This window comes from Paenibacillus allorhizosphaerae (assembly GCF_042659105.1).
Lineage (GTDB): Bacteria > Bacillota > Bacilli > Paenibacillales > NBRC-103111 > Paenibacillus_G > Paenibacillus_G allorhizosphaerae.
In genome coordinates this window covers 115,343-165,481 of sequence record NZ_JBHSRV010000012.1, presented here as the reverse complement: position 1 = coordinate 165,481, position 50,139 = coordinate 115,343, and the positions used below count along the sequence as shown (strand labels likewise).

37 protein-coding genes and 1 rRNA gene (1 of these 38 running past the window's edge) are annotated in these 50,139 nt (G+C 52.4%); 9 read left to right on the top strand and 29 right to left on the bottom strand.

The window, feature by feature from the left end; genetic code table 11:
* The 14 genes from ACFQI7_RS29940 to ACFQI7_RS29875 form a co-directional block, all read right to left on the bottom strand.
* Positions 1-88, bottom strand: a 16S ribosomal RNA gene (locus ACFQI7_RS29940); the annotation flags it as partial.
* A 478-nt stretch (positions 89-566) separates the two neighbouring features.
* Positions 567-2,585, bottom strand: a complete 2,019-nt coding sequence (ligA, locus tag ACFQI7_RS29935) for an NAD-dependent DNA ligase LigA (protein WP_218102464.1) — start codon at positions 2,583-2,585, stop codon at positions 567-569.
* Positions 2,586-2,700: 115 nt separating this feature from the next.
* Entirely contained in the window at positions 2,701-5,013 is a 2,313-nt protein-coding gene (pcrA, locus tag ACFQI7_RS29930; protein WP_218102465.1) for a DNA helicase PcrA, read from the bottom strand.
* Between the two features lie 25 nt (positions 5,014-5,038).
* Positions 5,039-5,716 carry a heptaprenylglyceryl phosphate synthase gene (locus ACFQI7_RS29925; protein ID WP_218102513.1) on the bottom strand — a complete coding sequence of 226 codons (678 nt, stop codon included), beginning with the start codon at positions 5,714-5,716 and terminating at the stop codon, positions 5,039-5,041.
* Between the two features lie 274 nt (positions 5,717-5,990).
* Positions 5,991-6,581 (bottom strand): hypothetical protein, encoded by a 591-nt coding sequence (locus tag ACFQI7_RS29920; RefSeq protein WP_218102466.1) that lies wholly within the window; start codon positions 6,579-6,581, stop codon positions 5,991-5,993.
* 245 nt (positions 6,582-6,826) lie between these two features.
* Positions 6,827-7,837 carry a spore coat protein gene (locus ACFQI7_RS29915; RefSeq protein ID WP_218102467.1) on the bottom strand — a complete coding sequence of 337 codons (1,011 nt, stop codon included), beginning with the start codon at positions 7,835-7,837 and terminating at the stop codon, positions 6,827-6,829.
* 23 nt (positions 7,838-7,860) lie between these two features.
* Entirely contained in the window at positions 7,861-8,103 is a 243-nt protein-coding gene (locus tag ACFQI7_RS29910) for a spore coat protein (protein WP_218102468.1), read from the bottom strand.
* Positions 8,104-8,261: 158 nt separating this feature from the next.
* Entirely contained in the window at positions 8,262-9,197 is a 936-nt protein-coding gene (locus tag ACFQI7_RS29905; RefSeq protein WP_218102469.1) for a DUF4340 domain-containing protein, read from the bottom strand.
* Complete coding sequence (locus ACFQI7_RS29900) at positions 9,194-10,582, bottom strand: GldG family protein (protein ID WP_218102470.1); 1,389 nt, start codon at positions 10,580-10,582, stop codon at positions 9,194-9,196. Before ACFQI7_RS29900 ends, ACFQI7_RS29905 begins: the two co-directional genes overlap by 4 nt.
* 52 nt (positions 10,583-10,634) lie before the next feature.
* Positions 10,635-11,348: an ABC transporter permease subunit gene (locus tag ACFQI7_RS29895; RefSeq protein WP_218102471.1), complete on the bottom strand. Its 714-nt coding sequence runs from the start codon at positions 11,346-11,348 to the stop codon at positions 10,635-10,637.
* Positions 11,341-12,474, bottom strand: a complete 1,134-nt coding sequence (locus ACFQI7_RS29890; RefSeq protein WP_230415604.1) for an ABC transporter ATP-binding protein — start codon at positions 12,472-12,474, stop codon at positions 11,341-11,343. Before ACFQI7_RS29890 ends, ACFQI7_RS29895 begins: the two co-directional genes overlap by 8 nt.
* A 169-nt stretch (positions 12,475-12,643) precedes the next feature.
* Positions 12,644-13,306: a tetratricopeptide repeat protein gene (locus ACFQI7_RS29885; protein WP_218102472.1), complete on the bottom strand. Its 663-nt coding sequence runs from the start codon at positions 13,304-13,306 to the stop codon at positions 12,644-12,646.
* Between the two features lie 92 nt (positions 13,307-13,398).
* Complete coding sequence (locus tag ACFQI7_RS29880; protein ID WP_218102473.1) at positions 13,399-15,918, bottom strand: S-layer homology domain-containing protein; 2,520 nt, start codon at positions 15,916-15,918, stop codon at positions 13,399-13,401.
* A 379-nt stretch (positions 15,919-16,297) separates the two neighbouring features.
* Positions 16,298-18,823: a U32 family peptidase gene (locus ACFQI7_RS29875; RefSeq protein ID WP_218102474.1), complete on the bottom strand. Its 2,526-nt coding sequence runs from the start codon at positions 18,821-18,823 to the stop codon at positions 16,298-16,300.
* Positions 18,824-19,243: 420 nt separating this feature from the next.
* Here ACFQI7_RS29875 and ACFQI7_RS29870 point away from each other — a divergent pair, with 420 nt between their 5' ends.
* The 5 genes from ACFQI7_RS29870 (at position 19,244) to ACFQI7_RS29850 (ending at position 26,442) form a co-directional block, all read left to right on the top strand.
* The gene (locus ACFQI7_RS29870) at positions 19,244-22,492 is read left to right on the top strand and encodes an FG-GAP repeat domain-containing protein (RefSeq protein WP_218102475.1); all 3,249 of its coding nucleotides are present in this window, start codon (positions 19,244-19,246) and stop codon (positions 22,490-22,492) included.
* A 148-nt stretch (positions 22,493-22,640) separates the two neighbouring features.
* Positions 22,641-22,892 carry an acyl carrier protein gene (locus ACFQI7_RS29865; protein ID WP_218102476.1) on the top strand — a complete coding sequence of 84 codons (252 nt, stop codon included), beginning with the start codon at positions 22,641-22,643 and terminating at the stop codon, positions 22,890-22,892.
* 4 nt (positions 22,893-22,896) lie between these two features.
* Positions 22,897-24,096 carry a class-II aminoacyl-tRNA synthetase family protein gene (locus ACFQI7_RS29860; RefSeq protein ID WP_218102477.1) on the top strand — a complete coding sequence of 400 codons (1,200 nt, stop codon included), beginning with the start codon at positions 22,897-22,899 and terminating at the stop codon, positions 24,094-24,096.
* Between the two features lie 94 nt (positions 24,097-24,190).
* Positions 24,191-25,108, top strand: a complete 918-nt coding sequence (locus ACFQI7_RS29855; RefSeq protein WP_218102478.1) for a hypothetical protein — start codon at positions 24,191-24,193, stop codon at positions 25,106-25,108.
* A gap of 182 nt (positions 25,109-25,290) precedes the next feature.
* On the top strand, positions 25,291-26,442 hold the full coding sequence (locus ACFQI7_RS29850; RefSeq protein ID WP_218102479.1) for an MBOAT family O-acyltransferase: 1,152 nt from the start codon (positions 25,291-25,293) through the stop codon (positions 26,440-26,442).
* A gap of 55 nt (positions 26,443-26,497) precedes the next feature.
* Here the strand turns inward: ACFQI7_RS29850 and ACFQI7_RS29845 are convergent, their stop codons facing one another.
* The gene (locus ACFQI7_RS29845; RefSeq protein ID WP_230415600.1) at positions 26,498-26,791 is read right to left on the bottom strand and encodes a hypothetical protein; all 294 of its coding nucleotides are present in this window, start codon (positions 26,789-26,791) and stop codon (positions 26,498-26,500) included.
* 261 nt (positions 26,792-27,052) lie between these two features.
* Here ACFQI7_RS29845 and ACFQI7_RS29840 point away from each other — a divergent pair, with 261 nt between their 5' ends.
* Positions 27,053-28,021, top strand: a complete 969-nt coding sequence (locus ACFQI7_RS29840) for a sugar phosphate isomerase/epimerase family protein (RefSeq protein WP_218102480.1) — start codon at positions 27,053-27,055, stop codon at positions 28,019-28,021.
* Between the two features lie 261 nt (positions 28,022-28,282).
* Here the strand turns inward: ACFQI7_RS29840 and ACFQI7_RS29835 are convergent, their stop codons facing one another.
* The 3 genes from ACFQI7_RS29835 to uvrB all read right to left on the bottom strand — a co-directional run bounded on the left by ACFQI7_RS29835 (position 28,283) and on the right by uvrB (position 33,656).
* Entirely contained in the window at positions 28,283-28,498 is a 216-nt protein-coding gene (locus ACFQI7_RS29835) for a hypothetical protein (RefSeq protein WP_218102481.1), read from the bottom strand.
* 246 nt (positions 28,499-28,744) lie between these two features.
* Entirely contained in the window at positions 28,745-31,627 is a 2,883-nt protein-coding gene (gene uvrA / locus ACFQI7_RS29830; protein WP_218102482.1) for an excinuclease ABC subunit UvrA, read from the bottom strand.
* A gap of 22 nt (positions 31,628-31,649) precedes the next feature.
* Positions 31,650-33,656 (bottom strand): excinuclease ABC subunit UvrB, encoded by a 2,007-nt coding sequence (gene uvrB, locus ACFQI7_RS29825; RefSeq protein WP_218102483.1) that lies wholly within the window; start codon positions 33,654-33,656, stop codon positions 31,650-31,652.
* Positions 33,657-34,118: 462 nt separating this feature from the next.
* Between uvrB and ACFQI7_RS29820 the strand changes: the two genes are divergently transcribed.
* On the top strand, positions 34,119-34,904 hold the full coding sequence (locus tag ACFQI7_RS29820) for a flagellar motor protein (RefSeq protein ID WP_218102484.1): 786 nt from the start codon (positions 34,119-34,121) through the stop codon (positions 34,902-34,904).
* On the top strand, positions 34,891-35,676 hold the full coding sequence (locus ACFQI7_RS29815) for a flagellar motor protein MotB (RefSeq protein ID WP_218102485.1): 786 nt from the start codon (positions 34,891-34,893) through the stop codon (positions 35,674-35,676). The genes ACFQI7_RS29820 and ACFQI7_RS29815 overlap by 14 nt, the downstream gene beginning before the upstream one ends.
* A 133-nt stretch (positions 35,677-35,809) precedes the next feature.
* Here ACFQI7_RS29815 and ACFQI7_RS29810 read toward each other — a convergent pair whose 3' ends face one another.
* The 5 genes from ACFQI7_RS29810 to ftsE form a co-directional block, all read right to left on the bottom strand.
* Positions 35,810-37,096, bottom strand: a complete 1,287-nt coding sequence (locus ACFQI7_RS29810; protein WP_218102486.1) for a PDZ domain-containing protein — start codon at positions 37,094-37,096, stop codon at positions 35,810-35,812.
* A gap of 137 nt (positions 37,097-37,233) precedes the next feature.
* Positions 37,234-38,691 (bottom strand): S41 family peptidase, encoded by a 1,458-nt coding sequence (locus ACFQI7_RS29805; RefSeq protein ID WP_218102487.1) that lies wholly within the window; start codon positions 38,689-38,691, stop codon positions 37,234-37,236.
* Between the two features lie 107 nt (positions 38,692-38,798).
* A complete protein-coding gene (locus ACFQI7_RS29800) occupies positions 38,799-40,025 on the bottom strand; it encodes a murein hydrolase activator EnvC family protein (RefSeq protein WP_218102488.1) in 1,227 nt (408 codons plus the stop codon).
* A gap of 30 nt (positions 40,026-40,055) precedes the next feature.
* Positions 40,056-40,973, bottom strand: coding sequence for a permease-like cell division protein FtsX (ftsX, locus tag ACFQI7_RS29795; RefSeq protein ID WP_218102489.1), 918 nt, complete (start codon positions 40,971-40,973; stop codon positions 40,056-40,058).
* Positions 40,963-41,649 (bottom strand): cell division ATP-binding protein FtsE, encoded by a 687-nt coding sequence (gene ftsE / locus ACFQI7_RS29790; protein WP_218102490.1) that lies wholly within the window; start codon positions 41,647-41,649, stop codon positions 40,963-40,965. Before ftsE ends, ftsX begins: the two co-directional genes overlap by 11 nt.
* Before the next feature lie 210 nt (positions 41,650-41,859).
* On the opposite strand from ftsE, the gene ACFQI7_RS29785 reads away from it, so the two are divergent.
* A complete protein-coding gene (locus ACFQI7_RS29785; protein ID WP_230415602.1) occupies positions 41,860-43,575 on the top strand; it encodes a VanW family protein in 1,716 nt (571 codons plus the stop codon).
* Between the two features lie 259 nt (positions 43,576-43,834).
* On the opposite strand, the gene argH is transcribed toward ACFQI7_RS29785, so the two are convergent.
* The 6 genes from argH to argJ all read right to left on the bottom strand — a co-directional run.
* A complete protein-coding gene (gene argH, locus ACFQI7_RS29780; protein WP_218102491.1) occupies positions 43,835-45,250 on the bottom strand; it encodes an argininosuccinate lyase in 1,416 nt (471 codons plus the stop codon).
* A 146-nt stretch (positions 45,251-45,396) separates the two neighbouring features.
* Positions 45,397-46,635 (bottom strand): argininosuccinate synthase, encoded by a 1,239-nt coding sequence (locus ACFQI7_RS29775; RefSeq protein WP_218102492.1) that lies wholly within the window; start codon positions 46,633-46,635, stop codon positions 45,397-45,399.
* Positions 46,636-46,795: 160 nt separating this feature from the next.
* Positions 46,796-47,752, bottom strand: coding sequence for an ornithine carbamoyltransferase (gene argF / locus ACFQI7_RS29770; protein WP_218102493.1), 957 nt, complete (start codon positions 47,750-47,752; stop codon positions 46,796-46,798).
* 136 nt (positions 47,753-47,888) lie between these two features.
* A complete protein-coding gene (locus ACFQI7_RS29765) occupies positions 47,889-49,079 on the bottom strand; it encodes an acetylornithine transaminase (protein WP_218102494.1) in 1,191 nt (396 codons plus the stop codon).
* Positions 49,080-49,154: 75 nt separating this feature from the next.
* A complete protein-coding gene (gene argB / locus ACFQI7_RS29760; RefSeq protein WP_218102495.1) occupies positions 49,155-49,946 on the bottom strand; it encodes an acetylglutamate kinase in 792 nt (263 codons plus the stop codon).
* Between the two features lie 125 nt (positions 49,947-50,071).
* A protein-coding gene (argJ, locus tag ACFQI7_RS29755) for a bifunctional glutamate N-acetyltransferase/amino-acid acetyltransferase ArgJ (protein WP_218102496.1) crosses the window boundary here: on the bottom strand, positions 50,072-50,139 show its final stretch. It continues 1,156 nt past the right edge of the window; only the last 68 of its 1,224 coding nucleotides appear in the window; its start codon lies beyond the right edge, outside the window; the stop codon is at positions 50,072-50,074.

Sequence of the window (50,139 nt, the reverse complement as noted above, 5' to 3'; positions counted from 1 at the left end):
CGCTAGGGTCCGAAGACCCTCGCTCGACTTGCATGTATTAGGCACGCCGCCAGCGTTCGTCCTGAGCCAGGATCAAACTCTCCATTAAAGTATCATTTTCGGACCGAAGACCGAAATTGATACAAATTGCTCCCATCACCCGAAGGCGATGTTCGCTATAATGTAAGCTGATTAGCTCAAAAAATTCAATAACGCTTAGCATTCGAATTCATTTGTTCAGTTTTCAAAGAGCTTTCGTCTAGCAGCAAATCATTTTGCCGTGACAAGAAATTATCTTATCATTATTCGACATGTTTTGCAACTAACTTTTTTTCCTACCGCTTGTCCGGCTTTACATTCAAACCGTCGTTCTTGGCGGCAAGCAATAATGTATCATAAATCGGGGGGCAATTGCAACTGTATTTTTTCGGCATGCTATAAACCATTTATTTCCACAATTTATCATTCGCAATTATATGAATGAGCAAGTCCAAATCGTCGATTTCAGCCCAAGAGCACCCTGTGATTAACAAAAGAAAACCGCCGATCGCAAAGCGATAACGGCGGTCACATTCCATACTAGAGTCTTACGCTTCTCCAAGCAGCTGCAAAAGTTCCTCTTCATTGTCGATAATCCAGATGCCGAGCTCCTGCGCCTTGGTCAGCTTGCTCCCCGCGCTTTCGCCCGCAATCACGATGTCCGTCTTCTTGGATACGCTCCCTGTCACTTTCGCTCCGAGACGTTCCAGTTTTTTGGCGCACTCATCTCTGCCCATAATGGAGAGTGTTCCGGTCAAAACCACAGTCTTGCCGTAAAACGGACCGGCTTCGTTAGTCGCCGTCTGCTTTTCCTCCGCCTGAGGCTGCACACCCGCGGCAAGAAGACGCTCAATGCTTCGCTGCATCGCAGGATCACGGAAAAACCCGGCAATGCTCTCGGCCACGATGCCGCCGATATCGTGAAGCGCCACAAGTTCCTCCGGCTCGGCTTGCATCAGCTTATCCAAATTTCCGAAATGGTCGGCCAACACCTTCGTCGTCGTCTTTCCCGTATTCGGTATGCCTAAAGCAAATAGGAAAGAAGCCAAATCGCATACTTTGCTATTTTCAAAAGCGGCCAGCAGCTTTTCTGCCTTTTTCGTTCCAAATCGATCGAGCTTGATCAGGTCGTCAAACGTCAGGCTGTATAAATCCGCAGGGTCTTTAACAGCCAACTCGTCGTATAACTGTTCCGCCGTCTTTTCGCTGAACGTATCGATATCCATCGCATCGCGAGAGGCGAAATGCGTAATTCGACCGACCAACTGCGGTCTGCAATCAAACCGGTTCGTGCAGAACAGGTGCGCCCCCTTCAGCTCCAACGCGCTGCCGCAAGCCGGACACGTTGTGGGAGGAACGATCTCCTCTCCGTCCGACTCTTCGGTCACTTTGCCGAGAATTTCCGGAATGACGTCGTTGGAACGACGAATATACACGAGACTGCCCAAAGCATGCTTCAAGTTTTTGCGCTCGATATCGTCCATATTGTTGAGCGTGCAGTTTTGTACCGTCACGCCGGCAATGTCTACGGCCTCTACGCGCGCCGTCGGCGTCACTTTCCCGGTGCGCCCCACGTTCCAGTTCACGCCAAGCAGCGTGGTCACCGCTTCCTCGGCTTCGAATTTATAGGCGACCGCCCAGCGCGGGAACTTGTCGGTGTATCCCAACACTTCGCGGGTGCGCATATCGGTTATTTTCACAACGAGACCGTCGATTAAAAAATCAAACGTATTCCGCATGGAAACGACGTTTTGAAGCTCTTCTTCCACCGCTTCGATGTTATCGAAAAACTTGAGGTACGGGCTTACCTTGAATTTGTTGTCACGCAAAAACACGGACATTTGCTGATGGTTCTCAAATTGCACCGAATCAGAATAACCTATGTTGTAAAAATATGCGTTCAGCTTCCGTTCCGACGTCACCTTCGGGTTCAAGTTACGGAGGGCGCCGGCGGCAGCGTTGCGTGCATTTTTCAGCGGTTCCACGGCCGTCTCGTTGTATGCGCCCAGCACGGACAAATTCATAATTCCTTCGCCCTGCACTTCGATAATTCCTTCGTTGTATGGAATTTTCAAAGGAATGGACTTGATCGTCTTCACCTGGGCCAAGATGCCTTCACCGACAACCCCGCTCCCCCTCGTGGCAGCCTGCACCAGTTCGCCATGATCATAAGTCAGGTTTAGCGTTAGACCGTCGAATTTCAGCTCAAGCACGAAGGAAAGCGGTGGCAGCGGATTACCCGGATTTTGCGCATTGTAGTCGTTTACGAGCTTTTGGGCGCGGGTATGCCACGCCATCAGATCGTCGTGGTTTTGAGCCTTGTCGAGGCTCCAGAGCCGCGCCAAATGCCGATGCTCCTCAAAGCCTTTCAGCAGTTCACCGCCCACCCTGGCGGTTGGCGAATGCGGCAATACGACGCCGGTCTCGGCTTCGAGCTGCAAAAGCTTGGCGTACAGCGCATCCCACTCGGCATCGCTGATCGTCGGCTCATCCAGCGTATAATAATGATAGTTATGTTTGCTGATCTCTTCGATGAGGGCTTCCATCGTTTCGAAAGCGTCCGGCATCCGGGTTCCATCCTCTCGCGTTGCAACGGCGGCATCGGGTGGCCCGATATCGTTGCAAACCATATTGGCTACAGCAATTTATGTTAGAAGTCGATGATGCACATAAGATTGCAGTCTAGCTCTGCTTCGTAATCGGCGCAAATTTGGCAAGCAGCCGTTTCACGCCGACGGGAGCCGGGAAAGCGATCTGCAGCTCGGTATCGTCCCCCGAGCCTTTGATGGCGACGATGACGCCGGTTCCCCACTTGCCGTGCTGGACTTTATCGCCCATGGCGAAGTCCTGCACGGGCGTCTTCGGTGCCGCGGCGGCCGCCGGCGCAGCTCCGGTGCCGCTGCGGAAGCTCACGGGCGCGCGGCTCGCTCCAGCGGCGGCGGGTGCGCCCGCCGGGCTGCCGAAGCCGCCAGTGCTGCCAAAGCGGCGCTCCCCGCCGCCCCAAGCACTCGAGCCGCCGCTGCGGCCAAACCCTCCGCCGGCGCGCACGGACTCGACGAGCTCATGCGGGAGCTCAGTCAAAAATCGTGACGGCGCATTAGCCGTCGTACGGCCGAACAGCGTGCGCATCCGCGCGCATGTGAGGAACAGCTCTTCTTCGGCGCGCGTGATGCCTACGTATGCAAGGCGTCGCTCCTCCTCAAGCTCTTCATTGTCCATCAAAGCCCGGCTATGAGGGAATACGCCTTCCTCCAGACCCATAATAAAGACGACGGGAAACTCGAGTCCCTTGGCGCTATGCATCGTCATGAGCACGACGCCGCTTTTTCCCGCTTCGGGGTCCTCGTTCATCGAATCGATATCCGCAATCAAGGCAAGATCCGTCAAAAACGAAACAAGCGATTTATCGTCGTTGCGCTTCTCGAAATCCATCGTCACGGACAAAAGCTCATCGATGTTTTCAAGCCGCGCCTGCGATTCGATTGTATTTTCGCGTTTCAGCTCTTCCCGGTAGCCGGACATTTCCAGCACTTTCTCGGTGAGCTCGGTAACGGACAAATACTCGGTCATCCGGTACAGATTCTCAATCATATCGCGGAAATCGGACAGGGCATTTCGCGCACGTGCACCGATCTCGAGCATCTCCGCATTTTCCAACATGGCGAACATCGATACCCCATAGCGTCCGGCGAGTTCCCCAAGCTTATCGACGGTCGCATCCCCGATGCCACGTTTCGGCACGTTAACGACCCTGGCAAACGAAATGTCGTCATCCGGATTGGAAACGAGCCGCAAGTAGGCCAAAATATCTTTAATTTCTTTGCGGTCATAGAACTTGACGCCGCCGACAATTTGGTACGGGATGTCGGACTTGATCAATATTTCCTCCATGACCCGTGATTGGGCGTTGGTCCGGTACAGAATGGCATGGTCGTTGAACCGCCTGCCTCCGTCGACGTTTTTACGGATTTCACCGGTGATGAAGTACCCTTCCTCATGCTCCGAGTCCGCTTGGTACAGCTTGATCTTATTGCCTTCGCCCTTATCGGTCCACAGATTCTTTGCCTTACGGCCCATATTGTTCGCGATGACCTTGTTCGCGGCGTTCAATATATTGGAGGTGGAACGGTAGTTTTGCTCCAGCAAAATGGTGGTCGCTTTCGGATAGTCTTTCTCAAAATCAAGAATATTGCTTATATCCGCACCGCGCCAACGGTAAATCGACTGATCGCTGTCGCCGACGACGCATATGCGTTTATATTTATCCGCCAGCATTCGGCACAGCATATATTGTGCACGGTTCGTATCCTGATACTCGTCGACATGGAGATATTGGAACTTGTTTTGGTAAAATTCCAGCACTTCGGGCACTTCCTGAAACAATTGAATCGTCGTCATGATCAGGTCGTCGAAGTCTAGCGAATTGTTGCTTCTCAGCTTTTTCTGGTACAACTTGTATACTTTCGCCACAATGCCGTCAAAATAATCGCCGATCTTGCTCTCCAACTTTTCAGGCGTCAGCAATTCGTTTTTCGCATTGCCCATGGCCGCCTGAACCGCTTTCGGCTCGAACTTCTTCGTATCGATGTTAAGCTCCTTCATGCAGTTCTTGATGACGGATAGCTGGTCGCCCGAATCCAGGATCGTAAAATTGGAAGTGAAGCCGATTCGGCTTACATCCCTGCGCAAAATCCGGACGCACATCGAGTGAAACGTCGATACCCAAATATCTTGTCCCTGCGGGCCGACGAGCGCGCCTACCCGCTCCTGCATCTCACGCGCCGCTTTGTTCGTAAAGGTAATGGCCAGTATGCTCCATGGCGCGGCTTTACGCGTGGCGATGAGGTACGCAATCCGATGCGTCAGCACTCGGGTCTTGCCACTCCCCGCTCCAGCCATGATCAGCAGCGGCCCGTCCACCGTTTCGACGGCGCGCCGCTGCTGCGGATTCAATTTTTGCACAGCTTTCATTATATCAACAGGTTCATTCATCATTGTTCTATGAATTTCCTTTCTTTCCTTATTCACGGACTGCTTTTACGGTCGCGAGCGCCTGTTCCAGATCATTGTAGACCGCATTGCCTACAACGATGGTGTGCGCCGCTTGGGCCGCTTCCCGCGCTTTATCCGGCCCATCGATCCCGCCGCCGTAAAACAGCCTTGATTCGCTAAGCAGCCCGCGGATTCGACGGACCCACTCCATGTCACCGAATATGCCGCTGTATTCGAGGTAGACGACCGGGCACCGGAACAAATGTTCCGCCAAACGTGCGTAAGCCTCGACATCCTTCAGCGATAGCTTCACGTCCGCTTCGGTGACATTCGCCACAGCCGAGTTCCCGTTCATTATAATGTAGCCCTCGGTCATCATTTGTTTCCAATCTAGGATCGCTCCGTATTCCTTGATCGCCCCGTGCTGCTGTCCTACGATCCAATCGGTGTTCTTGGCGTTCAATACGATTGGAATCATGAATAAATCGAACCCCGGCACGATCGCTTCACGGTTCGATACTTCGAGAACGCACGGAACCTCATATCGGCGAATGCGGGCCAGCAAATCGACCGTATTGTCGAACGTAACGCCTGTCGAACCGCCAACCATGACCGCATCGGTACCCGATAGGCAAATCTTCTCAAGCGCATCGTCGGACAAATCCCGGTCAGGATCGAGTTTAAATGCATGCTTCCATTGGTCCATTCGCAAATGCACAGGTAATCCTCCTGTCGGTCTATACAAAGCAAGCTTTCGCAGCATCCGAAGGATACTATCGAGCGTTTCAGCTTGTCTAAAAATAGTCTATGCTACCCCATAGTCGGTGTCAATCTACGATCCTGCCGCTCATCTATTATACCATAATAATAGAATGTTTGTTCGTATACAAATCAAAAAAATAAAGCAGTAAAGCGTCCACAAGATAGCGCGAACTTTACTGCTTCGATTACGAAGCCGATCCATAGCTTTTGAAGGATTGTTACGCCTTTGTTTTAAATTCCATAATAATGAGACGATTATCTTTGACTTGATATACGGATTCATGATGCATCATCGACCGGGCGTGATCAAAGTCCGTTGCGCCCTGCAGCGATATTTTATACTGATCTTGAGCCGGCTGCGTCTTTTTCACTTCATATCGCCCCCACTCGCTGCGGAGATTGAGCATCGCGCGTGTGCTGTTCGCCTTATACGTCGTGGACGACGGGTCGTAGCGATAAAAACCGGCGATGAGCTTCTCCGCCATCTCCAAGCTATATATTTGCATCAGATGCGTCCTCATCTCTCTCATGGCGTATGTGTCCATTTCACCCGTTACAGGGGAGGACAGCACCCGATATGTCCAATCGTCCACTTGCTTGATCCATGTAATCAACAGATCGTCCGGCTGGTCCATCATTTCTTTGCCCATTGGAGGCGGCGTAATTTGGCTAAACGTATGAAGCAGCCGATCGCGGCCCACGGTTTTCTGCAGTGTTTGCATTTTCATGTCGTCCTGCACATTTCTTTGCTGCTGACAACCACCAAGCAGCATGGCAGCCGCTACCAAAGCAATCCATATCGTTCTCATGAAAAAGAACCCTCCCATACTTAACGTTGTTTTGTGCATTTTTTCGTATTATGGTTAAAAAACGAAAAACTATACGACACGTGAAGGTTCTGTACGGGTTTCTCTTATTCGATACTGGGCTCTCGTTGTGAAGTGAAGATTCAGGGGGAAGGATCATACAAGGGGGCTTTTTACATGGTACTGATGTTTCCTGCAGACGTAATAAAGCCCCGCTCCTGATTACCAGGCTGCGGGGCTTGCTCACGCTACATCATATACTTGCCGTTGCGGGACGAGCCGACGCTATACTGCTGTTTATTACTGGATGCGCCGGCAGCATTCGAGGCAGAACCGCTCATCGACGTACCTGCGTTTTGGTTTACCGCGCCGATGCTGTAGCTGCCGCTTTGTCGCGCCGAAGTCGCACTGCCGGATGCGCTGTACGTTTGCTCCGATTGATTTTTCAAACCGTACGATTCCGGCGTGCTGCCGCTTGAATATTGATTGCTCGCATAATCCTGCGCCGATCTTGCAGAGTAATACTCCTGTTGATCGGTACCGGAAACGGACGATTTCAACGAAGCGTCTTCCTGCGACAAGGATCCTGCATATCCATGCGCTGCGCCAGTAGAAGGGGTATAGCTCGGGCTCCCGATTTGACCATAGCCCTGCTCGGAATAAGACCCGCCGCTATAGCCGGGTGTGCTGCCGGACGACGCCGTTCCTTGACTGCCGTAACCCCCAACTGCACCGCTGCCGGAAGATATTGCACCTTGGCTCGCGTACCCTGCAGATCCGCTTCCATAGCCGGAGGGGTAGGATTGAGCTTGTGCAAAAGCTTCATTTTGCACACCGTACGACTGCTGCGTTTGCTGGGCTTGCTGCTGCGTTTGTTGTTGTTGGTACAAACCGGCCGCAGAAAAATTGCTGTGCTGCAGCGCTTGGTGAACCAATGATTGCAGCTGTTCCGCTTTGCGGATTTGCTGCTGCAGCTCCTGCTGCACCTCTTGCTGGGAAGCCATTTTTACCGAGCCGTAGCCTTGCATTTGGGACAAGGCGTTGAACAGCTCCGCTTGATCCTGGAGCGATTTTTGCGTCAAGCTGGCAAACGTTTGGCGAATCGCCGGATGTGTGGACTCCAGCGCAGCCGTTGTATATTCACGCGCGGCGCGCTTCAATTCGGAAAGCACCAAATTGCCCGCATCCTGCTCCTGCAAATGAAAATGCTGCGTTTGTCCCGACTGCTGCTGCCCAAAAAAGTTTTGCTGTTGATACATACCCTCTAGCACCTCCTTCTATATTAGTGAGTCATTTGTGTGTACTGCTGTAACGTACGCAGCAATTGATCCGTATTTTGCAGACGGTCCTGCGCGATTTGCGACAATTTTTGCTTCAGTTGCGGTGTCGTGCTCTCCGCCGCGCCTTGAACGGCGAGTTTGGCAAGCAGCTCCTCATTTTTCAAACAATCCGTTATGTACGCCAATTCCTTGGAGCTTACCGTGTTCATCCCTTGCTGTTGCTGCTGTTGTTGTCCTTGATACATCACGTGTTCCTCCTTTCGTAAATGACAAATTTTAGGTTGCCCGTTTTGTGGGAAAATATGTATGTCTGGCGACGGTATTTTTAAAAAAATTTCCAACAAAACAAAAACACCTTTTGATCCCTGTTAGGTGGATCAAAAGGCGCATTGCTTACGCTTCGTTATTTTTGAGCAGCTGCAAGCACATCCTTGGCTTTATCGGCCAGCTCCTGCACGGTCGCCGCCGGGATGGTGTATGCCCAATCCCCGCCCTGCTTGGCGATCCATACGTTGTCTCCGTCGACTTTGCCGACATAGACCGTCGTCGTCTCCTTGTTGTCTTTGTCGACATCTTTCATTTCTACTCTTAGCTCCGGTGCATCCAGCTTTACCTCAGCCACTCGTTTTACCATCTCATTCGATGAGATAAACGCGGTTTTATCGAGGATTCCAGACGCATCCGAGCCCTTGATCTCTTTGTCGCCAAGCTTCCAATTCGAATCATACGACGCCTTGGACGGATCGCTTTTGGTCAGCGTCCATTTCAGGCCTTTCCAATCTACCGTCAACGAACGAATTTCCTCGTAATGGACGGTGAACGGACTCTTTTCCATAAAGTCGATCGGTTCCTTCGCCAGCGACTTGACTTTTTCATCGCTGATCTGGAATACCTCCGGCGAACTGTCGAACTTCGCGTAAGAGAAACCCGGCACCGGCAGAGGGTTGCCGATCGATAGCTTATGTGTGGTTCCGTTCGTCAGCGTTACCGTAAATTCCTGCTTCGGCTGGTCAAGCCCGAATTGGGCAAGGTCGGACGGATTCGCGTTCACCGTCTTTTCCTTCGTCGCCCCATTCAACGAATCGACCCAACCGGCAGGAGAATAACCGTTTAGCGGCAGCGGCGCCGGCTTGGTCATGGACCATTTGCCGTCTTTTTGCTGCATTTCAATTACACCGTTTTCTTTCTTAATCGTGTAGCTTGCCACTTCTTCCTTTTTCACAGCAACCACTGCGGCAGGCTCCGGCTTTTTCTCTTTAAAAAAGTCTTTGCTGGATGCATACCAGAAGCCCCCGATGCACACGACGAGCAAAACAATGGTCGGAATGAGCCGTTTCATCCTTTTCTCCTCCTCCACCAAATCGTCCCGCCGACGACAAGGAAGAGTAACGGGAATACAAGCACCGTACCGTAGAAAATCATCTTCGCCTGACTGCCGGTGAGCAGCGCCTGTTGAAGCGCATCGCCTTCACGCGGACGGATCGTCACTTGATCTTTTTGCTCGTGCAGCCAGCCCACGCTGTTCAGCGCGAAATCGCGGTTGCCCTGCTGCTGGATAACGCGATCTACAAGGAACGTAGAGCCGCCGAGCACGACCGCCTTCGGCTTCTTGTCTTTGCTCTCGACGACATAGCCCAGATTGAGCGGCCCCTTCACGTCTTTATCGTCCAGCGCGCTGCGGCTGCTGTCGGCCAGAAGCTTCAGATCGGTTTCGCCGTAAGCTTTGTCGGTCGTCTTCAAGATGGCCGTAGCCGGGAAATCCGCTACAGGCTCGTTGCCGAGCGATACCGCTAGCGTCATCATCGTCAGCAGGTTGTACTGCTGAAGCTTCGTTGTAATGTCATGGAAACCGTACTCCGGAATGATCGTGAGCGGATCGTAAAGTACGCTTTGCTTCGGCTCAATGGCAATCGCATGCTGATCTTTGATGCCGTAAGTCGCCATCAGGCCGTCGATATTTTTCCAGCCGGACACCATGTCTTTATTAAAGCCCAGGGCCATATACAGCTTGCCCTTGCCGTTCATGTAATTTTTGATCAATTCGGTTTCTTTGTCGCTGATGTCCGTCTCCGGGCCGATGATGAACAAAATGTCGGCATCGTCCGGAATTTTGCCTTCGCGCAGCAGGTTCAGCTCTTTCACTTCATAGTTCGAGCTTTCGAGCCCGCTTCTCCACGTGTTCATCTGGTTGAGCGGGATTTCGTTATGGCCGGACATGAAGTAGACTTTGCTCTTCTCCTTCGCGCTCAAATTGACGATCGCCTGGGTCAGCTTCTCCTCCCCGCTGAACCGGTACTCGCCCTGCTGCTGCCCGGGAATAAACATATCATAATAGTAGATCGTCTTTTTCTGCGTACCGCTCTCCACTACCAAAACGCCGGATGGATCGACATCGTACTGTTTGGCAATCGCCGGATTTTGCACCATATCGTATTCGTCGAACGTAATTTTGCTATTGCGCTTCTTGTATTCCTGCGCCAATTCCACGACTTGCCGTTTAATAAACGGTTCGGTCTGATCGCTCGTCAGCGACAGGATGCGTACGTCTTTGTCAAGCGACTTAAGCGCTTGGGTCGTCTGTTCCGACAACGTAAACTTTTTATTTTGCGTCAAATCGACCTGCAAATTTTTCATTGAGTTCAAAAAGATCGAGACGACGATAAATATGCCGATAACGGCCAGCGACAATACCGCTGCGTTCGTTCCGCGAATCCACTTGTTCACTTGCCTTTCCCCCTTCTGCTTCACGCCTGCCCGGCGTGAAAGCGGTTGTCGATTATCTCCAACGTTTTCTTTCGAGCACTTGAATGCTGAGCACGATAAACACCGCGATGAATGTCACATAAAAAATGACATCGGCAAAATCGAGCACGCCCTTTTGTAAATCGCCGGCTCGTCCTACGATGGAGAAGATGCCGAGGTAGTCTTTAATTTTACCGCCTACGGAATCGCCCAGCCATTCGATCGTCCAAAATAACAGCAGTATCGCAAAGCCCGCAATACCGGACACCATTTGGTGGGCCGACAGTGAGGAAGCAAACAGTCCGACCGCCATCATAGCGGCTCCCATCAGGAACATGGCCAGAAAGGACATCCACATAACCGGCAGGTCCAAATCGCCGTAGATGCTCAGGATCAGGGGATAAATCAAGCTGCCTGCCACAAGCAGCAGCTGCACTACGATAGCTGCGATATATTTCCCCATAATAATTTCCGTGATGCTGGCCGGTGAGGTCAGCAGCAGTTCATCCGTTCCCTGACGCAATTCATCGGAAACAAGCCGCATCGTGAGCAGCGGAATAATGAACAGGAACACGAACGTGATGGTTCCGAATACCGGGCGCACGTCTATGATATATGGAGGGTACAGGAAGTTCGCGCTGAAAAAGTACCCCGCAATTACAAAAAAGAAAGCAAACGCCGCGTAAGCGATCGGCGAGTAAAAATAGAGCTGCAGCTCTTTCCTTGCCATGGCAAGCGTTCTACGCATTCGAGGTCACCTCCTTATCGGAAGCGTCTTCCGTTTGCGCTGCCTCAAGCGATTCGTTTGTGGTCAGCTTGAGGAAAATGTCTTCCAGGCTGAGTGATTCTTTCTTCATGGAAAGAATCGGCAAACGCCGTTCTGCGAGACGATAGAACAAAGCTTCGCGTACATCCACGCGATCCGCCGCGGACACAACGACCTTTACTGTACCGCTCGAAGAAGCTGTTGTTTCAGCCGTACTGGACGCCGTCGATGGTTGACCGGCTTCCTCGGTATCCACTTCCGTCTCCGTTTGAGCAAAAGCTGTGCTTTCCGCAGCCGTATCCTCCTGCGTCAGTTCCTGTACTGCGGTGACGCCCGGCACGTTGCGCAGCTCGGACAGCACCGTTTCCCGCGGGCCTTTCACTTCCAGCGATACCTCGAACGTCTCACCCATCGAGTTCGCCAGTCGGTCCGGCTGTCCGTCGAGAACGATGCGCCCTTGATTGATAATGAGCACACGGTTGCAGAGCGTGTTGATTTCGGGCAAAATGTGCGTGCTGAGCAGCACGGTGTGGTTCTCGCCCAGCTCTCGAATGAGCTGGCGAATTTCAATGATCTGCTTCGGATCGAGGCCCGATGTAGGCTCGTCCAGAACAAGCAGATCCGGGCTGTGCAAAATCGCCTGCGCCAAGCCGATCCGCTGCTTGTAGCCTTTGGAAAGGCTGCGAATGATTTGCTTCTCGCGCCCCTGCAGCCCAAGTCGCTCAACGACCTCGCCGATGCGGCGCTTCTGCTCCTTGACCGGGATGCCCCTTAGATCGGCGATAAATTGCAAATACGCCGTCACCGACATCTCCGGATAAAGCGGCGGCGTCTCCGGCAAATACCCGATCTTTTGCCGCGCCTTCTTCGGGTGATCCGCCATGGACAGCCCGTCAATCGTAATCGAGCCGTGCGTCGGATTCAAATAGCCGGTGATCATCCGCATTGTCGTCGTTTTGCCGGCGCCGTTCGGCCCGAGAAAACCGACGATTTCTCCACGACTCATCGAAAAATCGATGCTTTGGACCCCTCTCTGGTTTTCGTACAATTTGCTGACCTGTTTGACCTCAAGCACGTCAAAACCTCCCATCGTCGCCACGTTTTCCATATTCAAGTCATTTCCATCTTTTATGCGGGTTAACCAACAACAGCATACCGACGGAACCATAACCCAACCTTAACCGAACCTGAAAATTAGATTAAAATTTTGTGTCTAAATTGTGAACAAGCAGTGTGGTAATGATACAAAAATAGCCGGAGCAATCCCCGGCAAAACTTTATTTTGTTTTCTCGAGATCATTTATGATCTTTTGAATCTCTTCCTTGCCCTTACTGTCGGCCGGCGATTTATTTATGTATTCCTTTAAATAGACCAGTGCTTCCTCGGTACGGTTTTGCTTCAGTAATGATAGGCCAAGAAACCGGGCTGCTTCAACGTATTGCAGGTCACCTAATAAAGATTTTAGTACCGTTTCCGCTTGAACATAATCGCCTTTTATATACAGAATTTGGCCCTTTTTAAACTGCAAATCCTTAAAATCCGGCTGCTGCTTCAATCCGCTTTCGATGACAGTCAAAGCTTCGTCTAACTTATTATCCACCATTTTTAGGGCTGCCATATTGTTGTAGGCTTCTACTAATTGTGGCGTTTTGGCTGCTGCTGCTTCATATAGCTTGTACGCTTCGTCCGCATGATTTTGCTTTCTGGCAATGTTGCCGAGCTGGAAATCGTATTTGCCTTCCTGGGGTTTGTCCGCTATACCTGATTCGAGCAGTATTTTCGCTTCATCCAGCCGGTTTTGCTGAATGAAGGCGAGCGCCTGGTTATACCGGGAGTCAGCATCCGGCTGTACCTCCGTCGGCGTCGTGAACCAATAGATGAGAAAGCCGGCTATGAGCACAAGAGGAAGGAGCAGCAGCGCGAGTTTGTTTTCTTTCATGGTCGGTCCTCCGCGAGTAAATGAAAAAGAGTCAAGTCCGGAAGGACTTGACTCGGGGATAAAAATATGAAAAGTTCTAGTCTCTACTAGGACTACTCTAAAACTTTTACCGTTACCGGATCAACAGAATATGTTTGTGAACTTACGGTTTTCGTAATTCCAATAATGCTTAAATTTGTCGTCGTTAATGCCGGGAAGCCAGTTGGCGAATAAACCACCAAGTAAACGCTATTGTATACGGAAGTCGACACTCCTGCGAGCCCGGAAACCGTTGCCCCGCTAAAGTTTAATGTTCCGTTCACTTGATCTGTTGCCAAGGAATCGCTGAACTGCACAACAAGGTAGTTGTTATCTGGATAAGCGGAGTTATCGTATACTCCACTTCCGTCAGCACTCAGAGCATAAACGTTAGATGTAACCGTTCCGTTACCCGAGGAGTACACTCCGTATACCGTCATCGTCACGGATTGAGGAGCAACAGGGCTCAACGTAGAAGCAGCAAACGTTGCGCTTGGACTCGAAACGATACCTGCAGCGTTCAACGCGTAAATAATGAAGTTATAAGTTTGACCTGCGCTCAGGTTTTCTACTGTATATGTTGTATTCGTAACCGTACCCAGTTTCGTATCCAACATATAAACTGCGTAGGATACCGCGTTATCAGCAGGTAACCAGCTCAATATGATACTGTTTGTAGTAGAAGTGTAAGTAATGCCCGTCACAGTACCCGGAAGTTGAGGATCAACAACATCCGTTTTCGCTTTAACAGTTACTTTGAAGGTTCTCTTTGCTTCCAAAGTGCCTACTTTGACCGTTGCCGTCAAAGTTACGGCTGCGTCTGGCTGTCCAACTGCAGGACGGGTAACCTCACCGTTAGATGCGTTCACCGCTGCATTATCGGAACTCCATGTTACCGATGCGTCTCCATTCAAAGCACTCGTCGGAAGTGTCAGATTGCTTTTTACGCCATCAGCGTTTTCGTCATCAGCATATCCGATTTGCAGAGTAGCAATCGCAAAAGAAAGTTTTACGGCATCCAAAATGGTTTCAGCGCCGTCAACAAATTCGGATACATCTTTTCCTTCAGGTACGACGATCGGAATGTTTTTAATGACTTCAACATCGCCCTGCAAAGTGATTTTTACGTTCAGCGTAAGCTTCTGAATCTTTACATTGCCGTCGGCAATGTTCAACACTGCTCCAGCAACCGCAGCAATGATGTTTTGGATAATGCCCGAACCGCTAATAGAAACGTTGGCTTTAGCAGAATTCAATTGGATGGTGCCGATGTTGGAGTCGGCCAACGCATTCAACGTAAGAGCCTCTTCCGCCGTAATCGTACCAACCGTGCCGTAAACATTCAACGTGACAGCGCCGGTAATTTTAATCGCGCTGCTGATATTACCCTTCAAGTCAACTTGTTGATTGGAGGCAGTAGGTTTAATCGTGATCGCACCGAAAGCCGCACCGTTTGTTGTACCGTTTTCAACGATAGCTTTGGAAGTAACTTCCGTTGCCGCTACAGTCGTGGTGCCTTCCGCAACGATACGAACAGAAACCGTTTGAGTCGAAGCATTAACTGTCAGCTTAACTTTGATTTTAATGTTAATCAGATGGATGGAATTGCTGTCACCGGAAGCTACGACAATATTGTCCGCTTCGATGTTCTTCAAAGTAACGGTACCTGTAGCGCCTGGATCAAGAGTCAACGTACCGGCAATCTTAGCCGTTTTTCCATCTTCCGGCCCGAAAGTTCCCGCCCCTAATGTGACGTTACCAGTAAGCGTTTCTCCAGCTTTCAGACGATCAGCGATTGAAGCGTTGTTGGATCCGCCGCCGGAATAGCCGCCGCCCCCACCGTAGCTACCGCCGCCGCCAGTGCTGCCAGTACCGGTCGAACCACCAGTAGATGGTTTTTCTTCCGCTTTAGCAATAGCCTGCGCCTTCTCTACGAACTTGGCTTTGTTTGTCTTAAACTCATACGCCAAACGCGCGAGTGCTTGACGTTCTGCATTCGCTTTTGGGTTAAAGCTGAGCGTGCCGTCGTTGTTCTCGATTCCTTGTACAAAGCCCATCTTGAACGCAAGGGACACATGAGCCTTAGCCCAGCTTGAAACTTGAGCCAAGTCGCTAAGCTTAGCATCCGCCGCAACCTTCTTAGCCGTTTCTTCCAGGCCCATAGCCCGTACGAAGAATACGACAAGCTCTTCTCTCGTTACTTTAGCATCTGGGGAAAAAGTCGTAGCGGATGTACCATCGGTAATGCCCGATTCCACAAGAGCTCCGACATACCCACGGTACCAGCTGTTCTTATCTACGTCTGCAAAAGACGCCGCTTTGTCCGGGTTCTCCTTTTTTCCTAATGCCAATACGATGATTTTAGCCAGCTCGGCACGAGTCATCGCCTTAGTTGGTTGAAAGCTGCCGTCTTCGTAACCGGATACGATCCCTGCGTCGACAAGGGCTTGAATCTCGGTCTTCGCATAAGAATCAGTGATGTCCTTGAGTTTGACTGCTTCCGCACCGAACGCCATTGCAGGCGCAAGCATACCGAAGAGCAAGGCAGACACAAGAACGGAACTGATCTTCTTACGCAGTTCCTTGTAAGACATGTGTTTCTCCTCCTGTATATGTAATTTTCAAAGATCGTTGCAGAACGAACTGGACCACCCCTCTCCAAGTCGGAGGAGAATAGTCCCCGTCTGCGGCATTGACCTTCTGGACAATGTAGATCTATTGTATTAGATTTCTATTAAAATTTCATTACAATATTTCCAGAAATGCTCCATTAAATTTTCTTTATAATTCATAGTTCCTATTGACTTTTGCTAGATTATAAAAAAATCGGGAAATTTATTTATATTTCTAAGGCCTTTCCAATAGCAGATCTATTAAATACAAATCATCAATTTCTATGAAAACTGCCTTCTGGCCCGCATAAAAAAACTCCCTCCGTCTCGCTAAAGACAGGAGGGAAGTCCCACTGCAAAATCACTTCACCAATTGACCACGCGTAACACCCAACTGATTCGTCGCCTTCAACGATTTCCACACATGGGTGCCGTTGATCTCGCCTTTCAAGGCGCGCTCATACAAAGAGAGCACCTCTCGCACTTTATCCGGCGTTTCCTCGAGAAACTCGACGCGATATGTCGATACGCCAAGCTCCATGAAATTGGCCAAATACTCGGCGCCGGATTGGTCGATCGCGTTGTACACCGTGTTGCGGCAGCCCTCATCCACCCGAACCGGGTGTGAGAAGCCGATACGGTCCTGCAGCGAAGCGCTGTGCTCCTCGCACGGGCGGCCGCAGTTCGTATAGTCCGTTCCTTCACTAAGGAACGTACAGTAGACGCAGTGCTCGGTGTGGAACATCGGCATATGCTGATGGATCACGACCTCGAGCTTCGCGGCGTCTGAACGGCGCAGCAGATCGACCATCTGCTGGATGTTTAAATCATACGACGGCGTTACGCGGGTAAGACCCGCTTCCAGAAACAGTGCCGCCGTCTTATGGTTGGCGACATTCAGCGAAAAGTCGCCGATCAGTTCCGGCCGAGCCGCCTCTGGGTGCTCGGCAAGATAGCGCATGAACCAGTAGACGGCGCCGGTGTTGCGAAGCAAGACGGCGTCCGGCCCCAGGTTCAGGATGTTTCGGAAATAGCCCGTTTCGCCGGGCATATGAATGCGCGGCGTCGCCAGCGCGATCCGCTTGCCCGCTGCATGGGCGGCCTCGACGGCGGCGGGGAACTGCTTGATGAACTCGAAGTCGGCGTAGACGAGTTCGACGTTCATCGAGCAGGCCGCCTGTACTTGCTCCAAGCTGCGGCATAGCGCCGTCAGCCGCGAGCGAGCCTGTCCGCCTGCCGGAGCGGCAGGCTCAGCCGCACGCGCCGGCGTGTCGCCGTACACGTCAACGCTGCGCTTCACGTAGGCGCGCGGCCGTTCCCGGTTCGCCGCGAGCAGTTCCGCCGCGGTCCGGCGCATTTGGTTCAGCTCGCGCATCGGCACAATCAGGTCGCCGTTCAAATGAACGTCGACCGAGGCCAGTTCAAAAATCGTCCCGCCAAGCCGGCCGAACTGTTCTTCGAACAGCGCGGCGTCCATCGGGCGCTTCTCTGCAGGCACCAAAGACAACTCCGACTCCACCGTCACGGAGTGTTCCGCTTCCACATCCGTCCAAACGCTTTTCAGCGGTTGGCCAACGGTTCCGGTTACCTTCACTTGAACCGGAAAAACGCGGTACGGCTTATCGGTTTCGAACGTTTGCCGCAGCCGCTTGTCCAAATGCGGGTCGTTCGTCTTCCATATCCGGTCCCCTACATGAACGCGTCCCAGATTCACGTCCTGACGTCCTGGCACAATTTCCACCAGTCCGCCCGGTGCCTCGCCCTCCAGCTTCGCACCTTTCCGGCGCAAATCGTAAACGCGGCCTCCTTCCTCTTTTTTCGTCGGATCGCCGGCATCGAATACAATCCCGTCGCCCCGCTTGAGCGGAGCTTCCAGCTCGCAGAGCACCGCGTCCCGCAGCACTTGCTTGACGCGCCCGAGATAAACGCCGCGGCTCTTTGGAAAGGTGCCGTCAACCAACTGCTTGTTGTTCGTCCCTTTCAAGAAACCGTAAGAAAAACCGCGCGAAAAGCTTTGCTCCAGCTCCCGCAGTTCTTCCTTGGTCGGCCTCACGTCCTGCCCATCAAAGTAACGGTCGATGGCGCTGCGGTATTTGCCCACGACATTGGCGACATATTCCGGGCTTTTGAGCCGTCCTTCGATTTTAAAGGAAGTCACGCCCGCCTCAATCAGCTCCGGCACCAGTTCCAGCGCCGCAAGATCTTTGGGCGACAGCAAATACGCCACATCTCCCATCGGCTTCTGTTCTCCGTCCACCATCAAATCGTACGGCAAACGGCATGCCTGCGCACACTCCCCGCGGTTCGCCGAACGGCCTCCCCACATTTCCGAAGTCAAGCATTGACCGGAATATGAAACGCAGAGCGCGCCATGCACGAAAACTTCCATCGGAAGCTTCGCTTGGTCGCCGATTTGTTTGATTTGTTTGAGATTATTTTCACGGCCGAGCACGACCCGCTCAATATCGAACGGCTTCGTAAACTCCACCGCCTCCGGAGAGGTGATCGTCATTTGCGTGGAGCCGTGAATCGGAAAGTCCGGCGATATTTCGCGAATCAGCTTCACGAGCCCAAGATCCTGGACGATGACCGCATCCACACCGGCGTCGATACAAGCATCGATCAAAATGCGCGCTTCTTCCAGTTCCTCTTCAAACACTAAAATATTGAATGTTAAAAACCCTTTTACTCCATATCGATGCAAGAAGGACATAATATCCGGCAGCTCGTCCATCTGAAAATTGTTCGCACGGGCGCGCGCATTGAATTTTTCCACGCCAAAAAAGATCGCGTCCGCCCCATTGGCGACCGCCGCCCGCATACAGTCCCAATCGCCCGCCGGAGCAAGCAGCTCTATATCCGATTTGCGAATGTTGTTTTCGCGCATAGTATTATCGTTCCTCCACAATGGCTAAGTTTCATAGGATACCCGGAAAGAGGGCTTAAAAACAGTACATCTTTCATAGTGTACCAGAAATGAGACTTGTAAACCATGCAGCCCAGAAGGCAGAGAGGCGGTAAGATTTTGAAAAAATCGCCATAGTACTCCGGGTATTTTTACGATGTGTTTGCTCCTTTTATAGCAAATTTGGTAAAAGCTCTTCTAAATCGCGTAAAAGGCATCAAGCATTGAACAATTAAGCAACTATAGATATAGAAGAAACCGGCCGATGTTAGTCAGGGGAAGACTCATTGATCATCGCATCACCGCACAATCCGAGCCGGCTCGACACAAGTTAACAAAGCCCGCCATCCGTGATATAATGGCAAAGTAGTGTAACCATGCGGCAATTGAGGGAATTTTTGAATGAAAAAAATGAAAAGCAAGGCCGTTCTAACGGTGCTTTGCGTGCTTGCCGCGGCTCTTGCGGTTTTTCTGTTTACAGCAAAAAAAGAGCTGACGGTCCGCATGCTGTACGCTACGGATGGCGATGCTTACGATCCTGCAGCATTCGGCCATCTCAGCCAGTCACTTGTCGCGAACCTTGATCTGGAGCGTGCGAGCTTGAACAGCATAAGCGGGCGAAAGCTGCAATCGTACGACACGGTTTATTTGGACCCGTCCCTGCATGAAAGCATGACCGATGCGCAGCGAAAGCTGCTGCAGGATTATGTCGCCAAGGGCGGACATTTGTTCCTTGAAAATCGTTTCGCCGATACGTTTCCTCCCGACTTTCTCGGGGCCAAGCAAGTCGTCGACGTACTACCTCCGACGCGGAATTTGAAACCCGGCGGCGAACTGGACGATACCGGCCCGATGCTGTACCCGGAAGTGGATTATAACCTGCAAGGGCTGCAGAAGCTGCTGAAGCAGTTTGCCGACACGTATTTCCGGCACGATACGGACAATACGCTCGCCCAGTTTTCCTGGGGCAAAGGAATCGTTCCTTCCACAGCCACGACGATCGCTTCCATGAACGGCGTTTCGCTGTATACGCTCAATCGGATCGGCGAAGGCACCGTATTTTTCAGCGGTACGCTGCTGCCCAACCGGTACTACTTGACCGGTTACGATTTGGCCAGCGGGATGGACCCGAAACTTGGCTTTGAAAAACTGGCGGCGGAACTCAATACGGCGACCGAGCCGGTTCCCGGCGCACTGTATTTTGACCGGAATCAATTGCCGGTCCAGCCTTACTTCCATTTTACGTTCGCAGCGGGCAGCGCTTTGTTCCGCTCCGAATATGCCGCCTTCGTCGCAAAAGAAACGTTCGGCTACAGCGTAAAAAAAGTGCTCGGTCCATACGGCCGTCCGGCCATGGCGCACCAAAATCATTTTGAGGCGCTCGAGGCGATTCGCGACGGCGAAGGCATCCAGTGGGCTGAGCTGCTGAAAAAGCACAAGCAAATCCCTTCATTCTCGCTCGTCCGCTCGTCATTCACGTGGGGACGATGGCAGGAATCGGTGGCCGTGCATTTGAACACGGGCACGAATGCGAAACCGGCGTTCGCCGGGGAAACGCCGAATTCGTTTTACTCCAGCGGCACGCGGCTTATGAGCGAGGATGGGCCGATTCGTCTGGCGAATTACCCCGAGTACAAGTCGCTCGGCGAACCGATCACGGTGCCGTATCGGGCTTATCCGGCGCTGGCCGATCTGGACGGCGACGGCAAGCCCGATCTGATCGTCGGCTCGGGCGACGGACAGATCTATGTGTACCGCGGCGCTGGCGGCGCGGCCGCGTCGGCCTATGCCGGGCAGCAGCTTCCGGCGGGCGTGCCTGCTCCCGCAGCCTTCGGCAAGCGGGAGCCTGTGCGGCTCTCGAGCGGGGCTACGCTCGCACCAGGCCCGTACGCCAGCGTAGCGGCGTACGATCTGAATGCCGACGGCCGGCCCGATCTGATCGTTGGCCGGCCGGACGGCACGCTCGCCGTCGCCTACGGCGAAGCCGGCGGCACGTTCACGGCGCCCGTCCAGCTGCTCGCGGACGGGCAGCCGATTCGCGGCGCTGCGCCAATCGCTGCGGCGGTAGGCGACGTCACCGGGGTCGGCATTCCCGACCTCGTGGTCGGGGATGCCGCCGGCAAGGTGACGGTGTACCATGGCGAGCGGAGCGCCTCCGGCGCGCTCGCCTTCGGCAAAGGCGCGGCGGCCGCGCAGCTGCCCGCGAAGTTTGCGGCGCCGTCCATCCGCGATATGGACGGCGATGGCAAGGCCGACCTTGTCGTCGGCAGCCAGGAAGGCGATCTGCGCATATACTTGCAGCAAGCCGGTGCAAACAGCGGAATCACTTGGCGAGACGCCGGATTGATCGAAGCCGCGAGCGTCAACCAGCTGGGAAGCCATGCGCTTGTCGGCGGGCATAATGCGGTCCCGTTATGGGCCGACCTGAACGGCGACGGCAAAGACGATCTGATCGTCGGACAGCTGGAATTCGGCATTCCGACGACCGTCGACGATCCTGGTTTTCCATATAAAAGTCAGCTGACCGAATTTATCGAATATACGAAAGCCCATAAGCTGGAACTGTACCCGCATTTGTTCGTTCATAACTTTACGAGCGATGCCCAGGAAAAACAGGAGATCGCTCTGCACCGCAAGGCGTTCGATACGCTCGGCATCCCTTGGCTCATGCCAGGCACAAATCAGCATACGTGGCGCATCAATAACCCGGACCGTGCCCAGACGCTGCGCAATGAAAGGGAAGCCGACATATGGTTCAATTTCGGCTTCAAGCCGGCCGACATTCGGCACGAGCCCCGTCTTGGCATCGAGTACAACTGGGGATTGCCTTTCCTGATGACGGACGGCTCCGGGCTTCCGGACATGAAACGTCCGATGCTCCTGTCTACGCCCGCGCCGGTGCTTCGTACCGATCCGCGTTATTCGACGGAAGATTTGTTCGAAGCTTATGTAGCCCAAGATATGCCAATCGATTATTTCGAGCATATCGAATATCATTTTCCGGCGAATACGCAGCCGCTTCTTGAATTTGTTCGGTACTTGGACAAGCTGCGCAATGAGTACAGCTATAACTTCATAACTGAGCCGCAAATGGCTAGAAGCTACATGAACACGCTAACGACTCGCGTCGATCTGTATCGTCCTTGGTACGAAGCCGTCGCTGACCGTCTGAAGAAAGCCGTCGGACTGACGGTAGAACCCAGCTTTCATGTGAAGCCGAACACATCGGGCGTTCCCGCTCAAGCTGCGGAATATAAAGGAACGATCGGGCTTGTCGTAGAGCCGGGTCAGCCTTATGCGGACAAACAACCGGTGACTGCCGCCGAGGTGCGCGACATCCGCGAAAACCGGCTGTACTTCGGAGCACAGGGCGAAACATCCGTCCGGTTCGCAAGCCCGGACCGTGCCGCGGCTGCCGAAGCAAAGCTTCACATTACACGTTCCAACGTGCCGTATGTGCTGCAAAAGTCCGGAGCGCAGTGGACTTTGACGTTAGACGCGCCAGGCATGCAGCAAATACAACTGAAGAGCGAGCAGTCGCTCTCCATTGAAGGCGAAGCGCTGACCGTTGATCGTGACGAAGCGAAACAAACTTATACCGTAACGCATTTTGGCGAGCCGGTGACCGTCACGGTCCGCATCTCGCCTTAAGGCTTCCGCTAGCTTAAAGTAGGTCGGTTAAACATAACTACATGGATCAACGCGCGGACGGTTCCGCCAGGCTTTTTGCAGCCCGGCGCCCGTCCCGCTCCCATGTTTCGGCATATCTCATTTTTTTCAAAATCAAGGAGGCTTACTTATGCAAGAGCTGCTGGAAGAGCTGGAAGCTCACATTAAGAACCGGTACGAAATCGAGGAAGACGATGATGAATTTACGCCGGATGTTCACTTATTCGATTACGGATATGTTGATTCAATCGGCGCTACTGCTTTGATCGCACACATTGAGAAAACATACGGCATTCAAGTGACCAATCAAGATTTGATGCTGTATCCGCTCAACACCGTCCGCGAAATCGCGCAATTCATTCACAATAAGAAGGCGAGGTAGTACCATGGAATGCATCGTATCATTGGAGGGCCTCGCCCCGAGCCAGCATGGCCAGCTTAAATATGCGGCCGCATTTATCGACGAAACGATTCAGGACATCACGCTGGAATCGAACCAAATCCGTATCGTGCACCAGTCTTCGAAGGGAAACGAGGTGATTGAGGACCGCGTGCGCCGTTTGATCGAGCGGTTCTCCCAAGGCGATTTCGGTTTTAAGGAAAATATTTTATTCGAACATCGTGTGGACACGCCGTACGAAGGCGACATTATTGCCGAACTGACGGAACGTAAGATCATTAAGGTGCTGGAACCCGGTCTGTTTATTTTCCGTGAGCCGTTCTCAAGCTTAATGCGTTTTCTCGATTACAGTTTCGTCACCAAAGTAGCAGGCCGTTTCGCCGGTGTGACGGAAGAGCATTACCCGGCGGTCATTCATGCCGATACGCTGAATAAAACGAATCATTTTACTTCGTTTCCGGAACATATTCACTTTTTGACGCACTTGCGCGAGGATCTCGACATCATTGAATCTTTCTCCCAATCGATTCGCGATGCCGGTGGCTGGAAAGAGGAAGGCCAGCCGCTCGATTTGAACCGGACCATGCCAAAGCCGAAGTTCACGATGAACCCTTCGACTTGTTATCACTGCTACGAAGGGCTGCAAAATGAAACGCTGGAAGGCGAAGGCCGCATCGTGACGGCGATTTCGAAGTGCCATCGCTTTGAATCGCGCAATCACACGGACTTCGGTCGACTGCTTGATTTCAGCATGCGAGAAATCATATTTGTCGGTAAGCCCGATTTTGTAAAAGAGCATCGCCTGCAAGCCATCGAATATTTGAAAGAGCTCGCCGTGGAGTGGAACGTGGACAGCATGCTGGAAATCGCCAACGATCCGTTTTTCACCAACGACTTCCAGGTAAAAGCTTCATTCCAGCGCAATCAGGAGATGAAGTACGAGCTTCGCTTGACGATTCCGCGAATCAACAAGTCGATCGCCTGCAGCTCCGTCAACTTCCACAGCAATACGTTCGGCAATGCATTCAACATCAAAATGGGCAAACGAAATGCCGTTACGGGCTGCGTTGGCTTTGGAATCGAACGTTGGGCTTTCGCCTTTCTGTCGCAGTACGGACTGGATGAAGCAGCGTGGCCTGCCGCCTTCCGCGAGCAGTATCATGCCTGGCAGCAAAAATCGCTGTAGACGTTCGACACCTTGATGGAAACCGACCTATAGCGCTAGACTGGCCTTTCGTGGCCAGCCTCTAATTTATCCATAAAGTGTGGTTTACAAACTTATGATTGCTTTTATAAGGAAAAACGGCTTTGTCCTGCTTCTGCTTGCCGCCTTCCTGCTGTCGGATTGGATCATCGGTTACTGGGATCCGATGGTTACGTCGCGGCGTTTTTATAAAAACGACTTCACCAAAACGTTGTTCCATCATCAGTGGCTGGATCACGGACCGGTCTTTTTCGGCAATTCCGCGGTCACCGGCGCTTATATCGAAGAGCAATCGAAATCGAAGCTGATCGAGATGGGTTTGTCGTACGGGAAGCTGACGGACTTGAAGGCAATCCTGGAGCAGGCGCGATTTCAGGTGGAAAGGCAGCTTGTCGTCGGCATTGACGTGCATACGATGATCGACAGCCTTGAAACGGACCCGACTTATCAGTGGTTCAAGCCGTGGTATCAGCCTTATGTATACACTTATCGGGACTATTTCCGCGATTCGGGTACGGAACTCGTAAAGCAGCTCTATAAAGGTACGGTTGAAATGAATCCGTCCGAGCTGATTGCCTATCAGCCGCGTTGGATCGATAAAGAATTGTACTTCGGCCAAAAGCCGGATGACGAGCTTCGTAAAAAGTGGGCCGACTATGACCAACGATTCGGCTGGATGTCGCAGCCGGATTACAAGGATAATCTCAACGCGTTGTCTTGGATCATCGATTACTGCAAAGCACATCAGCTTCAGCTGCGGGTAATTTGGATGCCATGGAACCGCGGTTATCAGCTGCCTCCTTACATGCCAGGTCTGCGAGAAGAAGTGAACCGCAGGCTTGCAACGGCTGGCGTTCCCATACTTGATCTGCTCTCGTCGTACGACCCAAAATATTTTCACGATCTCGTTCATTTGAGCCGACAAGAAGGTGCTCCCGTGTTTACGAAGGAGGTGGACGCATGGCTTGCTTCGCTCGCAAAGCCTTCGAAGTAATCGTTTATCTCGCCATGCTCATCATGGTGCTCATTTATTTTACCGGCAAAGGTTTGTTTATATATGAAGGCTTTTAATGGCTGGAGGCCTGCCTGTGCCGCATCAAGCACTTCCGTTGCACGATTGCGGCCGGCGTCGATGGGTCTTGGCATTGTCCGGTTCCGGCTTGGAGGTAGTCACGCATGTGGTATTTAAACATGAACGCGGTGATGGCGATATCCGGCATGGCCATTGTGCTGGCATGCACCCGCTGGTGGCCTGCAAATAAGCGCGTTTTGCTGCTCGCGTTCAACCTGTGCTTCCTGCTGTTGTTCAGCAAGAAGCTGTTCGCTTTCTATTTGGCCTATACGGCTCTCAATTATTTGGCCTTCCTGCTGCTGTGCTATTCGAAACGTTTCCGTAAAAGCTGGTTTATCGGGCTGATCTTTCTTAATGTCGCGGGAGTGTCGACGCTTCGCCTTTTCGGCATGGAGGTGTTCACTCACCCGCTGTTTGACGCCGTTATGGTGCTCGGTCTCATTTACAACGTGCTGAAAGTGATCGATGCACTGTATTTTGCATACTTTTTCGGCAAAGACGCCCGTGCACCCGTTCTCGATTATTTTAACTATATTTTGTTCATTCCGACGTTTACTTCCGGCCCGATCTTGAAATTTCGCGATTTTATGGCCGATACGAAGCAGCCTTATCGCATCGACGCGGCTCAAACGGAACAAAGCATCAAACGCATCATTCTCGGCATGTTTAAAAAAATCGTGCTCGTCACCTGGATGACCGACGTATTCAACCATTTTACTCAAGGCGAGCTGCATACGCACGAATCTTTATTTTTAATGATCTGGTTTTATGCACTCATCTTTTTTGATTTCTCGGGTTATTCGGATATCGCCGTCGGTTTCGGGCGGCTGATGGGCTACAATATTCCGGAAAACTTTAAAAAGCCGTTCATGTCACCAACGCTCACTCAATACTGGCGGAATTGGCATGCCACGCTTGGGGATTGGTTTCGCGACCATATCTTCATCTTCTTCTCCCGTCAAACGCCGACGAAGTGGACCGCCGCAGGCTTGTCCGTCCTCATTATGGTGCTGATCGGCTTGTGGCACGGGTTCTCTTGGCTTTATGTGCTGTGGGGCGTTTATCACGGAGTTTTGCTTGCGTTGGAAAACTTGCTGGGACGCACGACGGTGAACAAGAAGAAAGTATCCCGCTCGTATTTTTACGGTCGCTGCCTTTTGACGCAGCTATTCGTTACAGCGGCGGTCATTGTGTACGGCGGCAGCGAGGATACGGTCGTGAAGATATACAAAGGGCTTGTCCATTGGCCTTTTTAATGAATTAGGAAAAGCAGCATTCCCGTACTCAAGCGGGCTGCTGCTTTTTGCTTTTTTACGAGGCGTCCGACTGTTTGACCATCTGCTGTTCAACTTCGTCTTTTGCCATCGATTGTGCGATCGAACAATGTATATCGATCCCGGTCGTTGAGATGAATAGCTCCCCTATGTTTTGGTAAATGTTATTGCTGTCCTTCTTGTGTACCTGCACATTGCCCGACTTGGCATTGATGTTGAGCATCAACTGACCTGGCAGCTCAACGAGGCAATGAAACTTTTTAAAGCTGTTTGGGAAGCGAAGCCAGCTGCCTGATACGGTTTCAACGATTTGGGTGTCTTTAACGATCATCCGATCCGCCCTCTCTTTAAAAAGTTTGTTGTCCTTCCAATCTCATTGTATCGGATGCGCTCTGCAAAGAAACAGGAACACTGTCGATGCCGCTTGTCGAAGACAATTTTTTTAATTGACCTTTGTCTTGTTCCGCTCGAGCTGTCGAGAGTTGTCCGAAACTCACACTTTGAGATGCATGGAACTTAATGTTATAATTTGGGTTGGTATTGTGGATTGAACACGCGTACATCCTTTCTATTACTAATGGAGGTGCTTTACATGAAGTTAGGCGTATTTACCGTATTGTTTGGGCAAAAGTCTTTGGAAGAAGCTCTCGACTTTATCGCATCCAAAGGTTTGGAAGCCGTAGAAATCGGTACCGGCGGTTACCCGGGCAATGCGCATTGCAATCCGGATGTACTCCTTGGCGATGAAAGCAAACTGAAAGCATTCAAACAGGCCGTCCAATCCCGCGGTTTGACGATTAGCGCTTTAAGCTGCCATGCCAACCCGCTTCACCCGCAAAAAACGATCTCACAAGCGGATCAAAGCCTTATCCTGAAAACGATCGATCTTGCGCAAAAGCTGGAAGTACCTGTAATCAATACGTTTTCCGGTTGTCCCGGAGACTCCGACGATGCGAAGTACCCGAACTGGCCTGTCGCTCCTTGGCCGCCAGACTTCCAGGAAATACTCGACTGGCAATGGACGAATAAAGTGATTCCGTATTGGACGGAGACCGGTAAATATGCTTCCGACCGCGGCATCAAAATCGGGCTTGAGCTCCATGGCGGTTTCTCCGTTCATACGCCTGCAACGCTCTTGCGTCTTCGTGAAGCTGCCGGAGAGGCTATCGGGGCCAATCTCGATCCGAGCCATATGTGGTGGCAAGGCATCGATCCCGTGCAGGCGGTACAAATTCTCGGCCGTGCAGGCGCGATTCATCACTTCCACGCCAAAGACACGACAATCGATCCGATCAACGTCAACCGTTACGGGGTTACGGATATGCAGCCGTACACCAACATGTTGGATCGTGCCTGGCAGTTCCGTACCGTCGGCTACGGCCATGATCTGAAGACTTGGGCCGATATTATTAGCGCCCTTCGTTTGGTCGGATACGACTACGTCGTCAGCATCGAGCACGAAGACGGTTTGATGTCCGTAGAAGAAGGCTTCACGAAAGCCGTTCAAAACTTGCAGCAGATTCTAATTAAAGAACCGCTTGGAGAAATGTGGTGGGTGTAGCAGCACCTTATCGCAAGTTAGACCGCTAGGCTTTCTCCAGGGATCTCTGCCTAAAGATCAGACACCATGAGGCTGATTTAAAATGAAATAAGCACCTCTCGTATACTTGGAGAAAGTATAGTAAGAGGTGCTTTGTTTTTTTATGTATACCGGCTTGTACCATTTATCGTTCTTTACTCTTAAAAAAAGCCCCGGACAAGCGTGTGCGCATTTGCCCGGGACCTTCATTTTGGTTATTCTCTTAATCGAACTTAATGTGTACTACAGTCTTCCCATCCAGCCAAGCACCATAACAACGTCCATGGTCAAGAATACTGCCAAACTAACCAATCCAAAGCCGATCGCAAATGGGTTTTTCTTCGGTACGGCAAGCAGTCGAACGACACCGATCACGAGCACGATGGTGAACAAAATGACGAACGGATCAAATCCGGAGAACGTACTGGCCGTTGTTGCTGCCCCTTCAGCCAAAAACATGGAGAGACCTCCTTCTGTATACAGAAATGCTTAATTTCTATCTTAGCTTGACTGGCCTGGAAGTGCAAGCGGTTTGCCTTAGCTGTAACAACTTTGTCAACTTTATGTCGTCGGGTATGGAACCCAAACTCATCTTATACCATGTCCATTTCTTCTAATATTTATAACTTCGCCGTGACCATCCGTCTCCCGGCATGCCAAAGCGCCCTCGGCCTTACCCGACAGGCGCTCCTGCAAATTCGATCACTACACTACAGCTTCGTTCATGTCCTTCAATCTTCGGTTGTAATCCTCGGATCGGGCGCGATCCCGCTCCAAGACCGGTTTTAAATACTTGCCCGTATAGGAACCCTCTACCTTTATCACGTCCTCCGGCGTTCCGGTAGCAACGATCGTACCGCCCCGGTTGCCGCCCTCCGGCCCTAAGTCGATAATGTAGTCGGCCGTTTTGATCACGTCCAGGTTATGTTCAATGACGAGGACGGTATCGCCGTTCTCTACAAGTCGGTGCAATATTTTGAGCAGCCGGTCGATATCGTCGATGTGCAGTCCGGTCGTCGGTTCATCGAGAATATAGATGGTTTTGCCCGTACTTCTTCGGTAAAGTTCTGCTGCCAGCTTTACACGCTGCGCTTCGCCGCCGGATAGCGTCGTAGCAGGCTGTCCGAGATTCATATAGCCTAAGCCTACGTCAAGCAGCGTCTGCAGTTTACGATGAATTCTAGGGACATTTTTGAAAAATTCGCATGCATCCTCGATCGTCATTTCCAGCAAATCGGCGATGCTCTTTCCTTTATATTTGACCTCCAGCGTTTCCCGGTTATACCGCTTCCCTTTGCAAACTTCGCAAGGAACGTATACATCCGGAAGGAAGTGCATCTCGATCTTAATAATACCATCGCCACGGCACGCTTCGCATCGCCCGCCCTTGACGTTAAAGCTGAAGCGTCCCTTCTTGTATCCGCGCACTTTCGCTTCGTTCGTGGCCGAGTACACATCGCGAATATCATCGAATACGCCGGTATACGTTGCCGGATTGGAGCGTGGCGTTCTTCCGATCGGCGACTGATCGATATCGATCACCTTATCGACATGTTCCAGCCCTTTAAATTCCTTGTACTCGCCCGGGCGTACTTTCGCTCCATTCAATTCTTTCGCCAACGTCTTAAACAGAATTTCGTTGATCAGCGTACTTTTCCCTGAGCCCGATACTCCCGTCACGCTGCTAAATACGCCCAGCGGAATTTTAACGTTGACCCCTTTTAGATTATTTTCTTTGGCCCCTTTGATCTCCAGCCATTTGCCGTTCGGCTTCCGGCGTTCGGCCGCAATCGGAATAAACCGCTTGCCGCTTAAGTACAAGCCGGTCAACGAATTATCATTCTGCATAATTTGCTCCGGCGTTCCTTGGGCTACGACTTGCCCGCCGTGAATCCCGGCCCCCGGCCCGATATCGATAATATAATCGGCAGCCATCATCGTATCTTCATCATGCTCTACGACAATCAACGTATTCCCGAGATCGCGCATATGCTCGAGCGTCTTGATCAAACGATCGTTATCGCGCTGGTGCAGCCCGATGCTCGGCTCATCCAAGATGTAGAGCACTCCCATCAAGCTCGATCCAATTTGCGTGGCGAGTCTGATCCGCTGCGCTTCGCCGCCGGATAATGTACCTGCCGCGCGATGAAGCGTCAAATAATCCAGGCCGACGTTGACCAGAAAGCCAAGCCGCGCCTTGATTTCTTTAAGAATGAGTTGGGCGATTTGCAATTCTCGATCGGTCAAAGCGAGCGCTTCGGACCATGCCTGGGCCTCACCGATTGAGAGGGATGTCACATGCGCAATATTTGTGGCGTTGATCGTGACGGCGAGCGTTTCCGGCTTCAAGCGTTGCCCTTTACATTTGGAGCAAGGTTTGGCGCTCATATAAGTTTGGATGTGCTCCCGAATCCCTTCGGAGAACGTATCGCGATAACGGCGCTCCAAGTTGTTCACGATGCCCTCGAAGGCGACCATTGCTTCCTTCCGATGCCCAAAATCGTTCTCATATTTGAATCGGACCTTCTCCCCGCCCGTGCCGTAAAGCAGCTTCTGCATCTGATCTTTCGTCAGCTCGGATACCGGCTTGTTTTGCGGGATCCCATAATGCTCGCACACGGCGGCCAGAAATTGCGGATAATAATTCGATGTGCTTCCAGCCCAAGCTTCGAACGCTCCCTCATCAATCGAGAGCTTCGAATTCGGTACCAACAGCTCCGGATCGACGATCATTTTCAATCCCAAGCCGTCGCAATCCGGACAAGCGCCGAACGGACTGTTAAAAGAAAACATCCGTGGCGCCAGTTCCTCCATGCTGAAGCCGCATTCGGGACAAGCCAGATTTTGGCTGAACAGCAGTTCTTCCTTCTCCATTACATCGACGATTACACGACCGTCCGCCATCTTAAGGGCGGTTTCCAGTGAATCGGCAAGCCGGGTTTGCACGTCAGATTTCACTACGATCCGGTCGACGACGACTTCGATGCTGTGCTTCTTGTTCTTATCCAACTCGATCGGCTCCGACAGCTCACGGATCTCTCCGTTAATGCGAACGCGCACAAAGCCTTGCTTTTGGATGTCGGCGAACAGCTTGGTATGTTCGCCTTTCCGGCCGGAAACAATCGGTGCCAATATTTGCAGACGCGTTCGCTCCGGATACTCCATGATCCGGTCGACCATTTGTTCAACCGTTTGCGAAGTAATTTCGATTTTATGCTCAGGACAGTGCGGCCGTCCGATTCTCGCAAATAGCAGACGCAAGTAATCGTATATTTCCGTAACCGTACCGACGGTAGAACGCGGGTTGCGGCTTGTCGTTTTTTGATCGATGGAAATCGCCGGCGAGAGCCCGTCGATCGAGTCGACATCCGGCTTGTCCATTTGACCGAGAAATTGCCGCGCATACGCGGACAATGACTCGACGTATCTTCTTTGCCCCTCGGCATAAATCGTATCGAACGCGAGCGACGATTTGCCTGAGCCGCTGAGCCCCGTCAATACGACGAACTTGTCGCGCGGGATGGTAACGTCAATATTTTTTAAATTATGCGCCCGCGCGCCTTTAATTACGATGTTATCCCTGGTCACTTTCCACCCAACCTTCCCTTCGTTACAGCTCGGCCTTCAGCTCCATAACCGCATCGCGAAGCTCAGCGGCGCGTTCAAACTGCAGGTTTTTGGCTGCTTCCTTCATTTCCTGCTCCAACCGTTCGATCAGCGACATGCGGTCCTTCTTGGACATCTTCGCTTGTTTTACTTCGGTTAAATAGTCCGCCTTCGATTCGGCAACCTTCGTCGCCTCAATGACGTCTCTTACTTTCTTCTGTATGGTCTGCGGCGTTATGCCATGCTTTTCATTATAGGCCATCTGAATCGCACGGCGCCGGTACGTCTCCTGAATCGCTTTGGCCATGGAATCGGTCTCTTTGTCCGCATACATAATGACGCGGCCGTTAGCGTTCCGCGCCGCACGTCCGATCGTTTGAATCAGCGAACGCTCCGCGCGAAGGAAACCTTCCTTATCTGCGTCCAATATCGCGACAAGCGATACCTCCGGCAAGTCCAAGCCTTCGCGCAGCAGGTTGATGCCGACAAGCACATGGAATACGCCGAGGCGCAAGTCACGCAATATTTGCATCCGTTCGAGCGTCTTAATGTCCGAATGCAAATAGCGCACCTTAATGCCGATTTCTTTGAAATAATCGGTCAAGTCTTCGGACATTTTCTTCGTCAGTGTCGTTACGAGCACGCGCTCGTCTTTCTTGATCCGGTCCTGTATTTCCCCCAGCAGATCGTCGATCTGCCCTTTGGTCGGCCGAACCTCGATCTCCGGATCGATCAATCCGGTAGGTCGAATGATCTGCTCGACCATTTCAGGGCAATGCTCGATTTCGTAAGGTCCCGGCGTTGCGGAAATATAAACGATTTGCTTGACTTTCTGCTCAAACTCCTCGAAACGCAGCGGACGGTTATCAAGCGCCGACGGCAGCCGGAAGCCGTGTTCTACGAGCACTTCCTTGCGCGCCCGGTCTCCGTTGTACATCGCTCTAATTTGCGGCAGCGAAACGTGCGACTCATCCACAAGGATAAGCATATCGTCCGGGAAATAATCCATCAGTGTATAAGGTGTCGCTCCGCGTTCGCGGAAGGTGAGCGGTCCCGAGTAGTTCTCGATGCCTGAGCAAAAGCCCATCTCCTGCATCATCTCGATGTCGTATCTCGTCCGCTGCTCCAACCGCTGTGCTTCGAGCAGCTTGCCTTGTTCCTTCATCTCGGCGAGCCGTTCTTCGAGCTCCCTCTCGATATTAACAAGTGCGCGCTTCATCGTGTCTTCGTGCGTAACGAAGTGGGAAGCCGGAAATATCGCGATATGATCCCTCTCCCCGACGATTTCACCGGTTAGAACATCGATCTCGGTAATTCGTTCGATTTCGTCTCCGAACAGCTCGACGCGAACCGCATGCTCCCCCCGCGAAGCGGGGAAAATCTCAACGACGTCGCCTCTGACGCGGAACGTGCCGCGGACAAAATTCATATCGTTGCGTTGATACTGGATATCGATCAGATTATGCAATATGTCATTGCGCGAACGTTCCATGCCTACCCGCAGCGATAACACCAAGTCCCGGTATTCCATCGGGGAACCGAGGCCGTAGATGCAAGAGACGCTGGCGACGATAATGACGTCTCTGCGTTCGAACAAAGAGCTTGTCGCGGAGTGGCGAAGCTTGTCGATCTCCTCATTGATGCTGGAATCCTTCTCAATATACGTATCCGAAGACGGGATATACGCCTCCGGCTGATAATAATCGTAATAACTGACGAAATACGACACCGCATTGTTCGGAAAAAATTCTTTAAGCTCGCTGCAAAGCTGTGCCGCGAGCGTCTTGTTGTGGGCGATCAACAGCGTCGGTCTGTTCAGCTGGGCAATCACATGGGCCGCCGTGAACGTCTTGCCCGTTCCTGTCGCTCCGAGGAGCGTCTGATGTCGTTTCCCCGAACGTACGCCTTCCACAAGCCTGGAAATCGCCGCCGGCTGATCCCCCTGGGGGGTGTAGTCGGAGATTAGCTCAAACTTGCGGTCGCTGTAAATCACTTCATTTCTATTGCTCATTTCATCACCCATCCGCTATAAGAGTGTTTTCTTTTCTATCTAAACTTTTGTGTGCGCTTTTCCGATAAATAGTTATGGTTATTTGTGCAGCGTTCGACTTCGTTCGACGAAAGTTCTGCGGCAGCAAAGCAACCGGATTGTCGATAAACGTATTTTCTTAATAGGTTGAAGCTTTCAACTGATCTTAAAATAAGAAAAGCCCTTTATCACAGCCTCTTCGATGCAAACCATTGCGCGGGCTAATAATGAAGCTTTTCTCGAAAGATTAGAAACATGAACCTGTGGTTCAAACGAATGCTTTCCGACCTCATAAGAATATTTGTTCCCATATATTATACCTTTTTTCTCACTCTGTTGCAAACGAATCCCATTTCCTGTTTTTCCTTGCATTGCGGATTGGGGCGAACGTACCAACAGAAGCGACAGCATTTCATTATAGTGAATCTAGGGGTGGAAGCGAAAGTGGATTTAACTACGGTATTAGGTCTTGTATTAGGTCTCGGCGCCTTAATTGGAGGCTATATTTGGGATGGCGGCCATATGAGCGCACTGCTCATTCCCAGCGCTGCGTTAATCGTATTCGGCGGTACGTTCGGGGCGGTTATCGTCAGCTTCCCTATGTCGCGATTAAAAGAGCTCCCGAAAGCGCTCGCCATGGCATTTAAAGAAACGAAAAGAGATCCTGCGGCCATCATCGAAGAAATCGTCGATATGGCCACGATTGCGCGCAGAGAAGGCGTACTCGCTCTCGAGCAGCGCGCGCAAGAGCACCCGAATCAGTTTTTGCGAGACGGCTTGATGATGGTCGTCGACGGCACTGACCCGGAGCTCACGCGTCAAATTTTGGAACTTGAAATGGATGCGCAAGAAAACCACCATGATGGATGGGCTAAAATATTCGAGGCCGGCGGCGGCTACGCGCCAACGATGGGTATTATCGGTACGGTTATGGGCTTGATCCACGTGCTGGGCAATCTATCCGATCCCGGCAGTCTCGGTCCGGCCATTGCCGTTGCGTTCTCCGCAACGCTATACGGCGTCGCTTCCGCCAACGTTATTTATTTGCCGATTGCAAACAAAATCAAAATTCGAAGCAAAGAACAAATTTCCGAGATGGAGCTTATGCTGGAAGGCATACTCGCGCTGCAAGCAGGTGAAAACCCGCAGCTGATTAAGAAAAAACTGAATTCCTTCTTCCATCAAGAGCAGAAAAATGTCGAAGAAGGTGAAGGCGATGGCGAGGAATAGAAAGCGTAAGGAATCACACGAAAATCATGAGCGCTGGCTAATTACATACTCCGACTTAATTACGCTGCTATTGATTTTTTTCATTATCATGTACGCCATGAGCAAGGTGGACGTATCCAAATATGAGATATTGGCGCAGTCGCTTGCATTCGAGTTCAAAAAAGCGGACACGATGATGCCAAACGGTCTTGGCGTGATGGGGGCCAACAACCCGGCCAAGGGCGGCGATACCGACCAAAATGTGCAGCAGGCCATGAACGAAGCGAAAGAAAGAGAAGAATGGGAGAAGCGCGAGAAACAGCTGGAAGATTTGCTGCAAAAAATTCAAACGTACATCGAGCAAAATAATCTTCAGGCGCAAGTATCGGCTGCGAATACGCCCCGCGGCGTAGCCGTTACGCTGAACGACCTCTTTCTGTTCGATCTCGGAAAGGCGGACTTAAAAGCAGGCGCTTATCCGATCCTTAACCAGTTCGCCGCCTTGATCCCAACGCTGAATGCGACGATCAGCATCGAAGGCCATACCGATGACCTTCCGCTGTCTACCGGATCCGCCTACAAAGACAACTGGGGATTATCCCAAGCTCGCTCGCTGTCCGTTCTGCGCTACCTTATATATAATGCGCAGCTCGATCCAAAGAAGTTTATTTCGACCTCCTATGCCGACACCAGGCCGGTAGTTGAAAACAACAGCGCGGAAAACCGGGCAAAAAACCGCCGCGTCGAAATCGTTGTTCTGCGGGAAGCCGCTCCGAATTCAGCAAAAAAGTAAAGGCTGACGATGATCAACACCGAGTAACAGCTAGTCAAAATCTCTCCAAAAAGCTCGTAATTGTGCAACCTGTTACAAGCGTTCGCTAACATGACAAGAAAGCCGCCGGCGCACAGCGCCGGCGGCTTCTAATTTACATCGATTTCGACGAAGGTTTCTTTCCCGGAACTCCTTGCACACGCGAGCGAAGATAGGCAAAGATCGAGGGCTGGGCCGCCTTTGCATAATAGAGCGCCTCTTGATCGGGTGCTAATATAATGCCAAGCTGGTGGTGTTCACCTGAAAACATCGCCCGTTTTACGAATTTGCTCTCCCCCGCCAAATTGATAATTTCCAATTTGCAAAATGCCGAGTTCGATTGCATGGCTTGATGAAGCTCCTGCTTCGACCTCACTGGAACACCGTTCACCTTATGAACGGTCTCGCCAACAAGCAGCCCCAGTTCTTCCGCGGCACTGCCAGGCAAAATGCCTAATATTTTCAACCCTTTGCTGCCATGAACAAAGAAAGGGATTCGCGCCGTTTCATCCCAGCGGCTGTACCAGATGATCGCTTCGTGCAGCAAAATGCACAGCACGCAAGCGGGAACAATGAAGATTGGCCATAAGGCCGCCAGCCACGCCATCGCCAACAGGGCAACCGCATATAACAATAGCAGGTTGGAGCTGATCCTCACCTTGTCCCTTGGCAATCGCGACATCGTCATCTCCGCAAAACCGATCATCACCGGGAAGCCGATGATGGTCCAGCCGCTTTGCCACAGATCGCCTCCTAGCAGCGGCGTCCACGGCAGCGCATTGCCCGCCCCCTGCAGCGGAACTAACAAAAATAAGGTCACCGGCCAAAACCCTTGCAGATGATAGCCCCCGACAATCTTTCCACGCTTGCTTTCATAAAACATCGGTGTTCCAAACCGGGTCCCTTGCCTACGGACGTAAATCGCTTCGACCAAATGCAGCACCGCCACCAAAGCAAGCAGCGCAGGCATGCTGATATGCCGCAGGGCGTCCGCAATCCATGAAAGCGCTGCATGATTGCCGAGCGGTGCTAAGCCTAGGGTTACCGCCTGTAAAATTCCGATCGCTCCGACCGCATAAGCCCAACATAAAAACCGTACCTTGATCAAAAGCAGCACCATGGAAATGAGCCACAGAACCAGGATCGCATTCGGCTCCAACGTGGCGCCAACTGCAGCCATGACGACCGATGCGAACACGCCACCAATGAGACCCCAGAGCACGGTTCTCCACGTCTCGGAGAGCAGCGAATGAAGACGGGTTGAGAACAGTTTCCGTTCCAGCGCAATTTGCCTGCGATACTGCAGCACGATAAACAAGATGCCTACATAGTAAAAAGGATGCAATAACAGCTGCAGTAAGGCATGCAGCCCTCGATTCCCCACTTCCATCACTGCGTCCATGGCTTGCTCCTTTGCGCGACAAAATGAAAAGAAGGTCAAGCTTCAACAGCGGAAGCCTGCCTTCTTTAATCATTTCGACGTGATGGACGCTTTTCCTGCTATAGCCCTCAAAATCCCAAATTCAAGAGTGCTAACGGTTATTTTTTGACACCGATGGCGGCTTCGACTTGCTGGACGGCCGATTTCAACTGCACATCGTTTTTCGGATCGCGAATCGCCGCGAGGACGGCTTTCTCCAGCTTATTCGCCGTTTCCGTATCGACTTCTCCGGTAACCGGCAAGCTGTTCATGCGTTGGAACGCTTTGACGGCTGTCGCCGTTTTGTCGCTGAAATAGCCGTCCGCACGATCGGGACTAAACCCGAGTCCCTGCAGCATCGTCTGCAGATTTTTGACGTCTTCGCTGTTCATATCCGGTTTGAGCACCGATTTTTTCGAGAGCGGCGCCACTTTAAAAAATGCCGGCTGCTCGACCGGTACATCCGGGGATATGCCCTTTTTATGAATCCAAGTGCCGTTTGGCGTAAGCCACTTGTACACGGTCATCTTAATGTTGCTGCCGTCGCCCATTTCTTTCTCGAAGGTGACTTGTACGGTCCCTTTACCGAACGTCGTTTCCCCGACGAGCTTGCTTCCCGCCGAGTCGCGCAGAGCGCCTGCCAATATTTCCGAAGCGCTGGCGCTTCCTTTGTTGATCAGCACCGTTACCGGATACGGCTTGCCGGTTCCTTGAGAAGGCGTTTCTTCCTTCTCGCCTTTGCGATTCTCGATCTGCACGATCGCTTTGCCTTTCGGCACGAACGGCTCCACGATTTCGACCACTGCGGACAACAAACCGCCGGGATCGTTGCGAACATCGATGATGAGGCCTTTCATTCCGTTGCCTTCGAGGGTTTTCAGCTCCTCTTTAAACCGCTGGGCCGTATTGCTCGCAAACTGTCGAATCTCAATCTTGCCGATATTGTTCGGCAGCATTTCGCCAAATACCGTCTCGACGTCGATATCGTCGCGCACAACGATGATGGAGATCGGTTCCGGCGTTCCGGGTCGGACGATCTCGATTTTCGCCTGAGTTCCTTTCGGACCGCGTATTTTCATAATCGCCTGATTGAGCGACAAGCCTTCCAGCTTCTCGCCGTTGACCGAGATGAGCACGTCGTTGGCATGAAGTCCGGCTTTCTCCGCAGGCGAACCCTTGATCGGGGAAACAATCGTGATTTTCCCGTCTTCGGATGTCACCTCCGCTCCAATCCCCTGGAACGATGAAGCGATATTTTCGTCAAACTGCTGCGCTTCTTTCTGATCCATGTATACGGTAAACGGATCATCCAGCGTGGCGAGCATGCCGTTGATGGCGCCGTTCACAATTTTTTCGTGATCGACCTCATTCAGAAACTTGTTCTCGATCAATTGATAAGTCGTAGCCAGCTTGGCATAGTCTTTGCCGGACAAACCGGACTTGACCGCGCCTCCAGCCACGCCGTCCTTGCCGCCCGCAGCGAAAATCGACGGGTTCACGATCGTCAGCGTCATGATGCTGCTGGCGAACATCGACAGCAAGATAAATGCCAGTACCGTACGTCCTTTAAACGTCATTTCTCTCTCCACACCGCCTTTGCTGTTGCCTTCCCGCCCGCAGCGGTTCCAAACAACTTGTCTTTATAGTTTATGACAAGCTTTGGAAATTTATGAGCGGTCTACGTTTATTTCATGCCCAAATACGGTTTCGGATCGACCGGTTCTTCATTAACTCTCACTTCAAAATGCAGGTGATTGCCCGTAGCGCGTCCCGTCGCTCCGACTTCGGCAATTTTTTGCCCGCGCTTGACGGTATCGCCTTTATTCACTACAATGCCATCGTTGCGGATGTGTCCGTACAACGTCCATACGCCCTTGCCGTGATCGATGATAACGCAGTTCCCGAAGCCGCTCCACCAGGAAGCGAGAATGACAACGCCGTCTTCCGCTGCGAAAATGCTCGTGCCGTTCGGCGAAGGCAAGTCGAGTCCGGTATGTCCCGCCGGCTTACCAGTGAACGGATCTTTCCTTACGCCGTAGTCCGAAGACATCGAAACGACTTTCGGCAGCGGATAACCGAATTTCCCTCCGCTATACGTATAAGCCGGTGTGGTCGGCTTTCCGTTTTTCGCCGATTCCGCCTGCTTCGCTTGCTGCAGCGCCCTTTGTTTGGCCGCTTCCTGGCTGGCTGCCTTCATCAGCTCTTTATCCGCTTCCTCGCTGATTTCCTCAAGCTCCTTCTCCTTTTTGGAGAGGCTCGCAATCCGCACTTCTTTTTCCTTCTCTTTCACGACGAGATCCGCTTTGATGGCGGAAGCTTCGGCATATAAGTTTTTTACCTCGGTCAGCTGCTGCTCAATCACGACCCTTTTATCGGCGATGACGCCCCGGTCGCGCTTGTTCGCATCCAATATTTCTTTATCCTGATTGACGATCGATTTCAACGCGTTCAGCCGATCCAGAAAGTCGCCGAAGCTTGTCGAGCTGAGCAGCACATCCGCATACGACACGACGCCGTTCATATACATGAGCCGGATGCGCGACCTGAGCATTTGATCGCGGGACGTAATCCGCGCTTCGGCCTCCTCCAGCTGTTTGGCGTTCTCGCTTAGCGAATCGGTCACCGTCTCGACTTGATCGTTTAGCTTGACCAGCTTTTGATTCGTCTCGTCGATTTGGTCCAAAATCGAATTGATGTCACTCGACACCTGCTGTTTTTCCTGCTGGACTTTGCCTATTTCTTTTTCCGCATTGGCGGCTTTTTGCTGAGCGGCCGCTTTCGTTTTCTTGAGCTGGTTGAGCTCCTGCTGAATCCGCTCGGACTCCGAAATCGCGAAACCGTACTGAGGCACAAGCAAAGCGCCCATCAAACTCGCGGTTATCACGAGAGGTAGATATGATTTTTTCAACACCGTTCCTCCTCGTTTTGGCTTCAAACCCGACTACACCCGCAAAAATTTACGTACCGATAGCGTACTGCCCCAAATGCCGATCAGCACACCGATACCGAGCAGCAGTCCCCCCACCTTGATGTCGATTGCATCAAACGGCAGCAGTTGAATCAGCAGCAGGTTCAGATCGAGCTGAATCGACTGCATTAACTGCCAATACCCGTAGAGCAGCACAATGACGGGAATGACCGAACCGATAATGCCGAGCAGCGCCCCCTCAATAAAAAAAGGCCAGCGAATAAAAGAGTTCGTCGCACCGACAAGCTTCATAATCGAAATTTCGCGGCGCCGGGCAACAATCGTAATCTTGATCGTATTGGAGATAAGAAACATCGCCGTCAGCGCGAGTCCGGCCACGAGCACAAGACCGATATTCCGGACAATGGCAGTGATTTTAAACATCGTCTCCACGGTTCCTTGTCCGTAGCTGACGCGATAGATCGGCTTGGTCGACTTGCTGTTGTTCAGGCTGCTGATTTGCTGCGCAACCGCCGCCACTCCGCGGGGTTCCGTCACTTCAACGGTAAACGAATCGTTAAGCGGGTTGTTCTCCCCATCGAAGCCTTCAAGCAACTGCTTGCCGCTTTCTCCAAGCTTTTCGCGCAAAAACTTCAGACCTTCTTCTTTCGAAACGAAAAGAACCTTGTCCACTTGCGGTATGGCGCTTATTTCTGTTTGCAGCTGCGTAATTTGCTCCTGCGGCGTATTGACTTCAAGGTATACGCGTATCTCCACTTGCTGTTCAATTTGCTTCGCAAGGAAGTTTACGTTCAAGGTTAATATCAAGAAAACGCCTAGTATAAAAAGCGATATCGAAATCGAGCTGATCGAAGCGAAAGACATCCAGCCGTTTCGGACAACGTTCTTCGTTCCCTCGCGGAGATGCCTTACGACCGTACTAATCCTCATAGCCGTATTCACCTCTTGCTTCATCCCGGACAATTTTGCCTGATTCGACGGCGAGTACCCGTTTGCGCATCGTATTGACGATCTCCTTGTTGTGTGTGGCCATTACAATGGTCGTTCCCCGAAAATTGATCTCTTCCATCAGCTTCATAATGTCCCATGACGTATCGGGATCCAGGTTGCCTGTCGGTTCGTCGGCGACGATAACGGAAGGGTTGTTGACAATCGCCCGTGCGATCGCGACGCGCTGCTGCTCTCCCCCCGAAAGCTGCGTAGGCAAGGAATGAATCTTGTCCTTCAGCTTCACTAGATCGAGCACTTCCAGCGTTCGTTTGCGAATGATTTTTTTCGGCGCTTCGATGACTTCCATAGCGAACGCGACGTTCTCAAATACCGTAAGCTTGGGCAGCAGCCGGTAATCTTGAAAGATAACGCCGATATTGCGCCGGACGTACGGGATTTTGCGCTGTTTGAGCTTTTCCAGGTTAAATCCGTTTACAAAAATGGTGCCCTTGGTCGGACGTTCTTCCCTATAGATCAGTTTCATGAATGTCGATTTACCGGCGCCCGACGGGCCGACGACGTAGACGAATTCGTTGCGGTCCACTTTCACGTTGATGCCTTTGAGAGCATGGCTTCCGTCCGGATACGTTTTCCATACGTCTTGCATTTCTATCACGGTATCACATCCTGATTGAATTACGGGCTTTCCTGCCGGAAACAGCCAAACTTCGTAAGCCCAGCATCTCCTTTAGGTCCGTTCCAAATGTCAACGCCGCTTAGGGCCAACATTTATCGAATCCTAGCCTTTATAAGTTCGACATAAAAACGCAAATTCCTTTATGTCTCATTGAATTTCTACACTTTGTCTCGGGAGCTTCCGTGCGGAATGCAGCCTGTTCGAGGGAAGGCGCCTGCAATCGACGGCATGTTTTTCATGCAGCATCAACGTGCGGCTGCGAGAAGACATGCTGTGGAAAGTTTTGCAAGATGCCGGCATATAGATGAACAAAGCACGGTGTACGAGCTTTACTTCATCGAAAAAGGAGCGGCTGTCATGGCAAGTTTTAGCCCTCGCATGCTCTGGGCGCTGATCGGATCGCTGGTGATGACCCTTTCGGCCGCAGCGACGATTGCGGTGTATGGCTCGTTGTCTTATATCCCCTCGCGAGTAACCGTCGGGGATTGGATCGTCGGCGGATTGCCCACGGCCGAGCTGGAGCGGCAAATGCACGAAAAAGTATTGAGATTGATGGATCAAACCGTAAAGTTGTCCATAAAATCCGGAGGAAACGGGGAGCCTGGAGCGACGGCGGAATTCACCTTGGAGCAGCTCGGGCTGGAAGTGAACGAGCAGAGAATCATCGAGCGGCTTCGCCCAATCAACGAAGGGTCGCCATTTCGCAAAGCGGTCTATAAATGGAGCGTTCGGGGACAAAGCTGGAAGCTGGAGCGCGGATTTTCCGAAGAAAAGCTGAAAGCGACGTTGCAAAAAGCGTTCCCGCAAGTCTATTCCCGCCAGCCCGCCAATGCGCAGCGGGTCATTCACCCGGACGAGACCATCGGCTACGTGCCGGAAGTTCGGGTTGAGCGCCTGGACGAAGCAGCCTTGAAAAGCGAGCTGGAAACCATTCTCCCGAGCTGGGGCTCGTCTCGATGGGCCGGGGACGACTTGTGCGGGCCGGCAGCTGGGGAAGGCGCCGGTACAGGTGCAGGTTCAGCGACTCCAGGAACTAAGACGCCGTCTCTGCAAGCACCCATGAAAGTCGTGGAACCGCAGCAGACGGTTCAAATGCTGCAAGTGCAAGGCGTCATACGCAAAATCAGCGACTTCTCCACCTTTTACCCGCCAAGCCCGTCTTCCGCCCTAAGCAGCGAAGGTCGGGTACACAACGTGCGTTCCACCGCCGCGTCCATCCAGGACGTGCTGCTCAAGCCGGGCGATGTGTTCGACTATGCGCCCTACGTAGAGCAGACGGAGAAAACGTGCGGCTATAAGGAAGCGCCGGTCATCATAAACGGCAAGCTCGTTCCCGGAGTCGGCGGCGGCATTTGTCAAGTATCGTCCACCCTGTACAATGCGGTTCTGCGCGCTGGGCTGGAGATTGTCGAGCGGCGCAACCATTCGCTTCCCGTCAGTTACGTTCCGCTCGGTCAAGATGCAACGTTTGCCAGCGGTTATATTAATTTCAAGTTCCGTAATAATACGGAGCATTATTTGCTCATTCGCACGGCGACCGACGATCGCGGCATGTCCGTCAAGCTGTTCGGCCAGACGCCTCCCGATATTACATACGAAGTGGAATCCAAAACCGTCGAAACGCTGCAGCCACCGGCAAAATACGTACTGAATCCTTCCTTACCTAACGGCAAGAAGGAGGTGCTCAGCAAAGGAAAGCCGGGCTATATCGTCGAAACGTACCGCATCAAAAAGCAGAACGGCGCCGTCATATCAACGGAAAAAATATCGCGAGACACGTATTCCGCTCAGCCCACCATCATCGCTTCCAACAACAATGCTAACGGGATCGACCGCACACCGCCGAGCCCCGGCCATACGGCACCGCTCATCGAAGACGGCATACGCGGGCCGAACTTCCGGTGATTGAGCGGCATTATGGCTGTCCCTTCGCACGAAGGCGGCTCCTTGTCGCCATGGTCCTCGCTGCCTCTTGTGCAGGGCTGCTCACGCCAAAAAGCCCGCACCTTTTTTCCGCTTATGAACTGCCTCCATTTGTTAGACACAACTAACTTTGGAGATGCAGCTCTCACAAGCGAAGGTGCGGGCTTTATTCCTTTTAAACGCCTGTGGATCGGTCACAAATCCCCTATTCGAGGATAACCGCCCATTCAGGCTAAAGGCATTACCTGCTTTTGTCGTAATATTGATCGAACCATGCGGTCGATTGGGACAATACCTCTTCGGCCCGCACAATGGCCTCGCTCACTTGATTGCTTGCCGTACCTCCGTACACGTTGCGTGCGTTCACGACACGCTCCGGCTGCAGCACATCATAAATATCGGCGTCGAAGAGCTTGGAAAACTGGTGGTATTCCTCCAACTTCAGGTCAAGCAAAAATTTCTGCTGTTGGATGCAGTAAAGCACCGTTTTGCCGATGACTTCATGCGCCTGACGGAACGGCATCCCTTTGTTCACCAAATAGTCCGCGATATCGGTCGCGTTGGAGAAGTCCTGATTCACCGCTTGACGCATCCGGTCTTTGTTCACTTTCATCGTGCTGATCATAGGAGCAAACAACTGCAGTGCCCCTTGCAGCGTACGGACCGTATCGAACATGCCTTCCTTATCTTCCTGCATGTCTTTGTTGTACGCGAGCGGCAGAGATTTCAGGACAGTCAGAAGGCCGAACAGGTTGCCGTAGACGCGGCCGGTTTTGCCGCGAACAAGCTCCGCCACGTCCGGGTTTTTCTTTTGCGGCATAATGCTGCTGCCCGTGCAGAACGCGTCGTCGAGCTCGATGAAGCGAAACTCCGTGCTGGACCACAACACGAACTCCTCGCACAGGCGGGACAAGTGCATCATGATCATCGCAGCGTTGGACAGAAACTCGACAATGAAATCGCGGTCGCTGACCGCATCGAGCGAGTTCTCGTACACGCCGTCGAAGCCCAGCTGCTGCGCAACGAAGTGACGGTCGATCGGGAACGTTGTCCCCGCCAACGCACCGGCGCCCAAAGGCAGCACGTTTACACGCTTGTAGCTGTCCTGCAGCCGCTCGATATCGCGCTGGAACATCGATACGTACGCCATCATATGATGGGCGAACAAAATCGGCTGCGCCCGCTGCAAGTGCGTGTATCCCGGCACGATCGTCTCAAGATTGTTTTTCGCCTGCCCGATCAGTGCTTCCTGCACTTTGTTAAGCAAGCCTACGAATTCGACTACGCGCTTGCGCAGCCACAAATGCATATCGGTCGCGACCTGATCGTTCCGGCTGCGTCCGGTATGCAGCTTGCCGCCGACCGGTCCGACTTCATCGATCAGCGTCTTCTCGATATTCATGTGAATATCTTCGTCGCTGACGGAGAACTCCAGTTCGCCTCGGCGGATCATGCCCTGCACTTTATGCAGACCATCCTTGATCTTCTCTACGTCGTCGAGCGGCAAAATGCCGCATTTGCCAAGCATCGTCACATGCGCCAGGCTGCCTTGAATATCTTCTTCGGCCAATTCTTTATCGAACAGAATGGAAGCCGTATATTCCTCCACCAGCTGGTCCGTTTTTTTCGTAAATCGTCCACCCCAAAGCTTTGACACGTTGGTTGCTCCCTTCACCGAACATGGTCTTCTATACGTTAAACACAGGCTTAGGGCTTCCTTGTGAAGGAAACCCTAAGCTCCTGAATACTGCATTCAAATTCGCTGTTTCTCATACTTCTGTGCAAGCCAAGCGAATGATCCGCTTAGTTCCCTGCGTTCTGGTTCACGCCGGCGGCTACGCGCAAACGCAATGCATTCAGACGGATGAAGCCTGTCGCATCGCCTTGATCGTACGCTTTCGTCGGGTCGGCCTCCATCGTAGCGATGTTCGGATTGTACAGGCTGACCGGGCTTTTTACACCGGCGGCAGTCACATTGCCTTTGTACAGCTTCAGACGAACCGTACCGGAAACGTTCTTCTGGCTTTCCGTTACAAGAGCTTGTACCGCCAGACGCTCTGGAGCGAACCAGAAGCCGTTATATACGAGCGAAGCATATTTCGAGATGAGCGAGTCGCGCAAGTGCATGACTTCGCGGTCCATCGTCAGCGATTCCATTTTGCGGTGCGCCGTGAACAGAATGGATCCGCCCGGCGTTTCGTACACGCCCCGGCTCTTCATGCCGACGAACCGGTTCTCCACCATATCGACGCGCCCTACGCCGTGCTTGCCACCGAGCTCGTTCAATTTTTCCATAATGTGCAGCGGAATCATGCGCTCGCCGTTCACGGCAACGCAATTCCCTTGTTCGAACTCCAGTTCGATGTACTCGGCCTGATCCGGAGCATCCTCGGGATCGGCGCTGAGCAGGAACATATCTTTGTTCGACGGTGCGCTTGCGTCAAACCACGGATCTTCCAGCACACCGCTTTCATAGCTGATATGCAGCAGGTTGCGGTCCATCGAATACGGTTTGGAAGCCGATGCCGTGACTGGAATGCCGTGCTTCTCCGCGTAAGCGATCATTTCCGCACGTCCCGGGAACTGTTCGCGGAACTGTTCAAGACGCCACGGCGCGATCACTTCGATATCCGGCGTCAAAGCAGCCGCCGTCAGCTCGAAGCGCACCTGATCGTTCCCTTTGCCCGTTGCGCCGTGCGCAATCGCCGTTGCGCCTTCCGCGCGGGCGATCTCGACCATACGCTTGGCGATCAGCGGCCGCGCGATGCTCGTGCCGAGCAGGTACTGTCCTTCGTACAATGCTCCCGCTTGGAACATAGGATAGATGAAGTCGCGGGCGAACTCTTCCCGCAGGTCATCGATGTATACTTTCGACGCGCCGGTGTTCAGCGCTTTTTCCTCCAGGCCGTCGAGCTCTTCCTTTTGCCCGATATCGGCCGTGAAAGCAATAATTTCCGCATCGTACGTTTCTTTCAGCCATTTCAAAATAATCGACGTATCCAAACCGCCGGAATACGCCAATACGATTTTTTGCTTTGCCATCGTGTTTCCGCTCTCCTTTGATATCAACATGTCTCGCTTCAGCAACTCCGGTGTTACCGGGCAGCACAATACCGTGCGGGTGCCGTGCTCTCCTCTTCCTCCGGTTAGCCTGGCACCGCCACCCACGGATCAACGACTAGCCCGGTTCCGCCCCATTCGGTTACATAATCGCCGCCATAACCGCTTTTTGCGCATGCAGCCGGTTTTCCGCCTGATCGAAAATAACGGAATTTCTGCCGTCGATTACGCTCTCCGATACTTCCTCTCCGCGGTGCGCCGGCAGGCAGTGCATAAACAGGTAGTCTTTCTTCGCATATTTCACGAGCTCGTCGTTGACCTGATAGTTTTTAAAGGCAATTTCCCGCTCTTTTTGCTCCGCTTCAAAGCCCATCGACGCCCAAACATCGGTATAAACAACGTCCGCATCCGCAATCGCTTCTTTCGCATCGGTTCCGACGTACAAGCTTCCTCCGGTTTGCGCTGCAGATTCTTTGGAAAGCTGCAGTACTTCGCTGTCCGGCTCATAGCCTTCCGGAGTCGCGACGGCAAAATGAATGCCAAGCTTCGCCGCGCCCATCATAAGCGAGTGTACCATATTATTTCCATCGCCGATATAGGCCACTTTGAGCCCTTGCAGACGGCCCTTTTTCTCCTGCACCGTCTGATAGTCGGCCAGCGCCTGGCACGGATGGGACAAATCGGTAAGCCCGTTGATGACCGGGATCGTGGCGGCCCGGGCCAGATCAATGACCGTCCGGTGCGCATACGTCCGGATCATGATGCCATCCAAGTAACGCGACATCGTCTGTGCGGTGTCGTATATCGTCTCCCCGCGGCCAAGCTGCAGGTCGTTCTTGCTCAAGAAAAGGGCATGCCCCCCGAGCTGATACATCCCAACTTCGAAGGAAACGCGCGTGCGCGTGGATGATTTTTCAAAAATCATCCCCAGCGTCTTCCCCTTCAGCGGTTGGTACAGTTCCCCCGCCTTTTGCTTTTGCTTCAGTTCAATCGCCAAATCGATCAAATATTGAATCTCTTCGGGTGCATAATCGACCAAGCCGATAAAATCGCGCCCTCTGAGCTGCATTGCCAAGTCCTGCTCTACGGTTCCTGCCATTGAAGCTTCTCCTTTCTTCTGTTAACCTCTTGCGGTTCATTATTCGATATGTTCCCATGCGTTCGAGCGCGTCCTATTGAAGCTTCGCCTTCCCGAACCGCCTGTACCCTCGCCACATTTCCCGTTAGTCCAATCCTTAAACCGTCGCCGCCGCGTGTTTCGCCAGAACGGTACAAATCGTCTCCAGCCCGCGGTCGAGCTCTTCCTTGGAGATCAGCAAGCTCGGCGCCAATCGAATGACGTTCGGTCCTGCGGAAACGACAAGCACGCCCTGCTCATGGATCGCGGCGATCAAATCGGCCGATGGTCCGCCGAGCTGAATCCCGATCAGCATGCCAAGTCCGCGTACGTGCTGCACGAGCGGATTGCCCGCCAGCTTGCGGGACAGCTCGCTGACGATATATTCGCCAAGTTCGGCTGCGCGCTGCGGCAGCTTCTCTGCAAGCATCGTCTCCAGCGTAGCGATGCCCGCCGCCGTAGACAAGTAGTTGCCGCCGAATGTCGAGCCGTGGCTGCCGGCAGAGAACGCTTCGCGCAGCTTCTCCTTGCCGAGCAGCGCGCCGATCGGAATGCCATTGCCAAGCCCTTTAGCCAAGGTGAACACATCCGGTTCGATGCCGTAGTGCTCGTAGGCGAAAAGCTTGCCCGTCCGCCCCATGCCGGTCTGTATTTCATCGATGATGAGCAGCAATCCATGCTGCTTGCACAGCTCCGCGATCCGCTTCACGAATGCCGGATCGGCCGGATTGACGCCGCCCTCGCCCTGCACCATCTCGATCATAATCGCGCACGTTTTATCGCTGATCAGCTTCTCCGTGCCCTCCGCATCGTTGAAAGGCGCATACACGAACCCTTCCGGCAGCGGCGCAAAGCCGTCTTTTACTTTATCCTGCCCGGTCGCCGTCAGCGTCGCGAGCGTCCGTCCATGGAACGACATGTGGAAGGTGACGATCTCGTAGCGTTCGGGCTGCCCTACCACCTTCTGATAATAGCGCCGCGCCAGCTTAATTGCAGCCTCATTCGCTTCCGCCCCGCTGTTGCAGAAGAACACCGCATCGGCGCAGCTGTTATCGACCAGAAGCTGCGCCAGCTTCTCCTGCCCCGGAATGTGGAACAGGTTGCTCGTATGCCAGAGCGTATCTACTTGCTGCTTCAACCGCTCCGTGACCTGCTTGGGAGCATGCCCCAAATTCGTGACGGCTAGACCGCACATCAGGTCCAAATACTCTTTGCCGTTCTCATCCCACAGCCTGCTGCCTTCCCCCTTCACAAACGTAAAAGGATACCGTGCGTAATTCGGAAACAATGCGCTTTGAGCCTCTCCCATGTCGTTCACTCCTTTTTGTGAAAAATGTTTTTCAGTTTTCGCTTCGCCTGTGATTAGCGTTCTATAATAAATGCATTATGCGCGTACGATCCGCGTGCCGATGCCGCCTTCTTTCAGCGCCTTGCTGAGTACATAAGGCACCGATCCGTCCACGATCACTACTTCGCGAACATCCCCTTGGATGCACTGTACGGCTGCGCGCACCTTCGGAATCATGCCGCCGTAAATGTCTCCGCTCGCGATCATATCGTCGATTTCCTGCACCGTTACCGATGGAAGCACGCGCTTTTCTCCGTCAACCGTCTTCATAATGCCCGGAACATCAGTCACGACGATCATCCGCTCGACGCCGAGGTGGGAAGCTACCGCACCCGCCGCCGTATCGGCGTTAATGTTGTAGCGCTGACCGCCGTCCGTCCCGATGCCGACCGGCGCAATAACCGGCATGTAGCCCATCGCCACTACGCCCTGAATCAGCTCCGCGTTCACGTTCGTCACGTCGCCGACAAGACCGACTTGGTCGCTATTAGGGACCGGCTTCGCTTGAATCAAGTTGCCGTCGACGCCCGACAGCCCGAGCGCTTTTGCGCCGGACCGCTGAATTTTGCGGACGATTTCTTTGTTAATCTGCCCCGCAAGCACCATCTCGACCACATCCAGCACCGCTTCATTCGTCTTGCGCAGCCCGTTCACGAACTCTGTCTCGATCCCCAGCTTGCCGAGCGTTTCCGATATCGCCGGTCCGCCGCCGTGAACGATCACCGGGATTACGTCTTCCAGCTGCAACTGCCGCAAATCTTCGAAAAACAAATCGGGCAGCGCAGCAAGCGTACTGCCGCCGCACTTCATTACAAAACAGCTGTTCATCCGTACGTTTCCCCTTTAATATAAATCAATCTATACCCGTCTGTTTCTTTCATTACATTGTTCAAATCCGGAATCCCGTCGCGAACAGCGGATAACCGACATGTTCGGGCAGGAGGCGAATGGAATCAAGTCCGATACGCCGCATTGATTCGCACGTAGTCGTACGTCAAATCGCAACCCCATCCGGTCGCTA

Excerpts from the sequence above, each read along its gene's own strand:
- ligA (WP_218102464.1), bottom strand. The coding sequence starts at position 2,585 with ATGCCGGACGCTTTCGAAACGATGGAAGCCCTCATCGAAGAGATCAGC.
- pcrA (WP_218102465.1), bottom strand. The coding sequence starts at position 5,013 with ATGATGAATGAACCTGTTGATATAATGAAAGCTGTGCAAAAATTGAAT.
- ACFQI7_RS29925 (WP_218102513.1), bottom strand. The coding sequence starts at position 5,716 with ATGGACCAATGGAAGCATGCATTTAAACTCGATCCTGACCGGGATTTG.
- ACFQI7_RS29920 (WP_218102466.1), bottom strand. The coding sequence starts at position 6,581 with ATGAGAACGATATGGATTGCTTTGGTAGCGGCTGCCATGCTGCTTGGT.
- ACFQI7_RS29915 (WP_218102467.1), bottom strand. The coding sequence starts at position 7,837 with ATGTATCAACAGCAAAACTTTTTTGGGCAGCAGCAGTCGGGACAAACG.
- ACFQI7_RS29910 (WP_218102468.1), bottom strand. The coding sequence starts at position 8,103 with ATGTATCAAGGACAACAACAGCAGCAACAGCAAGGGATGAACACGGTA.
- ACFQI7_RS29905 (WP_218102469.1), bottom strand. The coding sequence starts at position 9,197 with ATGAAACGGCTCATTCCGACCATTGTTTTGCTCGTCGTGTGCATCGGG.
- ACFQI7_RS29895 (WP_218102471.1), bottom strand. The coding sequence starts at position 11,348 with ATGCGTAGAACGCTTGCCATGGCAAGGAAAGAGCTGCAGCTCTATTTT.
- ACFQI7_RS29890 (WP_230415604.1), bottom strand. The coding sequence starts at position 12,474 with ATGGAAAACGTGGCGACGATGGGAGGTTTTGACGTGCTTGAGGTCAAA.
- ACFQI7_RS29885 (WP_218102472.1), bottom strand. The coding sequence starts at position 13,306 with ATGAAAGAAAACAAACTCGCGCTGCTGCTCCTTCCTCTTGTGCTCATA.
- ACFQI7_RS29880 (WP_218102473.1), bottom strand. The coding sequence starts at position 15,918 with ATGTCTTACAAGGAACTGCGTAAGAAGATCAGTTCCGTTCTTGTGTCT.
- ACFQI7_RS29875 (WP_218102474.1), bottom strand. The coding sequence starts at position 18,823 with ATGCGCGAAAACAACATTCGCAAATCGGATATAGAGCTGCTTGCTCCG.
- ACFQI7_RS29870 (WP_218102475.1), top strand. The coding sequence starts at position 19,244 with ATGAAAAAAATGAAAAGCAAGGCCGTTCTAACGGTGCTTTGCGTGCTT.
- ACFQI7_RS29865 (WP_218102476.1), top strand. The coding sequence starts at position 22,641 with ATGCAAGAGCTGCTGGAAGAGCTGGAAGCTCACATTAAGAACCGGTAC.
- ACFQI7_RS29860 (WP_218102477.1), top strand. The coding sequence starts at position 22,897 with ATGGAATGCATCGTATCATTGGAGGGCCTCGCCCCGAGCCAGCATGGC.
- ACFQI7_RS29855 (WP_218102478.1), top strand. The coding sequence starts at position 24,191 with ATGATTGCTTTTATAAGGAAAAACGGCTTTGTCCTGCTTCTGCTTGCC.
- ACFQI7_RS29850 (WP_218102479.1), top strand. The coding sequence starts at position 25,291 with ATGTGGTATTTAAACATGAACGCGGTGATGGCGATATCCGGCATGGCC.
- ACFQI7_RS29845 (WP_230415600.1), bottom strand. The coding sequence starts at position 26,791 with ATGATCGTTAAAGACACCCAAATCGTTGAAACCGTATCAGGCAGCTGG.
- ACFQI7_RS29840 (WP_218102480.1), top strand. The coding sequence starts at position 27,053 with ATGAAGTTAGGCGTATTTACCGTATTGTTTGGGCAAAAGTCTTTGGAA.
- ACFQI7_RS29835 (WP_218102481.1), bottom strand. The coding sequence starts at position 28,498 with ATGTTTTTGGCTGAAGGGGCAGCAACAACGGCCAGTACGTTCTCCGGA.
- uvrB (WP_218102483.1), bottom strand. The coding sequence starts at position 33,656 with ATGAGCAATAGAAATGAAGTGATTTACAGCGACCGCAAGTTTGAGCTA.
- ACFQI7_RS29815 (WP_218102485.1), top strand. The coding sequence starts at position 34,891 with ATGGCGAGGAATAGAAAGCGTAAGGAATCACACGAAAATCATGAGCGC.
- ACFQI7_RS29810 (WP_218102486.1), bottom strand. The coding sequence starts at position 37,096 with ATGGACGCAGTGATGGAAGTGGGGAATCGAGGGCTGCATGCCTTACTG.
- ACFQI7_RS29805 (WP_218102487.1), bottom strand. The coding sequence starts at position 38,691 with ATGACGTTTAAAGGACGTACGGTACTGGCATTTATCTTGCTGTCGATG.
- ftsX (WP_218102489.1), bottom strand. The coding sequence starts at position 40,973 with ATGAGGATTAGTACGGTCGTAAGGCATCTCCGCGAGGGAACGAAGAAC.
- ACFQI7_RS29785 (WP_230415602.1), top strand. The coding sequence starts at position 41,860 with ATGCAGCCTGTTCGAGGGAAGGCGCCTGCAATCGACGGCATGTTTTTC.
- ACFQI7_RS29775 (WP_218102492.1), bottom strand. The coding sequence starts at position 46,635 with ATGGCAAAGCAAAAAATCGTATTGGCGTATTCCGGCGGTTTGGATACG.
- argF (WP_218102493.1), bottom strand. The coding sequence starts at position 47,752 with ATGGCAGGAACCGTAGAGCAGGACTTGGCAATGCAGCTCAGAGGGCGC.
- ACFQI7_RS29765 (WP_218102494.1), bottom strand. The coding sequence starts at position 49,079 with ATGGGAGAGGCTCAAAGCGCATTGTTTCCGAATTACGCACGGTATCCT.
- argB (WP_218102495.1), bottom strand. The coding sequence starts at position 49,946 with ATGAACAGCTGTTTTGTAATGAAGTGCGGCGGCAGTACGCTTGCTGCG.